This window comes from Litoribacter populi, from assembly GCF_007483685.1.
Classification (GTDB): domain Bacteria; phylum Bacteroidota; class Bacteroidia; order Cytophagales; family Cyclobacteriaceae; genus Litoribacter; species Litoribacter populi.
Genome location: NZ_VMKN01000001.1, coordinates 1,995,435 through 2,053,105, shown reverse-complemented (window position 1 = coordinate 2,053,105; position 57,671 = coordinate 1,995,435). Strand labels below are relative to the sequence as shown.

The window sequence follows — 57,671 nt, the reverse complement described above, 5'->3', positions numbered from 1 at the left end:
TTTCACGAGCATGGTTAGCTATGGCATGTGCCACCTCATGGCCCATGATCACGGCTACACCCGTCTCATCTTGTGCTATAGGCATAATTCCAGTATAAAATGCCACTTTACCTCCAGGCATTGCCCAGGCATTGATCTGGTCATCTTCAATGAGATGGAATTCCCAAGCAAAGCCTTCAGTTACGTCCTCATATCCTCTTTCGTTGAGATAGGTTTCCACTGCCTTGGCTATCCGGTTTCCGGCATTTTGCACCATTTGACCCTCGGCGGTATTCGTTACCAGGTTGCTCTCTGCCTTTACCTGATCATACTGCTCATAAGACATGGGTAGGATTTCTGAATTGCCGATGATACTCAATTGCCTTCTCCCACTGAGAGGCACTTTAGCGCAACCTTCGATGATGAATGCGACTGCTAAAATAAATATGATTTTCTTGATCATGTTATCAATGTTTGCTTAGGCGAAATTAACCAAAAAAAGTGCCACAAAAAACTGGCTTTAACCTATCAATTTTGTCACTATTTGCTTAGCTGTGCCCATTTATTTGTTTTATATTTAGAACTCATAAAACCATTGACACAAGCATGCGCTTTATTACCCGCCTTTTTAAGAAAAAAACTTCAGCCCTTCCAGATAAAAAAATCATAGAACTCAACAGGTTACGGGATCTTTCTAGTAGCCATAAAGGGTACTCTACCATATTCACCACCCCATTCAGATATCACCATGCCGCAAGCTTTGTCAATACATACATGGAGATATTCCAAGAGGAGATATATAAATTCAGTCCTAAAATAAAAACTGGAGGCACCATCCTAGATTGTGGCGCTAACATGGGTTTGAGTGTGATGTATTTCGCCAAAAACTATCCCAAACATAATATCATCGCTTTCGAGCCCGAAAAAGCTATTTTCGAGGTATTACAGGAGAATGTTGAAAAATTTAAACTTAATAATGTCACCCTTCACCAGCAGGCCGTATGGACAGAAGAAACTGAACTTACCTTCAGCACTGATGGAGGAATGGGCGGAAGAGTAAACAACCTGTACAAATCCAAAAGAAAGCCAGTCGAGAAAGTAAAAACTGTAGAGTTAAAAACTTTGCTTAACAAAGGTGTGGATTTTCTAAAACTGGACATAGAAGGTGCAGAAGTAGAGGTTCTTAAAGCATGCAAGGGGTCACTCTCTAAAGTGCAACACATATTTTTTGAATATCACAACGACATCCATAAGCCCCAGTCCCTTCATGAGTTGCTCGCTTTGATTGTTGAGGAGGGGTTTAGGTATCATATTAAGGAGTCTAGTGCTAGAAGAAGGCCTTTCGTGGATAAAAATCTTATCTGTGAAACTTTTGATATGGCAATTACGGTGTTCTGTTATAGGTAAGACTATAAAAAAGTCTCTTTTTTATGAGGTAAAAATAAAGCTTAAAAAATAGCTTATTTTTCATAAAAGGTGATTTCCTTGCATTATCAAGCATAGTCTTAATCTCGCCAAATGAATAACCCCAATCCAACATTTGCTTTATGGACTTTTTGAATGCACCTTTTTCTGTTTTATAAATTAAATTTTTGGGCACATCTGATAGGTAGAAGGGAAGGCAATGATTCCATTTTTCTTGCACTTTTAAAGTTGCATCTAACCATTTACGGTCAAATCTCCCTTCTGAAAAATGCGTTAAAAGAACATCAAAGGTTACCATTACTTTATACTTCTGGGCAACTGCTAAGGAAAAATCCACATCATAACCATGAAATCCATCAAATGACTCGTCAAATGGAATGTCATTTATAACACTTTTTGTCGTGCAAAACCAAACCCCATCTATACAGATTACTTCATTTAATTTTTTTTTGCTCGGATTGTAGTCCACTAATCTCGCAGGACGATCCTGAAATTTGTATGCCTGACGGATTTTTTGAAATGCTTTTGCAGGATAATTGAGTTCATATAGATACCAACCTGAGGGCGCGAGGGATTTATAAACACTACCAGCAATCCCCACAAGTCCTATAGATTTATTTCTCAGAATTTGGGAAACTTTTTCACCCCAATTCATAGTCTCAAAAAGAACATCCTCATGAACAAAACAAAGGTACTCATATTTGGCCCTTTTCGCACCCTCATTATAAATTGAGGTTATCCCTTTTGGATTTTTGGAATTATCAATTGCTAACAATTCATATTCTACCCCAATAGTTTGAGAAATATTCTGAGAAATTTGGTCTAAATGCTTTTGATTGACCGAGCAAATGATGATGCTAATCATTGACGATTTTTAAGTTATACCCTCTCACTCTCAAGATTCAATTTTGAGCTACAAATGTAAAAATGAGCGAAGTTCTGGCAGAAATTGCTTCTGGGTCAATTTATCCCAAAACAATTTGGTCTTTAAGCCCCATATCTGCTTATAGATAAAAGTATTTTTACTAGCTGCACTCTTTTTCGGAATACAAAGAAAACGATCCCGATTTTTAAAAAGATACATAGCATAGTCTATAGAAATGAAAGATGACATCCTGTTTTCAAACATTTTAGTCAGCTTTTTTACTAATTTACTATCTCTGTTATTTGGATAAGAAGCACACATTTTCAACCAACTCAACTCTTTCTGTAATTTGTTAATATCCCGGTTGGAATGGTACCTTTTATTTCTGTTCTTTTTTCGTAAATTCAATATATCAGTATTACTCTCCGTATGTTGACGATAGTGAACTAAACGCTCATCAATGTATCCGATAGAACCTACATTTGCCGCCACATAAGCTAACCAATGATCATGAAAATATCCTTTTTGAAAAGGAAGTGCATAGTCCAGCAACTCTCTTTTGATTAGCATACTGTGACCTGATACACAATTAAAAAGCAGGAATGGTTCTGGATCGGAACCATGGTAAAGATTGATAATATCGGTCATTCCTTTTTCAAGGTCTTCATCTTTTTCATCAATAAAATGGGAATCATGATACACCAATAAATGATCACCAATCGCAGCCATTTGCTTTTCAATCTTATCAAGGGCCCATAGATCATCCTGATCAGATAATGCAATATAATCTCCGTTGCAAATACCTAATGCCTTTTCGAAATTCTTGACATACCCTAAGTTTTCAGGGTTTTGGATTGCTGTAAAAAAAGTATAATTGGACTCATATTCCTTAAGTATTCCCCAAGTAGTGTCCGTGCTACCATCATCCAGCACCACAATCTCAAGATTTGGGTAGGTCTGATTAACCAAAGTATCCAACTGGCGAGTAAGATACTTGCCTCCATTGTAAGTACATACTGCAATGGATACAAGTGGTTGTGGTTTTTTAATTTGCATGGTTATCCCTTTGGTCCTGAATTAATTAACAATTAAATAATCTATTTAAAGACCAATTATTATACCATTCTCTTAATTAATAATAAAAAATCAATATCAATTAAACAAAATAGAAATATGGCTCTTTGTTATTTCAGCTTTTAAAATGGATTCACCCTAGGTCAGGTGGTAGAAAATTCCTGCATTTCCACCAGTTTTTTATAGACACCTTCATGCAGAATAAGCTCCTGATGAGTACCTTTCTCAGTTATCTTGCCATCCTCCAGCACGACTATCAAATCCGCGTTTTGAATAGTACTAAGCCTATGTGCGATGACCAAAGAAGTTCGGTTACGCATCAGTTTGTTAAGGGCATCCTGTACCAGTTTCTCAGACTCAGTGTCCAATGCGGAGGTGGCCTCATCCAACAGCATGATAGGCGGATTTTTCAATACTGCCCGTGCAATGGATATCCGCTGCTTTTGCCCACCGGAAAGTTTCATACCTCTATCCCCAATATTGGTATCATAACCCTTTTCGGTCTCCAAGATGAAATCATGGGCATTGGCAATTCTGGCCGCAGCCTCGATTTCCTCCTGTGTGGCATCTGGCTTCCCAAAAGCTATATTGCTCCTGATAGAATCGTTGAATAGAATAGATTCCTGGTTGACCACCCCAATCTGGCTTCTAAGCGACTCCATTGTTAATTGAGTGATATCATGTCCATCAATCAGTATCCTTCCTCCCTGTGGCTCTATAAACCTTGGAATCAAATCCATCAAAGTTGACTTACCTCCCCCTGACGGACCAACCAGGGCAACTGTCTTACCTTTCGGTATTTTTAAATTAATATTGTTGAGCACTTTCCTTCCAGGATAATCAAAATCCACATTCTCAAGGCTTAAGGCTTCTTGAAATTCTTTCAATTCTTTGGCATCCTGGGCATCAGTGATCTCAGGCTTCTCGTCAATCAAGGCTAACACCCTCTCCCCCGCTGCTATCCCGGAATGAACTGTACTGAAAGAATCCGTAATGGCCTTTGCAGGACGCATTACTTGAGAAAATATGGCGATGTAGGCGATAAATTCTGATGGACTAAGTTCGGAACGGTTGTCAATTATCAATGAACCTCCATATAGCACAATAATCGCAACCATAGTCACTCCCATGAACTCCGACACAGGTGAAGCTAACTGCTGCCTCTTCACCATTTTACGACTCAAGTTGGAGTACTTTTCATTTTCCCAATTAAACTTGTTCTTAATGTTTTCTGTAGCATTAAAAGCCTTGATGATTTTAATGCCGGAAAGCGCCTCATCCAAATAGCTGATCATCACACCATACAGATGCTGGGCTTCCGAAGCCTGCTTCTTCAGCCTTTTCACAATCCTAGCTATTACAAATCCCGATATTGGAATAATCAAAAGTGAAAAAATGGTTAGCTTGAAGGAAATGGCAAAAAGCATAAAGATATAAGCCAACAACTGTAACGGTTCTTTGAAAATCACCTGCAATGTCCCGGTCACGCTAAACTGAACGACTTGCACATCAGACGCAATTTTAGAAATAATATCACCTTTTCGCTGGTTACTGAAATAGCCGACATGCATATCCATAACGTTGTCAAAAACCTTTTTACGCATGTTCAACAGGGTATGGATCCGTAGATTTTCCATCACCCGTTGGGAAAGGTACCTGAACACGTTGCTGAATAAAACTGAAATGACGATGACCGCACAGACAACCTTCAAGGCACCATAAGGTCCAAACTGTTCATTAGCAAGATGCGCGTAATAGTTGAGGTACCCCACTGGATCGGTCCAGCTTTCGGGCTGTCGGGCCGGAGCGGCATCCTTACTCGCAAAGAGCGTATTCAGCAAAGGGGCCAACAAAGCAAGGTTCAGCGTATTGAAGATTACCCCAAGCAAGGTGAAAATCAGATAGGGAATCGCGAATTTTTCAATCGGCTTGGCAAAGGAAAGTAATCGGAAGTATGTTTTCATTCTATATCTTTACAGGATGTACCTGAGACGTACCTGGTCATTGAAGTCCGCAAAATTACTAAATCTATAACGATTCAGGCTAAGAATCCTTTTGAAAATCGAAAACTAATGCCCCTTTTGTGGGTTTCCCCTTACAACACCCAATAATCACCCCCACTTTGAATGGGCAAAAAGTCATGAGTAAATCCCTGGTATCCTTCAGTTTTTTCAATTTCCCCCTTACCCAAAAATGGTGGGCACTCCGTCAAATGCAGCATTCCGACCTTGAAATTCCCGGTGCAAGCTTTGCCAAGCTTCTGGGAAGTGGCGGTGGGTCTGGTTTTTCCATCAAACCAGATTTCGGAACCTATGTCATTCTGTGTATCTGGGACTCATTTGAAAAAGCAAAAAGCTGGGAACAATCAGCAACCTTCACAACTTTTGCCTCTAAGAGCCACAGCTACCAAACTCACTGGATGTCCTGCCTGCAATCTTATGGTAGCTGGGAAAAAGGCAATCCCTTTCAAGGTTACGAAATGGCCCATTATGAGGACGGGCCTGTTTTTGCCTTAACTCGGGCGAGCATTGATAAAACCAAGTTGCTATCCTTTTGGAGAAATGTCCCCCTGACGACCAAGGCACTTTATAATTCGCCTGGATTGATATTCGCAAAGGGAATTGGACAGTTCCCTCTAGTGGAACAGGCCACTTTTTCTCAATGGAAAGACTTGGACAGCATGAAGAATTTCGCCTATCAATCAGACCACAAACAGGTGCTCAAAATGGCCAACAATGAGGGCTGGTTTAAGGAAGATCTCTTCGCTAGGTTTGTACCCGTAGATCTCAATAATTTTTTAACTTAGTGAAAAAGTATAAGCACTTCATGAAGTTTTCCACGACAAGACTTGCTCCTACCCCCAGTGGCTACCTGCATATCGGAAATGTGGTCAATTTTCTGACCACAGCTGCTCTTGCAAGGAAGATGGATGCCAAGATTTTGCTGCGGATTGATGACCTTGACCTATCTAGAAAACGTCCGGAGTATGTCAAGGACATTTTTAACACCTTAACTTTTCTAGGAATACCCTATGATGAAGGACCAGCTGACCCTTTGGATTTCGAGCAGAACTGGTCCCAACATAGAAGATTGGAAATGTATCAGGAGGCTTTTGAATCTTTGAAAATAAATAATCTGGTTTTTGCCTGCCAATGTAGCAGAAAGCAGGTCTCGCTGGCCAGTAAAAATGGGCGATACCCTGGAACTTGCCGAAATAAATCGCTGGATAACAATAGAGTATGCAACTGGAGATTTAGGATTGAAGCTTTTACTTCAACTAAAGTGAATCCTATCGCTGGGACAGTAGAAAGTTTACAGCTTTCCAAAAGGATGCAAGATTTTGTAGTTTGGAAAAAAGACGGTTTGCCAGCCTATCAATTAGCTTCTTTGATGGACGACCTTCACTTTGACGTGGACCTGATTGTGCGGGGCAAAGACCTTTCGAGGTCCACTGCAGCTCAGTTGCTCTTAGCTAAAGCATTGAAGAGGCCATCCTTTTTGAATGCCCACTTCCATCATCATTCTCTCATCCTTACCCCTGAAAATAAAAAACTTTCCAAATCTGCCGGAAGTATTTCTATTCATTACATGCGTAGCATAGGATTGGAGCCAGAGGATGTTTATCGGCAGGTTTCTGTGTTGATGGGTTTGGAAAAGGTGGTGACTAATTTTGGAGAGTTTCTGGAAGTGTATTCTTTTAGAAAGTAGTAATCCAGAGGCTCGAGAAACCCACGATATGGCGACAATTGATCAACTACGGCTGATTTCAGAGTCTAATTTTCGGGAAATTCGGTAAGGATACTTAACTGATATAGGGAGGAGTCTGCAAAGGCATTACGCTTATTTAAAAAGTACAATGAAATCTTAGATTTTAGCGAAATACTAACGAACCCATGGGACACCTATGGGACATCCATTGAACATCTATGGATGACCCTAGGGATAAGGTTAACACTTGGTTGGGATATATAAGGGTTGTCTTTGGGAAGTAACAAGTTGATTAACGCGAAGTCGGAGAAATGCACAACTTAAGGAAAAGACCTTCCAGGTTAAAAAAAACCTGAAAGGTCATATTTGCTTTAAGTATCTTGATCCTTCATTTCCTAAAGCCCCGTCTTCTCTAATACCTAGCTGGCGCTCCTTTTTCTGGGGTGGCTTGTAGGATAAACTGGCGGATGTCCTCGTTGGAGGTCTCTAGATCTTCGGCACGCAGGTACATCATGTGACCGCTACGATATCCTTTCCAGTCCATTCTATCCTTTAGCTTACCACTTGGATCCATCTGCCAAAGATTATACTTAGCATTGAAATAATCCGTACCGCCATCATAATAACCAGATTGCACAAGCAAGTGCAGGTATGGGTTTTGCGCCATGGCTGATCTCAGGTTCTCCCCTGTTCTATCTCCGCTTCTATCCCAAGGATGCACAGGGCCAAAAAGATTATAGGTAAGGTCGGTTTCGAACTTCAGAACATTTCTTACATAATGATTCATCGCCGGAGCAAATGCATGATTCCAAGCCGTAAGTGCGGGATCATGATCAGGACGGTCTCCTGTACCCTGACGGTCAATTCCTCTATATCGGCTATCCAATCTCCCAATTGTCAACCCCTCTTCTCTTTTCAATTCTTTCCAGAAGAAATTGGTAGGAACAGCCAGGTTATGTTCTAATATTACCTTTTCACTTAAGCCTGAATAATGAGACATCTTTTTGGCAAGCTCTCTTTTGCGCTCTTCTTCCAAGTAGCCACCTTTCACCATTGCTGGAATTAGTTCGTTTATGGTAAACTCCTCCACTTCTGGCAGGAAGTCATCTAGATCTTGATTTTGAAGATCCGCATCCAGGGCTTCGTGGTACCAAGCTGTGGCAGCATAGTATGGCAGGTAGTTGGCTGCTGCTACTGGACCACTTCTATCTATACCTAATCCTGTTGGCGATACCAAAATCACACCGTTGAAGAACATCCAGTGAGAGTTTTGAAGACGGTTGACCATACCGGCAACACGAGTGGTACCATAACTTTCGCCGATAAGGTACTTCGGGGAGGCCCATCTGTTCTGTCTGGTTACAAAAGTGTTAACCCAGTCGGATAGGTACTCGATGTCAGCATTCACACCGAAAAACTTCTTTCTGTCAGTTTCTTTGTCAACTATACGAGAATAACCAGTATTTACTGGATCTACATATACGATGTCGGCCACATCCAAGATAGAGTGAGGATTAGAGCGGGTACCGTATGGCTGAGTGGGGTTGCCTTCATCATCCATATTGAGAAGCACTGGGCCTGTATAGGCAATGTGCATCCAGATGGAAGCAGATCCAGGTCCACCGTTGAAGGAAATCACCAATGGTCGGGTGGCTTTGTCTGAAACATCGGTCCTCTCATAATAGGTATAAAACAAAGAAGCTATTGGCTTGCCGTCTTCGTTCCAAACAGGCTGGGTACCTGCGGTGGCAGAATAGGGAACCCGCTGGCCTTTGATAGTAATCTCATGGTTGGTGGTATTGGCCGACTCCACCTCGATCTGTCTTTCTTGTGCAAGACTGACAAATTGGACTGAAATCAGCAAACTCAGAATCAGTATAGTTTTTTTCATTTGGGTAAGGATTTGTTTACAAAAAAACCTATCCAGTATCACCGGATAGGTTCCTAATATAAAACATTATGGACAAACTATATCTGAACTTTCTATGAATACCTTTTTTGCCTGATAAACGGATCAGTCTCTAAATGACTTATTCACGTCCAATACCAAAAAATGGACCTCTTTCGGATTTTTCTGCTGGCAGATCTGAAGCAACAGCCCCTCTTTGATTACTGTTAGCTTCATGTGGTCCAAAGGTTCCGTTCCAGGCACTTTGATTTCAGAAAGCAAGTTATAATTCTTATCAATAACCTGTATGGAGAAAGGCCTTCTGGCTAAGCTGTTGCCATTGTCATGATGGTGAGCGACGGTCCTGTAGAATAGTTGACGGTTTTCATCATAGTAAATATTATGATAGAAACCGTTGGGGTTGCTATATTGAATGACGTTTCCAAACTGGTCTTTTTGTGGACGAATTTTGTTATCATTCAGGAATGGGCTTTCCGCTCTACTAGATTTAGCTTTATTATTCTTGAATTTATAAGCTTTTAGCTCAGGGTCTTTCAGGTATGAAATCACCAAGCGCTCTTCTTCTTTGAGTTTAAGAGCGGCAAACTCATATTTTGGGCTAGGCAGATTGCTGGATTTATAGGTGGATTTGGGGTATCCTGCAAATTCTTTTTCTACTTCACCGTTTTCCAGATCATACACCACCATGGCTGGTTTTCCCTTTAGAGTAAATTTCCCATTCTTCTTGTAGGTATGCATGATAGGCAGATAAGCTTTTTGATCCATCACGGCAAAATTGCTCAAATAGTCAGAAATACTGAGAGCATATTCCTCTCCATCCAATTCCTGAGTCACCAGCCAATGTTCCACCATTTTGCCAGAACTGTCGAGCTGTACTAGGTTACCTTTTTGGCTAAGCAGATAAATCTCATTTGGGCTTTCGATGTCAAAAGATGCTGCCGCAAAGCCTGGCAATCCATCTACCACCGGAGCGTTTATGCTTTTAGTATGGGCTTTGGTCCAAAGGTCGAAGATTTCAAAACCTCCTTTTTTACAATCAAAAACATAGAGAAAATCTGCTCCTTTATGATTGGTGACCATTTTCATTCGATACGCTTCAGGAAAATTATCATGGTTTAACACCAAGGTATCACTGATAATATCATAAAAATCGATCACCGGAGTATGCCTTTGCCCCTTTAGTTCGTGAGCGAAAAGGAAGCAGCAATAAAAAGCTAAAAAGGCAACTAAACGAAACATATCCTATTATTAATGTAAAAAAATTTTACCAAATACAAAATCAATAATATAGGATACAATTATTATACCATGACAAATATTAAAGAGTTGAAATATTTATTTTTTTAATGGAAATACTACTATTTCTTCACTCATTCAGTTTAAAAATCAAAAAAATTAACTCAAATACGAAATTCATCCCACTAAAAAATCCTCTAATTACTCTGATTATCTGAGTCTTACATTTCTTGTTCAGACAAAAAAGCCTCCCAAAAAATGTTGGGAGGCCGTAGTGGTTAAACTGAGGTAATTTTATTGTTTGAGCTCCATTTTATCCAAAAAGCTAAATCTTGAGGCATTGCTTATATATTCAGGCACGATATTTTTCATGTGGCTTACCAATGCGATATCTGAATTTTTGTGCAGAAGTACTTTGAATGCCTCTACTTTATTTACAATTGATTCAAAATTCACCTTTTTGACCTTGGCGATCATAATTTTGGGATGGTGGGTTTCAACTACCTTTTCGGAGGTAGTTAAAAGCTCCTCAAAAAGTTTTTCCCCTTGCCGTAGACCTGAAAATTCAATTCCAACATCCTTCCAAAGCTTCTTGCCACTCAACTGAATCATTCTCTTGGCCAGATCTAAAATTTTAATCGGTTCTCCCATATCAAAGACGAATACCTCCCCTCCATTACCCATCACACCTGCCTCAATCACCAGCTGACATGCTTCCGGGATGGTCATAAAGTATCTTGTAATGTCCGGATGGGTCACTGTAACAGGCCCCCCATTTTGAATCTGGCTTTTGAAAAGCGGAATCACAGATCCGTTGGAGCCCAGAACATTTCCAAAACGGGTGGTTACAAAGCGGGTTTTTCTTGAATCATTGGTTTCGGCAATGGCATCATTCAATGCCTGAACGTACATTTCAGCTATTCTTTTGGAAGCCCCCATTACGTTAGTGGGATTCACAGCTTTATCTGTGCTTACCATCACAAATTTTTCAACATGGTTGAGTACGGCCAAGTCGGCAATAGTCCGGGTCCCAAGAATGTTAGATTTTATGGCTTCCTCAGGAAACTCCTCCATCATAGGCACATGCTTGTAAGCTGCCGCATGATAGATAATCTGAGGTCTATACTTACTCATGATCCTCGCCATAGTTTTCCTTTTCCTAATGTCGGCTAGCAATGGCACTAATTCAATTTCAAGTCCCTGTGAATTAACTTCCGTGTGAAGGGAGTAAAGTGGTGATTCGGCCTGGTCTACCAACAATACCTGCTTTGGATTGTATATTTTTAGTTGTCTGACAAGTTCACTTCCTATTGACCCAGCAGCACCGGTAACCATGATCACCTTGCCTTCAATATCTTGCTTCACATGCTCATTGTCAAGACCTATCTCTTCTCTAGATAACAAATCTTCAATCTTGACCTCCCTGATTCCGCTGGAACCCAGAGTACCATTAATCCATTCTTTTACCGGAGGGATGATGGTAGCGTGAATATTGAGTCTCAAACATTCATCGATTATCTGTCTCCTTCGATTGGGGGAAAGATCCTGGACAGAAATTACCAATTCCCGGATTTTATATTTGGTTGCAACCGAGGCAAGAATTTCAAGACCCAAATAAATCTTGGCCCCAGAAAGTACTTTTCCCGCTTTGTGGGGATCATCATCAAGAAAAGCTACAACCCTTTTCTTTACTTGGTTATCATTGGCATACACTTCCTGCGCTAGAACACCAGCCTCCCCTGCTCCAAAAACTGCCACGGGTATAATATCCTTCTTACTGTGTTTGATGAAGCCAAAGAGCTCCTTGATAATCATTCTATAAAACAACAATGTCATCAAAGCCACACCTGAAGCTATCATCAAAACAGCTGAGGACAATATCCACTCATATCCAAGTACATGTACCGCTAAAAAATTGCTTACTGTTGCCAATACCGCAGTGATTAGGATCATTTTTGCCAAAATAACTCCGTCCCTTAAGCTGGTATGCCGGATTATTCCCAAATAACTTTTGCTTAAACCCATAGCAACCCAACCACAGCAGAGGAAGAGCAACAAACCATCAGCAAGAGAATAGGTCTTAAAAGCAGTAAAATCAAAATTGTAGCGTAAGGCAAATCCAATAACAACTGCATAAACCAGAATTAAACTATCAAAAAGTGCTATTGTCCATCTCGGTAAAATACTCACTCGGTTTAAAAATTTCATAGACACGGTGGTTGTATAAAAAATACTTGTTTTTGTATTTCAAATATAAATAAAAAGATTTCATAAAAGTAAGGTTTTAGGCTAAAAATTAGAGAGTTATGCAATTTTTTTCACCAACCTGCGAATGTTATTATTTAAACAATAACCCATAATATACTTATTATCAACACTTTATAACAAATGGTTTATAAAAAATTTATACAAAAAAAAACCCCACCCGAAGGTGAGGTTTACCACTGATTATCAAAAGTTTACTTAATCACAAGCGAGCTATAAGCTCCCATTTTGACCTTTCCATTATCATCCATTTTGCTATCACCATGGCGGTATACTATTTCAAAATCTCCGCTATTTAGCTCGAACTCCACATCTGACTCACCTATGTTATGGAAGACTTTGTAAATCTGTCTGTCATAATGTCTTTCGTAAGCCATCACAGCAGAATCAAACTCATCCTCCATCAATTCCAACGAGCCCAAGGTCAAAACCTCATCATTAGCGCGTAGAGAGGTGACTTCCTTGTAAAAGTTAAACTTACTTGAAGGGTCTTCCTTTTGTATGGCCAAAGGCGTAACGGTTTCATCGGTGCTGAATTTGGGTTCAATCCAGGTTGCGCGTCCGGAATCATTCTCCTTGGCATCCCAAAGGAATGGCTCCCGGATAAGCTCATCAGGCTTTTCACCCAACATTCCAATCTCCTCACCATAATATAAATACGGAGCCCCAGGCATGGTCATCAAAATCGCGATAGCTTGCCTAGCCTTTTCCTCGTTACCCTTTAGGCTGCTCAGTAATCGTGGTTGGTCATGGTTTGAAGAGAATGTAGCATCAATAAAGTCATCGGTGATTTCATTGTAGAAGTCAAGGATCTCCTTTTGTCTTTCGGCCAAAAGCATTCCCTCCTCTTTTTCAAAGGACTCCAAGAGTGTGTAATGAAAATCAAAATTAAACAACGCGGGCAATCCCGGTAAATAAGGGGCTACCACTTCCTTCATATCATAAACCTCACCTACTAAGTAGACGTCTGATTTGATCTTCTCCATTTCTTCCCTGAATTCCACCCAAAAGGCATGGTTGTCTTCGGGTCGGTCATCAGGATAAATATGTTTCGCGGCGTCAAGTCTGAATCCATCAACGCCCATTTCTTCCAGCCAAAAGCGACCGATTTCATAGATCTCTTTCCTTACTTCTGGATTGTCAAAATTCAGATCAGGCATATTGCCAGTGAAAAAGCCATAGTAAAACTCATCCCCTTGTCCTGGATCGTGCCACTGACGAATGTTGTCGCTGTCCAGAGTGGTTTTCTTCTTGTTAATATGATCAGCAATGGTATCCTTACCTGCCCAAACATAGTAGTCCCTATATGGATTTTCAGGGCCTTTTTTAGCTTCCAAAAACCATGGATGCTCGCTGCTTGTATGGTTGATGATCATGTCGATCACTATTCGGATATCCTTTTCATGAGCTTCCTCGATCAATTTTTTGAAGTCCTCTAAAGTCCCGTAGTCAGGGTGGATGTCCTTATAGTCGGTCACATCATACTTGTGATAACTTGGAGAAGGCATAATGGGCATAAACCAAATAGCGTTGGCATTTAAGTCTTTTACGTGGTCCAAATTTTTGGTAACTCCATTAATGTCGCCAATACCGTCACCATCTGTGTCGTAAAAGGACTGTACAAAAATCTCATAGGTAATGCCAGCATGGGGCCAATGGTCTTTTTTACCAACATTCTCAGAAACCACATCTGGGGAAGGTGCACAACCAGCGGTCCAGATCAGGAGAGGTAAAATGAATAAAGAATAGAGTTTACGCATAGGTTTGATTGTTAAAAATATAGTCCACAATCCAGATCAAATTGACCTGGATTGTGGACTATAAATTAATGGAATATATAGTGTTAATTTCTGTCAATACAGTTAAGCATATCAAAAGCCTGCTCGAGTCTTTTTACAAAATTTTCCTCGCCTTTTCTTAACCATGCTCTTGGATCATAGAATTTTTTGTTTGGCTTATCGTCTCCGTCAGGATTACCCAACTGGGTTTGCAGATAGTTTTCATTGGTATGATAGTATTTCAACACACCTTCCCAGAATGCCCATTGCATATCAGTATCAATGTTCATTTTGATCGAACCGTAGCTATTTGCTTCACGGATCTCCTCAACTGATGAACCGGAACCACCATGGAATACAAAGCTTACAGGCTTGCCTGTGGTGCCAAATTTCTCATTGATGAAGTCTTGGCTGTTTTTAAGGATTATCGGCTTAAGGCTGACGTTTCCAGGCTTATAAACCCCGTGAACATTTCCAAAGGCCGCAGCTACTGTAAAGGCATCCCCCACTTTTTTAAGTTCCTCATATGCATGGGCTACCTCTTCAGGCTGAGTGTAAAGCTTGGAGCTGTCTATGTCGGTATTATCTACGCCATCTTCCTCTCCCCCAGTCACGCCGAGTTCGATTTCAATGCCCATTTCGATTTTGACAAACTCTTTGAAGTATTTTACAGAAGTCTCGATGTTTTCCTCTAAAGGCTCTTCGGAAAGATCCAGCATGTGTGAGCTGAAAAGTGGCTTCTTGAAAGCATCATAATAAGCTTTACCTTCATTCAGCATCCCGTCGATCCATGGAAGGAGCTTTTTGGCAGCATGGTCTGTATGAAGCACTACGGGCACACCATAGGCCTCGGCCATTCTGTGTACGTGCATGGCACCTGAAACCGCTCCAGCCACGGATGCCTGCTGCTGATCGTTTGGAAGACCTTTACCAGCGAAAAACTGTGCACCACCATTGGAGAATTGAATCATTACCGGAGAATTCACCTTCTTGGCTGTTTCTAATACTGCGTTCACTGTGCTTGTATTGATCACGTTGACTGCAGGCATGGCAAATTCACTTTCCTTGGCATATGCCAAAAGGTCTTGAAGTTCTTGGCCGTATTTTACTCCTGGTTTAAATTTCATAGGTCTTGTTTAGTTTAAAAGTTAAATTTCTTCAAATCCCTTTTGGCCGGCAAGCCTAAGGGAGGGTTATTCAAAGATAAAAACAAGGAGTTTAAAATCACTGAAAACAAGAATTTATTTGAAAAATGTCCCTATTAAAGGCAATTATAAAATTTGATGACCAAAACCGGAACATTATGGTCTACGCTGGTAAATAACACCAAATTGACTGATCCGAAGAAAATCCCCCTAAAATCAGTGAAACTCAATGAAAACAATTTTCTTCCTTAAAATCAAGGTCTTAAAGCCACATGGAACGGGTGGTAGAAAAAATTTTATTTAATTTTTTAAAACTATTTGTTGGTGATTTAAAAAATCTAAACTACATTTCCCACAGGTAATATTTTAACTAACATAACCAAAAACAAAAATGAGTAGATTTGAAGAAGTTAAAAATTTGATCTCAGGTCTGGAAGATGACTTCCAAAAGTTCTATGAAAAAGGCAACAAGGCTGCCGGGACCAGAGTAAGAAACGGTATGAACGAAGCTAAGAAGCTTGCTCAGGAAATCCGTAAAGAGGTCACTGAACTCAAAAACTCAGGAAAATAATTCCAATCCTATAGGAGTATACAACCCCGGTCTTAACTGATCGGGGTTGTTTTTTATCTGCCAAAATGTTTCTGTATCCTTACAGCATTTAAAATTGCCAGCAGAGCCACCCCCACATCGGCAAAAACCGCCTCCCAAAGGGAAGCCATTCCCATTCCTCCCAAAACCATTACTAGTGCTTTTACCCCAAATGCCAAGCCTATATTTTGCCAAACGATCTGTCTTGTCTTTCTTCCAATTTTAATTGCCAGAGGAATTTTGATCAATTTATCGTCTTGCAAAACCACATCGGCGATTTCTATAGCCGCATCGGACCCCATTCCTCCCATGGCAATCCCTACGTCAGCTAAAGCTAGTGCCGGTGCATCATTGATCCCATCGCCCACAAATGCCAATTTGGAAGTTTTGCTTTTCAATTCTTCCAGTTTCCGTAGCTTGTCCTCTGGAAGCAGTTCACCAAAGTAACCGTTTAATCCCAGCTCTTTGGCCACCGAATCAACAACCATCTTTCGGTCGCCTGACAGCATCAGCAGATTTTTTATACCTAGATCCTTTAACTGGGAGATCATAGAAGTTGCCTCTGACTTGATTTTATCCTCCAGTGAAACATAACCTCTAAACTCTCCACCATAAGCAATGGCGATAAGAGTTGACTGATGATCTTGAAGCTCTTTTGGGTATTGTATATTATGTTTATCGAGCAAAGCTAGATTTCCGACGAATAGTGTTTCATTCTCCGTACTTGCTGTAAGCCCCATTCCAGCATGTTCCCTCACGTTTAGTAGATCTACAGTCGAGTCACCCTGTCCAAAATGCGCAACAATAGCCTGGGCAACCGGGTGGTTGGATGTCTTCTCCAAGGCCACTACTCTATTCAAAAGAGCTATATCGGTATCTCCAAAGCTTTTCGGAAAGACATCAGATACCTTCAGCCGGGCTTCTGTCAAAGTGCCTGTCTTATCAAAAACCACAGTTTCCACCTTGGCCAAAACGTCAAGATAATTGGCTCCTTTGAACAATATGCCATTTTGGGCTCCAGCTCCCAGTCCGCCGAAATACCCCAAAGGAATGGAGATCACCAGGGCACATGGGCAGGAAATCACAAGAAAAACAAGAGATCTGTAAAGCCAATCCTGAAAGACATATTCAGAAACAAATAAAATCGGAAACAGCAATAACCCAAGCGCCAATAAGACAACAATCGGGGTATAAATCTTGGCAAACTTGCTTATAAACTTTTGAGTGGTTGCCTTGCGTGAGCCCGCTTCCTCCACTAAATAAAGAATCCTGGACAAGGTGCTATCTTCAAAACGGGAGGAAACTTTCAGTTCGACAAGGCTGCTCAGGTTTATCATACCTGATAACACTTTGCTACCTTGGTCAAATACCCGCGGGAGGGATTCACCAGTCAAGGCAGCAGTATTAAACTCAGCCGGGCCAGATTGCAGTTCGCCGTCAAGCACCACCTTTTCACCGGCTTTTACCTGGATAGTCTCACCTACTCGTACTTGTTTGGGGTCAACTGCTGTAAATACCCCGTTTCTTTTGACAAAAGCCGTGTCAGGACGCGCATCGATTAGGTCTTTGATGCTGTTCTTGGATCTTCTTACCGCCAGGGCCTGCACATGTTCACCAATGGTATAAAATAGCATGACAGCAACTCCCTCAGCGTACTCACCAAGATAGAAAGCGCCAAAGGTAGCAATGGTCATCAAGAAAAACTCGTTGAAGATGGAGCCCTTCACCAAACTTCTTGCAGCAGGACCAATCACTTCATAAGCCACCAGCCCATAGGCCAACACATACCATAAAAATCTAAAAGGACCTTCAAACCAGTTCACTTCAGTAAAATCGAAGCCGATTCCCAAAGCCAGAAGCACAAAACTCAAGGCAGCCTTCCAGTATACTTTCCAGTCAAACCTGGAAGGGGCAGGTTCATGTGTACTGCAGGCATGGGCATCACAGCCACAACCCTCCGAATCAAGGAAAGAGGTGTGTTCAGGTTGAACTTTACTTTCATTGCTTTCTAGAATATCTGACGGGTTTTGATCTTTCATTGAGTTTTTGAGCACTTTTAGGAAAGTTAGGCAAATAGTGCATGCACGGCAATTGCAAAAGCAACATCAAGCTCTTAACAAAGCGCGGACTATAAATATTCCAATATATATTTAAAAACGGAAAGCGTGGCCCAAGTATCCCTACTTTGATACTGTTTTGGCACTACTTTGATCCCACTGGGATCTTCTAAAAATTGGAATTACTTGGCAAAAATCTTTTTATCTTTATTAACGTATTGATTAAGAGACCAATGTTCTCTTAATCACTTATGCGCAAATTAAACTTTCTTATAACCCTACTTTCCATTCTCATCACCTCCAATCTGACTGCTCAGGAGCTTACCCAAAAGCTGGAGGAAAACCTGAAGATCTACAGGGAAAGTTTCAATCCGGAAAAAGTCTATCTCCAGCTGGATAAGCCCCATTATATGGGGGGAGAAATAGTTTGGCTGAAAGCATATGTCCTACAGTCTTCAAGTCTTAAGGCTACAGAGAGAAGCGGAGTTTTATATGTGGACCTTATTGATCATGCTGGGGATTTGGTGGAAAAATTAACCTTACCTATTTCAGAAGGTGAAGCATATGGGGACATTTCTCTTTCGGATGATTTGCAGGCAGGAAATTACAAAATCACAGCTTACACCCGATGGATGCGGAATTTTGGAGAAGAAACCTTTTTCCAAAAGGAAATTCAAATCCTTGATGAAGACAGTGATGTTGAGCAATTGGAGCAAAAGGCTAGACCGGTACAACCCCAAAAGCAAACTGCAGGTGGTTTACAAATTGAAATTGATGGGAAAAACATAAATGTTTCAATTGAGAATATTGACACAGAAGATGTAACACTTCTTGTCATATCAAGTGACAAGGTGGTATATAGAAAAGCCATAACTGAAGAAGAACCTATACGCATACCCAAGGAGGAATTCAATAATGGGATTGCCAAATTCAGCCTTATTGATCTAGAGGGAGAGCAAGTCACAGAGAAATTGTTTTTTATCGAGAAAGAGCAAACTGTTTCACTTTCAGCGGAAACCGATAAAGAGTCCTATTCATCCCGAGAGGAAGTTCAGCTTTCATTAGATGCCTTGGGCTTGGAAGAAGGCGCTTTGGCAAAAGTTTCACTTGCTGTAACAGTCGATAATTTTGTCCCCTATATTCCAGACCAGGAAAATATCCTCAGCTATCTTTATTTGAGCTCAGAGTTAAAAAACCCACTACCCAATGCTGGTAATTATTTCAGCTCTTCCGAAACAGATAGACAGGATGCCCTTCAGGAATTGCTTCAAGACCAAAGCCTGAAAAGGTATGATTGGGAGGAAATAATTAGCGGTAAATTTCCACAAATTAGATACGGAAACGAACAGGAAATCAATATCAGGGGCAATTTGGTAAAAAACGGAAAACCTGTAGAAAACGGAGAGGCTTTATTGTGGTTAAAAGACCGCTTCCAAACCTTTGTAAGTACCAATACGGATGAAGATGGAGAATTTGCCTTTCGAGGTTTTTACTATGCAGGAGAGATCCCAGTCGTGATCCAAGGTTCTGACCATAGAGGCAGGCGTGAACAAGTCGAAGTCATAATGACTGAAGATGAATATAAACCATCCATCCTTGATACTCGGATTAGGCTCCAGAGTAAGCCGCCAAAAAACTACACCCGAACCGTAATGGACCAGTTTCGCCGTACAGAGGCAGAAATTGGGGCTATGGAACTCGGGGAATTGCTTTTAGATGAAATTGTAGTAGAAGGGAGGTCTGAGATCCATAAGCCTTTCAGGCTTCATACCCAGCCCGATATGGTATTGTTTCGCAAACAGCTTCCCGTCGCTCCATCGGGTAATATCTTAGAAAGCCTACAGGGAAGGGTTGCTGGGCTTCGAATCATCCGAAGGGGCATGAATGAATTTACGGCCACGATCAGAGGCCAGGGTACTCCTATGTATTTGCTCGATGGCATGCCTATTCCTGAAAGCACCCTTCAGATGATCAATCCTTTTGATATCAGCAGAGTGGAAATAATCAGACGCCCCTCTGCTGCGGGAATCTATGGAGGCCGGGGTGGCGGAGGGGTAATCGCGATGTTTACCGATATCGGTTATGAGGAGGAAATTGATATAGAAGGGGGAAAACACATCGTGGTACATCAGGCCCAGGGTTTTTCCAGAACTCGGAATTTCTATTCCCCCACCCATGAGGACATGGATTATTATGACTTACCCGATCTTCGTAGCACCATCTACTGGAATCCCAGCATACATTTGAAAAATGAGGAAAGAAAAACCTTAAACTTCTATACCTCGGATGCCCCGGGTACCTATAGGGTAATAATTGAAGGTGTATCGGAGGATGGTGAGGTTTTGAGAGAAGTAGTGACTTTTGAGGTAGGAAATTGAGCACTGGGCAAAACAAAATCCCCTATCAGGTGGGCAAAAATCAATTTTACAAAAAGAATCATTTGATAAGCTTAAGTATTTTTTTTCTAAATACCTGCTTCACAATCAGGGTTTCGTCAACATTTGCCCGGTTCCATCTGCCATTCACGGAGTTTTGTTTGATACCCAATATCTGGCCAATTTCTTCCTGAGTGATCTTTGGGTTTTCCAATACCAGTCCTATGAGCTTTGCTGAAGACACTGTCCATTTATCCATAAAAAGTGAGGCTAGCTTTAGAAATAGATTTACATCCTGGTCAAAATCCTCCCTCCTAGTTTGAATTCCCAGCATGATTTTTTCCTTTTTCAGTTTTTCAAACTTTTCGCCACCCATCACAAATGCCTCGCCGTTGCTTTCAGAAATGCGTTCCCCTGAGAAAGTCTTCTCACCTACTCCTATCGCCATACGCACATCCAGATTTACCTCTGTGGCCACTTCAATAGATTTGATCAAAGCTTTGATCTCCAGGGCTGCTTGTAGGACATCCTCAGCCTTTGCAATTTCTAGCCGAAAAAAGTCTCCCCACAGGATTTCCCAGGCTTGAGGTGATTTCCCCCATTTATTTAACTGTTGCTTCAAGGGATAAAGCCAAGTTTCAGGTTCTCCTATATCTCTGGAATTGGCAATATCTCCTTTTATTACTGCTATCCTTTTACTTTATTTAAAATTAATTATCGCTTAATTAAATGATAATTCAAAATATCATCCAAATAGACGATAATATATAAGTATCGCTTGATTAGACGATAATTACAAATGGAACCCTCAGCGATAGACTTCCGTTTTGCTAGGGAAACCTAATTTACTTGTTGATTTGAAAAATACTTTTCCAATATCCGTTCTTGACCTGGCCATATTAAAAGAGGGCTTCGATGCCAGAGATGCTTATGAAAGAAGCTTGGACCTGGCAAGGAATGTCGAAAAATGGGGATTCTCACGCTTTTGGCTTGCCGAGCATCATAACATGCCCTACGTGGGGAGCTCCTCACCTACTCTTTTGATGGGCTATATCGCTCAAGGAACCAAGTCTATACGTGTAGGTTCAGGAGGCATCATGTTACCTAATCACAGTCCCCTCATTGTAGCAGAGCAAATAGGTGTATTGGAAACCTTATACCCGGGTCGGATTGACCTTGGCCTTGGCCGAGCACCAGGTACAGATCAAAAAACAGCCGCTGTCCTACGTCGAGGAAGAGTAGAGACCGTTCAAGAATTCCCAAAGGATCTGGTTGAACTTCAACAGTATTTTTCCAAATCCAATTTCGATAAAACAGTCAGAGCATTTCCCGCCGAGGGTTTGGATATCCCATTCTATATTCTAGGGTCGAGCATGAGCAGTGCAGCACTAGCGGCTGAGCGAGGGCTTCCATACGTGTTTGCAAGTCATTTTGCACCTACATATTTTCTCCAGGCAATCAGATACTATAAGGCCAACTTTAGGCCTTCTTCAAAAGGCCAGAAGCCTTACATAATTTCTTGTGTCAATGTAATTGCATCGGATAGCGATGAAAAGGCACAGAGATTAGCCACTTCATTTTACCAGATGGCCTTGGGAATTGTAAGAAGTAAATCCTACCCACTACGTCCCCCTGTGAAGAGCATGCAGGGTATTTGGTCCCCTGCAGAAGCTGCGGCCATTCAGAATATGATGGCTTGCACTTTTATAGGAACAAAAGAAAGCATACAGCAGGAGTTAGAGGATTTCATCCAAGAGACTCAAGTAGATGAGATTATGGTGACCACCAACATCTATGACCATGAGGACCGGTTGAGGTCGTTTGAGCTGACTGCAGAAATATTTCAAAAAATAAAAATAACCGCAGAACTTGTCCCGAGAGCAAAGTGAATCGGGAGGTGTAGAGCCACAGAGAAAAGAATTCATTACTCAGGCTCTTCCGATTCTGCGGTTATTTAATCTTACTCTTTTACAAATCTCTTCCTAACGATATTGCCACTGTTATACATCTCGAGGACGTACACACCTGGCTTGATAGATTGTAGGCCTAGATTCACAAATTCAACCTCTATGGTGCCTTCCTGTAGCATCTTTCCGGTTACGTCCATGATTCGGTAGTTGGCTTGTCCAAATCCTTGAGGCAATTCAACATTAAGGGAATGGGAAGCAGGCACTGGGTACATTTTCAAGCCTTCCATGCTTGGCTTTTCCTCCACACTCACACTCAGAATCGGGTCGTTGAAGAGAATTTCTTCCTCAGGCTTTTCCAAAGGCACACTTGTGAAAATATGGAATTGATTTGGAGCAAAATCCAAACGGTAGATGCTTCCACCAACCGAAATTTGCTCCCCGGAAAGGTAATCATACCATGTGCCTGATGAAGGGAAATTCACTGATGCATTTTCAGCATCTGCCAAAGCAAAATTACCGACCACAAAGACATTCATATCACCATGTTTCAAGGAAATGGTCTTAATCGAACCGTTAAGACTTAGGTTTACCTCTTCGGGTCTATTGAAAACCTCATGCTCTTCTTTTAAGCCGATCATGGCCCTATAAAGATAATATAGCCTTAATCGATCATCATCGTCCAAGTATTCCCATTTGGTAGGTTTAATCCCCAGCCTATCATCGTTCAACTCAACATCATAACCGAATTCTCCGAATTGCCAGATCATCTTAGGCCCTGGAATGGCGAAATAAAATGCGGTAAGCAACTGCTTCCTGTTGACGGCATGGGTCAGGTTTCGAAGGTTAACCGGTGAGGTAGCGCCACGGGTCAGGGTTTCGAACATGACTCTCTCCTCGTCATGGCTTTCCATATAGGCCACTAGGTGATTTTTAGTCCAGTTACGGGTTCGGTAGTAGGCGTTGTTAAAATTCCTATTTAGACCTCTACCTATATCTCGGAAAGTATAGTTCATATTACCCCAAAGCATCATGCCGTAATCGGCGAGGATAGTTTCCTCGGAATTGTCCGCAAAGTGCTCCAAGATCACATAGGCATCCGGGTGGTTGGCTTTGATACGGTCGTAAATATGCTTCCAGATTTCAATTCGAGACTCATCTAACTGCGACCAAAGTTCCACATTGTCACCTGAATTGACCTGAGTAAAACCTTTGCTCAAGTCAAATCTGTACCCATCAAATTTGTATTCAGTAAGCCAGTAATTATTAACAGAGTCGACGAATTCCTGTGTATAGGGGCTCTCATGGTTGAAATCGTAACCAACATTGAATGGGTGTCTTGCCACTCTGTTGAGCCAAGGATTATCCTCCGTTGGAGCTCCATAGTCCCCGTCATTGTAAAGTCTCACAAATGGCGATTGGCCAAAGGCATGGTTAAGTACCATATCCAGCAATACTACCATACCCCTTTTATGCGCCTCATCAATAAGTTCTTTCAGATCGTTTTTGGTGCCATAAAATTTATCAGGAGCAAAGAAGAAGGAAGGGTTATACCCCCAGGAAAGGTTACCCTCAAATTCCTTAATCGGCAAAAGTTCAATTGCATTGATGCCCAAATCCTGCAGGTAATCCAACCTTTCGGTTACCGCCTTGTAAGTACGGCGATCATCAAAATCCCTAACCAGCAATTCATAAATCACCAATTCTTCCGGCTCGGGCTTATTGTAATTTAAGTGTTGCCATTCATAGGGCTGCTGTGCGGTTTGGAAGTAAGTCGCCTGAAATTCTGTTTTTCCATCTGGGAAAGGTAGCAGGCCCGGATATCGGTCCTGGTCAATTAACTCTTGATCATGGAAAGGGTCGGAAGTTTTATCGGCATAAGGATCACCAATCCTAATCTCCCCATCCACTAGATATTGGAAAATGTATTCACGACCTGGCTCGACATCGGTGAGCGTAAACCAGAACATCTCTCCATCAGGGGTCATGGTCATCTGAAAATCCGGATTTGTCTGCCAGTCATTGAAATCCCCAATCAGGAAGGCGTTTTTCTTCCCAGGAGCTTCCAATACAAAAGTCACCTCAGTATCTGAATCATAATTTATCCCTTTTCGGGCACCTACTGGAAGATCTCCTCGCGGACTTTCGTCCACTACGGCTATTCTTATGCTTCTTTCGGCAGTCTCCCCACCAGATACGGCCTTGGCCACAACCTCAAAGTTTCCAGCTTCTGTGGCAATAAAGGTATAGTCCACGTTTGAAGCGTTATCAGCGGAGGCCACAACCGTTCCATTGATCTCCAATGTTAGATCACCTTCATCAGATGTAGAGAATGAAATGTTTTGGTTATCCCCAATTTCCAGCAAAACAGAAGATCGGATAGGCTCATTAAACTGCAAGTCAAAACCCTGGCTTAAGTTAATGAAAAAATCCTGATTTGTTTCAGTCTTTCCTTCCTGCGAACCATCTACATTACGAAACACCAAACCCAATCTATAGATTGTCTGATCTTCAGAGGGATTAAACAGTTCATTTGGAGTCAGATCATATTCCCATACATCGCCTTCGACCCTGGTCATTTTGGCCTCATCTATATCTTGTCCCCAATCAAATGGGACAATTTCCCAAGCTGTAGAATTGGCTCCGGCAATGACGGCGCCGATATGTATATATACCTGTTCAACGCCCTGTAATCCGGAGGCACCTTGAGTGGCATCATACCGGATGGTCATCGGGGCATTTGCCCTCGGGAATTCTGGGTCAGTAGTGATTTGGGCTTTCCCGCACAAAGGCAGAAGTATACATGCCCAAAATATTAGTAAAGTAAAAGTTGCTTTCATAGGCAGTAGTAAAGCTTTATAAAAAAGAAAGCTACCGGACACATACCCGGTAGCTTTCTATATAGTTTGAATTGTTAATTCTTCACAACAGTGTAGCTAATCTCACCAGGAACCTTCCAGTCCATTGTTATGGTATAGTTACCTGCTTCTTCTACAGGAATGTTAGGTCCCCCAGCTTCAAGTACTCCCCCTTCTGGGCTGCTAGCACCATAATTATGATCCCAGTTGTTATCAGCCCTGAACTTCATCTCGCCTGCCTCTAGGTCAGTAGTGATAGTCAGTACGTTTTCATCTGCATCAAAGTCTAGCGGAGTATCTGCATCCCATCCACCTGGAGTGGCATCCCCTACGATACCCCAAACTTGACGGTCCCCAATCTCATAGGTCTCATCGTTTAAGTTGATGGTAAGCTTAAATGTTCCGAATGGTTCCGATAAAACAAAATTCGGTCCATCCCAGATTAAGCCACCATTCTCGCCGCCCCAATTGAAGCCCCAGTCAGGCTGCTCGGCAACTTTAAACTCCCCGGAGCCACTTAGCATATGAACATAACCTTCATAAACATCATCACCTTCTACTGAATATATAACCGTATTCTCATTCTCAATATTCCAGCCTTGATAATCACCCGGCACGTACATTCTTGGGAAAGTAAGCGCGGCAAGATAAGGAGTTACCACCATAGGAATAGGAGCTGAATAATTGGCAGGAACAGCAGAACCAACAGATGATCTTACCCTAATCTCTATCTCAGCCTCTTCTTCAGGTGCGAGTCCTTTAGTAACAAGTTTTTGGTTAAACTCTGCATAAGACACCTCTACAGATGTACCATTTGAGCTTCCGACTTCAGTTGGACTGGCAAAGTCATTACCTACCAAATCCATTTGAACCATATAAGTAACCGCAGCCGAATAACCAAAGTCAGCTGGTTCATAATTAAAGGCTATTCGCTCTCCAGCATCCTCTTCCGTAAGAACAAAAGCTTGCCCACTTGAGGGACTAGTAAGTGTAGCAGCTTCTGGATTTTCGCTTATCCTGACTTGCTCCATTTCCTCAGTACAAGCCCAGGCAAATGCCAAAGCGAGTACTGCAAAGAATAATTTATAATAAGTTTTCATATTACGTCTGATTTTGAATTAATAACCGTCGTTTTGTCTCAAAGAAGGATTAGCGATCAAATCTGCCTGAGGTAGCGGGTACAGGTTTCTAGAGGCTGGAGTGCTGGCGCCGTTAAATGCTCCACCTTTCCATTGCCACACATATTCACCGCCTGAGTATCTTCCGTATCTAATCAAGTCAGTTCTTCTGTGAGCTTCCCACTTTAACTCTCTGGCTCTTTCATCAATGATGAAGTCTAGGTTTAGATCACCGTTAGTGATATTTCCACTGGCATCACCATAAGCTCTTTCTCTCAGTTCGTTGATATAAGCCAGAGCTTGTGCCTGACTTCCACCAGAACCGCCTCTCAATACAGCCTCAGCATACATCAAGTAGGCATCTGCAAGTCTGAACAATGGGAAATCAACACTTACGTGATCATTGACTGGACCATCAGGCCTTCCATCGGTTGTACTCAATACATTACGGAATTTAATTACACCAAAACCATCCTGGAATGTAGAAACGCTTTCAATATCAATCTGGTGCCCATCAGTGTAAAACCATCCTCTTGCATCCGGCTCACCGTTTGTACCAGGATATAGGTTTACTACTTCTGGTCTAGCTCTCAAACCTTGCCATCCACCAGGAACACCAAAATTAATTCCGCTCCATTCACCGCCTATGGCCGCATTCACTAGGAAGGTAGCACCCCCCCAAGCCATTGTACTGACCTGATCAAATGCGATTGGGAAAATGATCTCCGGAGAATTATCATTGTCTGCCAAGAAAAGATGGTTGTAGTTTGGTTCCAAAGAGTAACCCGCACCTATTACTTCATTCAATTGAGCAAGAGCTTCAGTGTATCTAGCTTCGCCTATGTACACTTCCGCATTTAGGTAAAGTTTTGACAAAAGCATTCGTGCGGCAGCCTGATCAGCTCTTGCATACTCATTTTGACCAGCAGGAACCATCTGAGGAATGATGTCAATCAATTCACTTTCAATATAAGTAAATAGGTCTCTTCTCTCAATTTGCTCTGGAAAGAATGAACCTACTACATCGGCTTCAGTTACAAATGGAACATTTCCATAAAGGTCCAAAGCATGGTAGTAAGAAAGGGCACGTAAAAATCTTGCTTCAGTTCTATAACCTCTAGCGGTATTTTGATTGGCTTCCGAAATACCTCGAGATGCCATATTCTCGTCACTCAATTCACGAATAAATTCATTGGCCAATGTGATTTGATAAAATATTCTGTAGTACATAGCGGCGATAAAACCGTTGTCAGCTGAATAAGTCATGGTATTCAAGGTTGGAAGTCCCTCATCATTCCAAGCGATGATTGCCTCATCAGTTGGTAATGTTTGAAGTTTCCAGTAAGCACGAAGGTAGGTAGAAGCTCCCTCATCCTGACCACCGATATCACCCCTACCATCTGGACCGGATTGACCAGATACTGCCAGCCCACCATACATTTTGGCCAGCACTTGTACATAATTTTCGTAATCGTCATATACCTGTATGGAGGTAAGCTCATTAAAGGGCTCCAAGTCCAAGTCGGTACAGGAGGTGAAAGAGAAGAATGTTCCCATCACCAAGGCCATTATTTTTAGAAGTTGTTTTTTCATCTTATCAATATTTTTTTCAATCAAAGAGTCAGACTCTTTCATTGGTTGAGTCCATTAAAATCCAAAGTTTACACCGAAGGAATAAATTCTTGGGAACGGGTAGAAGTTGTTATCTATACCACCTGGAATTTCAGGATCGATCCCTGAGTAGCTGGTGATCAAGAAGGCGTTCTGTACCGTTGCGTTTGCTCTTAAATTGATATTGGAGTTGAAAATATTACCGAAGTTATATCCCAAGCTAATATTCTCCATTCTCACGAAAGTAGCGTCCTCAAGGTAATAATCAGACCTTAGTCTATAATTCTGGAAACCTGTTTCTAGGATATCACCGGTTATATTATTCAAATAACCTGGGAATCTTAAACCTTGATAAGCACCATTGGCCGCACGGATGTTGTTATAGGCCATGTTTCCTGTATTTCCTCTCAATACAAAGCTGAAGTCCCAATCTCTATAGCGAAGTTGAGAATTGAAACCGAAGAAGTATTGAGCATCAGGGAAGCCTCTTCTGTAAAGATCCTGCTCATTGATAATTCCGTCATTGTTCCTGTCCACATATACGTTTTCGATTGGTCTACCATCTTGGTTATATACCTGCTGCCATACGTAGAATGAGTTAGGCTGGAAACCTACGGTGTGCACCTGAATAGTGTTACCTGTACCACCTGAAATCTCACCTACCAAAATACCAACAGCATCTTCAGCTACATTACTTAGGCTTAAGATATTGTTCCTATTGTAAGTAAAGTTTGCTCCTATTGTCCAATCGAGCTCGTTAGTTCTGACAATGTTGTAATTGATCGCTGCCTCAACACCATAGTTTTCAATATTGCCTACGTTGGTGAAGAGTTGGTTGGTAAGATTAGTACCTGCTGGAACTGGAATTACAGCTAATAGATCGTTAGTCCTTTTGTAGTAGTAATCCAAAGAACCAAACACTTTCCCATTTAGGAATTCATAATCCACACCTGCATTCCAGGTTACGGTTTCTTCCCATTTGATGTTTCTATCATAACCTTCAGGTCTCAATGTATTATAAAGGGTGTTTCCGAATCTATATCTGGCTGCATTATCAGACACTGTATACCTTGGAAGGTATGGGAAGAAAGATCCTATATCCTGTTGTCCAGTCATACCCCAACCTAATCTCAATTTGAAATCAGTAAGGGTATTATTGTCCGCCAAGAAACCTTCTTCGCTAATTCTCCAAGCTGCGGCCAAAGAGGGGAATACACCCCATCTGTTTTCAGGACTGAATCTTGAAGAGCCATCTGTTCTAATAGTTGCGGTCAACAAGTACTTATCCATCAAGTTGTAGTTCGCTCTTCCGAAGAAAGAGATCAATCTGTATTGAGGTCTGGTTTCGACTCCAGCTGGGGTCAATTCAGTACCTTCCTCATTTACTGTTGGGAATTGTGGATTTTCCCAATAGAAATCCTGCCAGGAGTAACCACCCGTAACATCAATTCTGCCCGCATTGCCAAAGTCTCTGACATAGTTTAAATAGAAATCCGCTAATAAGTTTCTGTTGTTTTGTGCGTAAGGGGAAATTTCACCTCCCTGATTAAATCCAGAAGCCGAAGTTGAAGGAATAATCACAGTACCTTCACCTCTACTTACATCATAACCTAAATTCAAGTTAGCTCTCAAGCCTTCAACGAATGGAATGGAGTAATCCAGCTGAAGATTACCAATACTTCTTTGTACCTCACTTCTATCATTTCTTTGCTCAAGCAAACCTACTGGGTTTCTAGGAGCCAAAAGCTGAGGACTTCCATCTGCGTTTCTCCACTCCCAGAATCCACCAAGACCTTCCGGATCGTAGATTGGTTGGGTAGGATCAAATACGGCTGCGGCACCGATAGCTCCTTGATCAGCAAATCTATTCCTGGTCAAGGCTCCTCTAACGTTAAAGTTTACCTTTAATTGATCATTGAATAAAGTCGGGGTCAAGGAAAGACCAGCAGTGGTTCTATTCATGTGATCAGTTTTCAACACACCGTTTTGATCTAAGTAACCTACCGAAATTCTATAAGGAACGTTATTGAAAGAACCGGAGATGCTGGCATTATTATCAAAAGAGATAGCGTCTCTGTAGATTGCATCCTGCCAGTTGGTGTTTGCATCACCCATCAAAGCCTGTTGTGCAGGTGTAGCTTGCTCTGCAGCGATTTGACGAAATTGATCTGGGTTTAAAACATCAACAGTATTCATCACCTGTGACACAGACATCAGTGAGCTTACATTTACGCTCAAGTCCTGTCCTTTTTTACCCTTACGAGTGGTGATCAAAATCACACCGTTAGAAGCTCTTGAACCATAAATAGCGGTAGCAGAGGCATCTTTCAGGATATCGAAGGTTTCAATATCATTAGGGTTCAAAAAGTTTAGTGGGTTAGCTGATCCCGCAATTGAGGAGTTGTCCAAAGGCACCCCATCGATTACTATAAGTGGATCATTGGAAGCGTTAAGGGAAGAACCACCACGGATTCTGATCCTAGCACCTGCACCAGGCTGACCACTGTTTGGCGTGATATTTACACCAGCGATTTTACCGGTAATTAGCTGCTCCGGGTTTGTCACTTGACCAACGTTGAAATCACCTCTTGTCACAGAACCTACAGAACCTGTAAGGTCAGCTTTTCTTTGGGTACCGTAACCGATCACAACTACCTCATCCAGCTGTTTGGTGTCACCTTCTAATTGTACATCTATTCTAGACTGGTTACCAGCAACTACCTCTTTAGCTGTATAACCTATAAAAGAATAAACAAGAACTTCTTCATTGGATCGTACAACTAATGAATAGTTGCCATCGATGTCGGTCGTAGTACCACGGGTGGTACCCTTGATACTTACATTGACAAAAGGTAATTCCTCCCCTGAGTTGAGGTCTGTTACCTGACCTGTCACTGTCCTTTCTTGCGCCATCAACTCTTGACAACAAATGAAGGACAGTAATACGACCGTGAGCTTAAATACGGTAAAAACTTTTCGCATAACTGTTTTATTTTGGATTTATTTAATTAGTACAAGGCTAAAATTCTTTAAATATTCCAATTCCAATGCTCATTAGAAGCTGTTCGGAGGAATTGGAAAATGATATCATTCTTATTCCCTGTGCATATTTTAGGAAATATTAACCAAAAAATAATTCCCTACCAAGGAGCCCCAATAGGTATTTCAAGGTTTTTTTATTGCAAACGAAACCGCAATCGTTTGCATAGATGAAAAAAATTTTAGTACATTATACAAAAACCTGTTTGTGATTGTTAAAATGTTAAATTTCCAACAACTCATTATCTTGAATTAACTGTATGGGCAGGATATTATAAATCTTAAAAAAATTCAATTTATTGAAGTTCAGACCATTAAAAATGTGAATTATTCAATACTTAGAGAGATATATTACCGAATAATTAAAACAATCTGACATTGATAGTAAACTTTAAATTATTCAGGTTGTTTTTATGAATAATCATCAAAATAAGCTTTCTTTACCAATTCTGTATCAGTAAAAAGGAAAACCATGAAAATTGGTCAAGCAACCATAAAAGATATTGCCAAAGCATTAAATGTCTCCTCTTCCACTGTATCCCGAGCACTTAAGGATTATCCAGGCATCAGCAAGGAAACCAAGAGAAAGGTAAAGGAATTAGCCGAGAAGCTTAATTATAGGCCAAATGCGGTAGCTTTGAGCCTTAGGAAAAGCAAGTCTTTTACTATAGGAGTGATTATACCCGAGGTGGTACACTTTTTTTTCTCCACCGTGATAAGCGGTATCGAGGAGATAGCCTTTGCCAATGGATATAATGTCATTCTTTGCCAGACCAACGAAAGCCTCGCTAGAGAAATGTCCAGTGTGGACACTATTATCAGTAATCAGATTGATGGGTTATTAATCAGTTACTCTAAGGAAACCACTGACTTCAGCCATTTTCAAAAACTCATCGACCATAATTTCCCTATCGTGTTTTTTGATAGGGTTCCAGAACTAGCAAATACGGTTAATGTAACAGTCGACGATTATTCTGGGGCTAAGGAAGCAGTAAAACACTTGATTGATCAAGGCTATCAGAGAATATTCCACTTGGCAGGACCAAAAAACCTGTTGATAAGCGCGCACCGCAAAGATGGTTATATTGATGCCCTCAAAGAGTCAGGCCTTGAATATGACCCTACCTTAGTAGAATCGTGCCCAATTGGTACCGAGGAGGAAAGCTTCAAAATTATTACCCAAGTATATCAGGATTTTACGAATAGACCAGATGCGATTTTCGCGGCTAATGACATTGCTGCCGCAGGAGCTATGCGAGCGGTAAAAAGCTTAGGATTAAGAGTACCTCAGGATGTAGGTATAGTTGGATTCAGCAATTGGCAATTTTCTTCCATGGTGGACCCTCCATTGACCACTGTGTCACAGCCTGGGTTTAAGATCGGAGAAAGAGCCAGTCAGTTACTGCTTCAAATGATCAATAAAAAAGAAGAGGATCCCTTTGATCCTATTACAGAAATCCTCGAAACCGAGCTTTTGATAAGGGGGTCTTCCCTAAAAAATGGCTAATATTAAATTTTTATCACAAAATTTGATTTTTTAGTGCAAACGATTGAAATTGTTTTGTATTCATTTTTTACGTGAAAGTTGGTCTTTTCAGGGCATAATTTTGTATCCCCGTCCTGTGGGGATGGTTTTTTCATTTGGATATACTTTCTAAATTAGCCTTTAGCAAACCCATTAATTTTTCCACCAGGTTTGTAATTACGCTAAAAAATTACGCCCAATATGACCCCAAAAGTCCAATCAACTACTTCTTCCCGTAACCTACATACCGGAGCCGTGAACTCTTGGTCCCCTACTTCATTTGGATTGGAAGGAACCACAGAATATGGGGTTTTTAACATATCCGTCTATGGCCCCCACACCATCAGGGTTCAGGTCAGCCGCACCGGTGATTTTCAGCCCAATCCTTATTCTGTGGTAAAGGCTCCTTTATCAGAAGGATTTGAGGTCAGTGATGCAGGAAGTCACCTGTTGTTACAGACTGATTTTATAAATGTAGAAATTAGCAAAACACCATTCGCTGTAACTTTTAAAGATTCAAAGGGCGAAATCATCAATCAGGATGATCAGGCATTTTCTGTTTCGTGGCTTGGCACCGAGGTTACTAATTATAAGAAACTACAGGATAACGAAAGATTTATTGGTCTTGGGGAAAAAACAGGGAATCTAGATCGCAGTGGAAGCGCCTACACGAACTGGAATACGGATTATTTTGCCTATGGGACTGAAGATGACCCACTATATATGTCTATTCCCTTTTTCGTCGGCATTCATGACAAAGGTAGCTACGGTATTTTCTTTGACAACACCCACAAGACTCTTTTCAATTTCGGTGCGTCCAACAACCGATTTGCTTATTATTCCGCAGAAGATGGGGAGATGGATTATTACTTCTTCCATGATGCAGAAGTGAAAGGAATCATCACTGCCTATTCTGAATTGACAGGACGGATGCAAATGCCCCCCAAATGGGCTTTAGGTTATCAGCAATGTCGGTATTCTTATTACCCAGAAAGTGAAGTGCTGACCCTTTCTCAAACTTTTAGAGATAAAAAAGTCCCGGCAGATGTCATTTACCTAGACATCCACCATATGGAAAAATATAAGGTATTCACCTTTGATGGGGAAAAATTCCCAGATCCAAAAGCCATGATCAAAACTTTAAAGAATAGAGGTTTTAAGGTGGTGGTTATCATGGACCCGGGAATTAAAACTGAGGAAAGTTACGAACCTTATGTGGATGGGAAAGATAAAGGCTTATTCCTTAAATATCCGGATGACAGCATTTATGAAGGGCAAGTATGGCCAGGATGGTGTGCATTCCCTGATTTTACTAAGCCAGAAACCCGTGAATGGTGGGCCGAGAAAATGGCCTTTTACACGGAGGCAGGTGTGGATGGTTTTTGGACCGATATGAACGAACCAGCCACCTGGGGACAGTGCACGCCAAATCTGATCGATTTTGACTATGAAGGCCAACAAGTAAGTCATAGGAAAGCGCGAAACATATACGGAATGCAGATGGCCCGAAGTGTAAAAGAAGGTTCTGAAAAGCTAATTTCCGATGCACGGCCATTTGTCTTGACCAGAGCAGGATTTGCGGGAATTCAAAGATATGCAGCCGCTTGGACGGGGGACAATGTAGCTTCTGAAAAACACATGCTCGCAGGCGTGAGACTTTTGAACAGTATGGGAATAAGCGGTATTCCTTTTTCGGGTTATGATATTGGGGGATTTGCTGGTGATGCTGCTCCGAGTCTATATGCCCGCTGGATGAGTATAGCCACTTTTGCCCCGCTATTCCGCGCCCACAGCATGATCAACAGTAATGATGCCGAGCCTTGGGCTTTTGGAGAGGAGGTAGAAGAAATCTCAAGAAACTATATTAAGCTTCGATACAAACTACTTCCAACTATATACAGCGCATTCTACAAGAGCACTCAGACCGGGTTGCCTATCACGGAAAGTCTCGCCATACAATATGGGCAGGACGCGAATGTATTTGATACCAAATTCGAAAACCAATATCTTTTCTGCGATGCCTTCCTTGTGGCCCCGGTAAAAAGTAAGCGCGATATCGCTAAAGTCTACCTACCACAGGGGGAATGGTATTACTTCTTTAATGACCACAAATACAGCGGCGGAAATTCAATCTTCATAGAGTCGCCATTAAATTACTTACCGGTCTTTGTGAAAGGTGGAAGTATTCTAACCCTGCAGTCTGAAACCTATCATACAGGAGAAGACCATGACGGTGTTTTAAACTTACATTTCTATAAGGGGCAAGGAGAAGCTACTTACCTTCACTATGAAGATGATGGGCTTTCGAATGCTCATAAAGAGGGTGACTTCTGTAAAAGGACCATAACTCTAAACTCAGAAAAAGAAATGGTTCAAATTTCCGAACAAGCTGGTGATCACAACTCCACTTATAAGAAGTATAAGCTCCATTTCCATGGATTCAAGGCCAAATCCATCCGAATTGGTGGAGAAAATAAAAATTTAAAGACTGAGAGTTTGGCATTCTTGGAAAAACTAACGGAATTTGATCCTTTGCCAGAGCATTTACACCCTTTCCATGAGGTACAGAATGTTTTGACATTTGAAATCGACAATACTACCAATCCTATAGATATAGAGCTTCATTAACCTGTTGAGAATAATTAATCTCGAACCCAACGAAAACCCAGAATGACTAAGATTTCTATTAAAAATTACCTATTGTTAATCCTGATAGGTTGTACGGTTGCCTGCAAACCTGCCCCGGAAACCGACAAGCCAGAAACCACTCAACATACAACCGAAGCGAGTGAAGCTCCGGATTGGGTCAAGGACAAGAATATATACGAGGTCAATGTTAGACAATTTACTCCTGAGGGGACTTTTGAAGCTTTTGAGAGGGAGATTCCCCGATTGAAGGAAATGGGTGTGGATATTTTGTGGTTTATGCCAATCCATGAAATTGGAGAAAAAAACCGCAAAGGAACTTTGGGTAGCTATTATGCTATCAAGGACTATAAAAGCATCAACCCCGAATTTGGGACCCACGAGGATTTTGACAGGCTGGTCAAGACTATCCACGACCACGATATGTATATCCTAATCGACTGGGTAGCAAACCATACCGCCTGGGACCATCCTTGGACTGAAAGCAACCCAGAATATTACTCCAAAGATGATGATGGAGGGTTTGTTCCACCGGCAGGAACTGATTGGGAAGATGTGATTGAATTGGATTATGATAATCCCGACGTACACACAGTAATGGAGGACGCCATGCTCTATTGGGTCAAGGAACATAATATTGATGGTTTCAGATGCGATGTAGCCGAATTGGTACCTATGGAATTCTGGAACAACACTAGAAAAAGCTTGGATGAGATTAAGCCGGTGTTTATGTTGGCAGAAGGAGAAAAGGTTGAGTTGTATGAAGCCTTTGACATGACCTATGCATGGAATGTCTTTCACGCTCTGGTGGACTTGGCTGGTGAAAGAAAAATGAACAACGACAGCCTACATATAGCAATTTTGGAAGGTGTGGAGGATTTACCAAAAGGCGCAATCAAGATGAACTTCCTTACAAACCATGATGAAAATACCTGGAAAGGAACTATTGATTCCCTATTGGGTCCTGCACATGAGGCGATGGCTGTATTGATTCATACCATTCCGGGGATGCCATTGATCTACTCAGGTCAGGAGGCAAATATCACAAAGAGATTGGAGTTTTTTGAAAAAGACCCCATCGAATGGGGTAATATAGAAAAAGCAGATTTCTATTCTAAACTGAACACTTTAAAGCGTGAGCATAAAGCACTTTGGAACGGTGAGCATGGGGGAAGCTTCGAAAGGCTTCCAAATTCAGAGGATGATGGAATTTATGCTTTTGAACGAATAAAAGATAATAGCAGAGTAATTACCATAATCAACTTGAGTGACCAAGAGCGCACTTATGAAATCACTGATAATAGTGAGGGTTTAAAGGACTATTTCCAACCTGAAGCCTCAGAGATTGGCTCCAGTTTGAACATGGAGCCTTGGGGTTATAGAGTTTTGACCAATTAAGTATGGCAACACTCGTGGAAAAGAAAAAATTGAGCTTCTGGCAGATCTGGAACATGAGTTTTGGATTCCTAGGTATACAGATGGGTTTTGCTCTCCAAAATGCCAATGCTAGTAGAATTTTACAGACCTTCGGAGCCGATGTAGAGCACCTTTCCTTGTTTTGGTTAGTGGCTCCCATCACCGGAATGATTGTTCAGCCTATTATAGGGTATTATAGTGATCGAACTTGGACTAGGTTAGGACGTAGAAGACCATATTTCCTTATCGGGGCGATATTGGCAGCAATAGGCTTGATTCTTATGCCAAACGCCTCTCTCTTCGTGGCCTATCTTCCGGCCCTTTGGGTTGGGGCAGGCTTTCTGATGATCATGGATGCCTCCTTCAATGTTGCCATGGAGCCTTTCCGTGCACTGGTTGCGGACAAGCTTCCAACAGATCAACGGACTTTGGGATTTTCAGTTCAGACACTTTTGATAGGACTAGGTGCTGTATTAGGCTCTTGGATGCCGTATATTCTGACTAATTGGTTTGGAGTGGCCACCACAGCAGAAGAAGGGGTTATACCTCTGAACGTGATCATGGCATTTTTTATCGGCGCAATGATTTTGGTTGGCTCCATTCTTTGGACCGTTTTGCGGACCACCGAATACACTCCAGAAGAGCAGGCAGCTATTGATGGGCCTACCTTAGACAAACACAAAGCAGAATCCAAGGGTATTTTAGATATATTCACTGATTTTTGGAAGATGCCGGAGACCATGCGACAACTTGGCTTGGTTCAGTTTTTCTCCTGGTTTGCTTTATTCTCTATGTGGGTGTTCACCACTCCTGCCCTCGCCCAACACGTTTGGGGTTTGGCTCCTGGAGATAGAAGTTCATTGGCTTTTAATGAGGCAGGCAACTATGTAGGAGTGATCTTTGGGGTTTACAATTTGGTATCGGCCATTTTTGCTTTAGCCCTTCCCGTGATTGCGGCGAAAATAGGCAGAAAGTGGACACATGCTGTATGCCTAACAGCGGGGGGATTAGGTCTAGCTTCAATAATGCTTATTACCGATCCATCCCAGGCTTGGATGCTAAACATTTCTATGATAGGAGTCGGAATTGCCTGGGCGAGTATTTTGGCCATGCCTTATGCAATCCTAGCGGGTTCTATTCCCTTGAGAAAGATGGGTGTGTATATGGGTATTTTCAACTTCTTCATTACTGCGCCTCAGATTGTGAATGGGTTTTTTGGAGGATATATTGTGAAATATCTCTATGGTGGACAGGCGATATATGCTATTCTTTCGGCGGGAATCATTCTATTTATCGCAGCAATATGTGTGATGTTTGTTGAAGATAAGGATGATGTGGTAATTGTGGAAGATTCAGTTGAATAACCTCGAGGTTAAAACCACAGAGGCACTGAGGGCACAGAGGGTTGAATGAAAGCATAACAAAGTTAGAAAAATGTGAAATGTAAGAAGTGAAAGGGATGGACACCTTTGCTTTGGTATAGAAATAGCCGTAAGGGGGATAGCCTTTGCGGCTATTTTCATTAAGTTTAGGTATAGATTTAATTTTTAACCAAATCATGTCAGCTAAAACCTTGATTCTTTATTCTAGCGTGGATGGACAAACTCTGGATATCTGTGGGAGAATCAAAATACATCTTGAAGAGAAAGGACACGTTGTTAATTTAATTTCGATCCAAAACCCGCCATCAAGTCTAACTGGTTATCAAAAGATAATTTTGGCGTCGAGTATCCGGTATGGAAAGCATAACCAAGAATTATCTGCATACATCAATGAGCACCATGTATTGCTCAATCAAAAACCCTCAGCATTTGTATCAGTAAATTTAGTAGCACGAAAAGAAAACAAGACTAGTGCTGAGACAAACCCTTATGTCAAAAAATTCTTATCCCAAATTGAATGGAAACCTACTATGGTCGGGGTCTTTGCAGGTAAATTGGATTACAGTAAATATACTTTTGGAGACAAGTGGCTCATCAGATTGATCATGTTGCTCACTAACGGTCCAATTTTCCCTCCCATAGCTATGGAGTTTACTAATTGGGAAAGGGTTAAGGCATTTTCTGTTAGCTTCTCAAAGTTATAGAAATGAAAATTTAACTTTTCCGATACCAAAAAGGTTAAATATGAGTATTTAGGAATAGTATCTGTTTATAACTTGCAATACAGAGGAAATCAAAACCGAAACTCAAAATGGAAGAATTAAACCTTAGACTCATAAATGTAGAATCTTTTAAGGTAATAGGAATCACTTCTGAAGACTGTTGTGATTTTAATGAGATGATTTTCGAGGATACATGCGGGAAGGTTTGGAGGAAGTTCATTATGGAAAAAGTTTCAGGAAGAATACCAAATAAAATTGATGATAAAGTGTACGCAGTATATTTCGATTATCCAGAAATCAACGCAAAAAAAGCTAGCTATTTGGTAGGGTCAAAGGTTTCTGCTGATACAGAAGTACCAAAAGGAATGAAATGCCTGACTGTGGAAGGTGGCACTTACTTGAAAGTCACCACCACTGATAAGGTTCCTGAATGTCATACCGATACATGGAAAACTATTTGGGCTTCCCACATGGCCCGAACTTTTAAAACGGATTTTGAGGTTTATGACACCGATATCCAACATTGGAGAAGTGCCAACATGGATGTTTTTATTGGCATATCTTTAAGTGCCGCCCAACTTGAGGGGCTTCCTGGATACATACAAAATAACATATCTTATCATTGAATCTTTCTTTTTTATACACCAGACTTTCGTCTGATTATTTAATTCATTAACTTATTTGTCTTTATAAAGGTCTCTAAATGAAAAAGCTTAAACTTGAAATAGTACACATCAGAGATTTCCCCGTGGTGGGAATTGCCACAAAATGCATAAGTCATAACGAAAAATCTGATTTTTATGACAACTGTGACGATTTATGGGAAAAAATTGTCACCGAAGGCTCCTTGGATAAAATCCAAAATAAGGTAAACGACAATGTAGTGGCAGCATATCTTAATTATGAGACAGACCATAGTAAGCCTTTTGATTTTGTAGTAGGTTGTCAAGTCTCAAATATTGATACAATCCCTGAAGGAATGCAGGCTTTTGAAATGGAAAATGGAGTATATCTAAAGGTACGTTCAAGTGAAAAAATAACGGAATGTCACTCGTAAACTTGGCAGCAAATCTGGGAATCAGATATTGACAGAAAATTCAAAACAGATTTTGAAGTTTACAGCAGTGAAATTCGAGATCGGAAAAATGCAGAAATGGACATATACATTGGTATAGAGGGGAAATTGAAAACTTTACAGGAATTACCCGAACATATAGAGGATATATTTCACGCACATGAGTAGACCATATATTTTGGCGGAAAGCCACTGGAAAGACCTTCAAACTTTTCGTTTTGATTTGGCTGTGCTCCCCTGGGGGGCCACTGAGGCACACAACTACCACCTTCCCTACGGAACAGATAATTACGAATCAGAGCACATCGCTGCTGAAGCTGCCAGAAAAGCCTGGAAAAAAGGTACGAAAGTCACTGTGTTGCCAACCATCCCTTTTGGGGTCAATACGGGTCAGAAAGACATCTACCTGGATATAAATCTTAACCCTTCTACCCAGATGGCCATTCTGGACAATATCATAGAGGTGTTGAACAGGCAGGGACTTAAAAAATTATTGATTGTTAACAGTCACGGGGGAAATGACTTTAAAACTTCCCTAAGAGAGTTAGGGTTAAAGTATCCAGACATGTTTTTGGCCACCTCTAATTGGTTTAGATCAATGGAAAAGGAAAAATACTTCGATCAAGATGGTGACCATGCTGATGAAATGGAAACCAGCCTGATCATGCATCTCGCCCCGGAACTAGTTCTACCATTGGAACAAGCAGGTGAAGGCAAAGAGAAGAAAAACAGGATTAAAGGTTTTCGCGAGGGCTGGGCATGGACTGAACGAAATTGGCCGCTTATCTCCAAAGACACCGGAGTTGGCAACCCAAAGGCAGCTTCTAGGGAAAAGGGCCAGCGTTTTTTCAATGATGTTACCGACAAACTTTCAGAATTATATATTGATATTGCACACGCGGATCCTAAAAATCTATACCAATGAAATGTGACCCTAGATACCTTGACTTCAATCTTAACCTAGATGGTGATATGGTAAGACTACGGCCCATGCGGCTTGAGGACATGCCAGAATTCCAAAAACTGACCTCGGGTGCGGACTGGAAATATTTTACGCACGATCTTTCTGATGAGAGAGAATTGGAAATGTGGCTTCTGGAAGGATTAAAACTTAAGGAATCGAAGCAAAGAATTCCATTTACAATTGAAGATAAGGTTACAGGAGAAATAATAGGCTCAAGTAGTTTTGGAAACATCAGTTTACGAGACCAACGGATCGAAATAGGCTGGACCTGGCTATCCACTTCCGCTCGGGGCAAAGGTAATAATGCAGACATGAAGAAAGCCATGCTAAATTATGCTTTTGGAAAGGTGAACTTTTGGAGGGTAGAGTTTAAAACTGATGTGCTTAATCAAGTAGCGAGAAAGGCTTTAGAGAAACTGGGAATAGCCGAAGAAGGTGTTTTGAGAAGCCATACCCTAATGACCAAAGGTCGCCGCAGAGACACCATATACTATGGAATTTTGGCAGATGAATGGAGAGATCTTAAAGAGTAATATATGTATCCCTTTAATACAATAGAGTATCTACAGCATGGAACATTCCGTCAGCAACAAGTTTATAAGTTACTGACCGACCATCATGTAATGGTCAAACTTCAACCTTATAATCCAATATTGGTTGGAACCATTCCTTTGGCTATAGATATCCCCAAAAGTGACTTGGACATCATATGTGAAACCCAAAATCCTGAACAATTTAAGTTAGACTTAATTGACAAATTTGGGAAAGAAAAGTGGTTTAGTCTAAAGAAAGTTGAACTCCATCAAAAACCCACCACAATATGTCGGTTTGAATTAGAGGGATATGAAATAGAGGTTTTTGGCCAGGACCTTCAAACAGAAAAACAGCTGGCTTTTAGGCATATGATTATAGAATATCATATCCTGAAAAAATTCGATGATGATTTTAAGGAAAAGATAATAGAGTTGAAAAAAGAGGGAATGAAAACAGAGCCGGCCTTTGCAAAATTGTTAGGTCTTGAGGGTGATCCTTATTTAGCGCTATTGGATTACCAATTGAAAAAACATGAAGACGATTTCGATTTTTTGTAACCCAGTGATTCAATGAAAGACATAACGATAACCGGAGTACCTGAGCATTTTAATTTTCCTTGGAAGAAACTAGTAGAAAAGCAACCCTTTAAATTTAATGTAGTTTGGAAGGATGAACCAAAAGGTTCAGGTGCTATGGTTCAGTCCCTTCAAAAGGGGGAAGCAGACGTCGCTATCCTGCTGACTGAAAGTTACATAAAGGCTAAGATTGAAAAACTAAACGCCACAGCAATTGGATACCATGTCAAAAGTCCATTGACATGGGGCATACACGTCCCTGCCAACTGTGAAGTTTCGGAGTTGACGGAACTTCAAAACCATCCCTTTCTAGTCAGCCGCTTAGGTTCGGGATCACATTTGATGGCCTTTTTACTGGCCAAGCAGAGAGGATGGCCTTTTGACAATTTAAAATTTGAGGTAATTGGAGATCTGAATGGGGCAAGAGAAAGTTTTCGTACCAATCAGCCGCAGGCCTTTCTCTGGGAGAAATACACCACCAAGCCTTATGTGGACAATGGGGAGTTTAGGCGGATTGGTTCCATCCCTACTCCATGGCCATGTTTTGTGATAGTGGCAAGTCAGAAAGCACTTGAAAACTACGAAAACGAATTAAAACAGCTTCAGAAGGGCCTATATGAAACTTCTGCTGAGCTAAAGGATGAGGACTCCCTTGCGGAAGACTTGAGTATTTATTATGATTTAAAACTTGATGATATCAAAGCTTGGTTGAAAGACTTGAATTGGGCCACGGATCCTGACATGGAAAAAATCACTCTGATCAATACCATGACCATTCTCGAAGAATTAAGTTTAATCGAACAGGAACTTCCCCCAAAAGAACTGGTGGATTTAAATTTTGTAAAATTGACATAAAAATTATGAGAGGCTTTCGAAAAGCCTCTTTTTTATTTAAACACATCTTCTGAGAAACACCTTAACTAAGTAAACCTAAAATCTATATATAATTACACATAATTACTCAAACCCAAAACAATCAACTAGTATTATACAAATACACAATCATTACACAACCAATAACCAACCAGTACCAGACTATTTTTAGACTGGTTCAACACTGGTCTTACACTGGTTAAAGACTGGTTTAAGGGTAATTATATAACCAGTTTAAACTCTAGAAAAGTAAGAAAAAAGATTACTTTGGGGAGGATAAGCTTAAAAAGGAAAAGAGGCCGATTATAAAATCGGCCTCTTTGATGGTATATAGTTTTTCAAATAATTCACTTCATTTCCTCCCAATCCCAATCTTCATTAAGTTGGGTGATGGCATGGTGAGCGGTCATATCAAACTGACAAGGTACTATTGAAGCAAAATTGTTTGCTATTGCCCATTCGTCATTGTCTTCGCCTTTGTCGAAATTGACAAAGTTGCCCGCCATCCAGAAATACTTTTGCCCATTGGGGTCATATCTTTCCTTAAACTCTTCCTGCCACTTTGCTCGAGCTTGACGGCAGAGTTTTACTCCTTTTATAGCTTCATTGCGTTTTGGCGGGAAATTGACATTTAAGGCAACTCCTTTAGGCATTCCATTATCCAAAACTTGCTTGGCTATTTTATAGACAATTTCTTCTACGTGGGAAAAATCAGCCTTGGAGCTGTAGTCACAAAGACTGAATCCTATGGAAGGATAACCTTCGATTGCGCCTTCAATAGCAGCTGACATTGTTCCTGAATACAAAACGCTGATGGAGGTATTGCTACCGTGGTTGATACCACTCACAATAAGATCAGGAGACCTATCCTTTAACACATAGTGCTTGGCTAGCTTAACACAATCTGCGGGAGTACCGCTTGATTTGTAAGCCAGTACATCGTCAAAGATTTCCTCCTCTACTAATCGAAGTGTATTTCCAATTGTAATGGCATGCCCCATGCCTGATTGGGGACTATCGGGGGCGACTACTACGACATCCCCGAGTTTTTTCATAATATTTACTAGCACACGAATTCCCCTAGACGTGATACCGTCATCGTTGGAGACCAAAATAAGCGGTCTTGACATTTAAGATTCTTTTAATTTATTGTAATATGAGGTGATTCTTAACAGGTCGCCACGACGATCGTGGTTCAGCCTGTTTTTCCTGATAAAAAGCTTGACTTCCGAAGACTTGTCGTCCATAATGTTCAACAGCTCTTTCCTCTTCTGACTGTATTTCTGAATTTTTCCTTCCTGAAGGAAATAGAAATTGAAGGCAAGTTTGTTCACTCCCATCATCGGGCCTCCCCACATTGGATTCATATACATGCCTCCCATGCCCATACCTCCCATTCGGTTATCAACTGTGATAAATTCTCTACAAAGAAGAGTCAGGTTATTGCCATCCACCAGAAGTTCAAAAAACACAGGAACTTCGTAATCAGGATTCATGGCATAGGGCAAACTGTAAAAAGTCCTAATGCCGCCATAGTACTCATCATAGATTTCAAAATACTCCAAAGAAGTTGCGTTGAAGGTTTCAATGGTGTTACCTTTCCTCTGAACCGTGTTGGTTTCCAGATCATACTTGATGGGTCCCTCGAGGATTTCCCCATCAATCAAAAAGAGACGTCCTTCATGCCATACTTGGCTAGGAAACTCCTGAGCCTGCACGAAGGATACGCTAATTAGGGTGAGTAAGACTATATAAAAGTATTTTTTCATTTTGGATGATTTTTATACCTACATAACGAAGTAAACCTCAGAAAAGTTAGGAGAAAATACGATTTTATGGTCAAAACAAAGCCCGGTGTCCCGGGCTTTGTTTTTACTTGATTTTATCTATCTCTTTTTTTAAAATGGTATGCCCCATTTTATCGCGTTTGGTTTCCAAATATCTGGTGTTGTGAGGATTGGGAATCACTTCCAGAGGTAAGGAATCAACAATTTCCAGCCCATAACCGAGCAAACCTGCCCTCTTGGTGGGGTTATTGGAAATCAGTCTGATTTTGGAAACCCCTAGGTCTCTCAAAATTTGCGCTCCAACACCATAATCTCTTTTATCGGTAGGAAAGCCTAAAGCAATATTTGCCTGAACGGTGTCCATCCCCTGTTCCTGAAGTTTGTAGGCTTTCAATTTGTTAATCAATCCAATGCCTCTTCCCTCCTGGTTCATATAGATGATGACCCCTTTTCCTTCTTTTTCTACCATTTCCATGGCTGTGTGAAGTTGGGAACCACAATCACAACGGCAAGATCCGAAAATATCTCCGGTTATACAGCTGGAGTGAACCCTCACCATTACAGGCTCATCCTCTTCCCACTCCCCTTTGATAAGGGCAAGGTGGATTTCGTCTGTATTGGTTTGTCTAAATGCAATTAAGTCAAAATCCCCCCATTCAGTCGGCAGATCTACTCCGATTTCCCTCTTGATAAGGGTATCGTTTTTAAGTCTATATGCGATGAGATCCTTGATTGATACCAGTTTCAAATCAAATTTCTTGGCTACCTCCACAAGATCCGGTAGGCGCGCCATGGTACCGTCCTCGTTCATGATTTCCACTAATACCCCACCTGGAGCAAATCCTGCAAGTCGAGCTAAATCCATTGCTGCCTCAGTATGGCCTGTTCTTCTCAAAACACCACCCCTTTTGGCTTTAAGCGGAAAAATATGGCCAGGTTTACCCAAGTCTTCCGGTTTTGTATCCGGATCTACCAAAGCCTTTATGGTTTTGGCTCTGTCACTTGCAGAGATCCCGGTGGTACAACCGTGACCGATCAAATCAACAGAGATAGTGAAAGGGGTTTCGTAAGTAGCGGTATTTTTGCCAACCATCAATTCCAAACCTAATTCGTCGCAACGGTCCTCAATGAGGGATGCACAAATAAGTCCTCGGCCATGGGTAGCCATAAAATTGATGATCTCAGGAGTAACTTTTTCTGCAGCACAGATGAAATCACCCTCATTTTCACGATCTTCGTCGTCCACTACAATGATGATTTCCCCGTTTTTGATTGCCTCAATTGCCTCTTCAATGGTATTGAGCTTAAATTCTTCTGCCATAATATTTTTTGAAAGATCGAAATTCGAGTGCAAAAATACACTTCTTATCCACTAAAACCGACTAAAGCGATTTTTAGTTTGGTTTAATTTGAGATCACTGTCCCGAAATACTTGTCTATTTCCCCCTGAAACTTCTTTAACTCTTGATACACCCCAAGTAATTCATCTAACTCCTCTTCATTGGCTATCTTTATCTTGAGCTTAGTTTCGTCAATCATCTTTTTCAACACATTCCTTTTTAGTCTCAAAACTGTATCATAAACAGTTTTGCTAAGATTGTCGCTTTCTCTTGCCGTGAATATCTGATGCTTTTTCTCCCAGGATTCTGATAGCTCATGTTTTTGAGATATCATTCCCACAATTACAGATTTCGCTTCAGCGTCAGGAGTATGAAGGAAATATTCCGCAGTGGGCAATTCACCCTTGGCCAAAGCTTGCTTATACCGAACCAGTATCTTCTGAAAGACTGGAGTCTCAAAACTTAAATCAGAAATTTCCTGCAACAAGTATTCGCAGACATGAAGGTCATCACTCACTTTTTCAAACCCGTATGAAATCAACAAGCGCAAAGTTTCCCCCTCCTGTGCGGCTAAGATTTCTTTGGGTGGTACCTCTTGCTTGGCTACCGGCAAAAGATCCTCAAAAGGAATATCAGCGGCACTTGCCTCCTGTTCCCGTTGTGCTTTGAAGGCAGCATCTTTTTCACCCTTGAGCAGGATTTTGTTCAGTTCGGCCAATACAATATCCTCCTCAATACCGAGCAGACGACCGGATTCCTTCACATAAACAGTCCTTATAATCGGATCGGGAATTTTGGCGATACTCTGAACTACTTGCCTGATAACGTCGGCCCGCTTGATGGGGTCTCCCTCCGCCTCTTTAGCGTAAAGGTCAATTTTAAACTCAATGAAATCACGAGCATTGTTTTTCAAGTATTCCTGAAAAACCTCCCCTCCTACTTTTCTGGAATAACTATCGGGGTCATCCCCGTCAGGGAACACAACTGCTCTAACATTCAGTCCACCTTCCAGCAACATGTCAATTCCGCGCAAGGAGGCTTTTATGCCTGCAGCATCTCCGTCATATAGTACGGTTACATTATCCGTAAAGCGCTTGATCAATTTGATCTGTCCCTCGGTCAATGAGGTACCGGATGAGGCCACCACATTTTGTATACCTGCCAAGTGCAGAGAAATTACATCGGTGTATCCCTCTACCAAATAGCAATTATCAGCTTGTCGCATGGCCTGCTTGGCCTGAAAGAGACCATAGAGGACACCACTTTTGTGGTAAACCTCCGTCTCGGGAGAGTTGATATACTTGGGTTGCTTTTTGTCTTGGGTTAGAACTCTGGCCCCAAAGGCTATCGGCTTGCCTCCTAGATTGTGTATGGTGAAAATGACTCGGTTTCGAAACCGGTCGTAAATTCTGGATTTGTCGTCTTCCTTTTGAAGCACCAGGCCTGCTTTAAGTAAGATATCCTCACTGTGACCGGCTTTCTTGCCCGATTTGAGCAGATGATCCCAGCTGTCCATCGCATAACCCAGGTCAAACTTTTCGATAATTTCCTGGGTAAATCCTCTTTCTTTGAAATAGCTGAGTCCAATGGACCTGCCCTCCTCGCTCTGGAGGTTTTCTACAAAAAGGTTTTTGGCAAAATTTAGGGCAATGTAAAGGCTTTCACGTTCATTGAAAGCTTGAATGTCCTCCGGCGTGGTGGCTTTGTCCTCTTCGATTTCGATTCCATACTTTTTGGCTAGATGCCGGATGGCTTCGTTAAAACCGATGCCTTCCACGTCCATGACAAACTGAATTGGATCGCCAGCCTTGCCGCAGCCGAAACATTTGTAAATCTGCTTGGCTGGGGAAACGGAAAAGGATGGTGATTTTTCATTGTGAAAAGGGCAACATGCCCAAAGGTTTTGGCCTTTTTTCTTGAGGGGCACATAATCGTTAACCACATCCTCTATATCCGCTCTTTCCTTTACTTTCTCTGTGGTGCTGTGACTTATGGCCATAAATTATTTCAATCGAAGAATTAAGGCATAAAGATAAAAAAAAAATGCTTAACCCATGATGGGCGATTATGGAACAAATACCGAGGATTATTCCTTATTAAGTTTTAAAAAAGCATTTATAAGAAGTAAATTGCGCCTCAATTAGCTAGCAAAAGAATGAGTATCAATAAAGAACGCGTTTTTAAGGCTCTATCCACGGTAGAGGATCCGGATTTAAAGAAAGATCTTGTCACTTTGGGAATGATCCAAGATGTCGAAATTGACGAAAGTAGAATCAGTTTCAAGGTGGTGCTCACTACACCAGCCTGCCCACTGAAGGAAGTGATCAAAAACAATTGTTTGGAAGCTATAGAAAAAGAATTCGGCCCAGAAGTCGAAATAGATATTTTCATGACTTCCAACGTGACCACTGCCCGTGACAATGCCCCATTAATCCCTCAAGTCAAGAACATCATCGCCATTGCCTCGGGAAAAGGCGGTGTGGGAAAATCAACCTGTTCTGCCAACCTCGCAGTGGCTCTTGCTCAAACAGGCGCTAAGGTTGGTTTGATCGATGCTGATATTTCCGGCCCATCCATACCAACCATGTTCAACGTGGAAGGTGAGCAACCGGCTGTGAAGCAGGAGAATGCCAAGAATATCATCATACCTATTGAGCAATATGGGGTTAAATTGATATCAATTGGTTTTCTGACTCCTGCCGATAGTGCAGTGGTCTGGAGAGGCCCGATGGCTAGTTCAGCCCTACGGCAGTTTATCGCTGATGTGGAATGGGGAGAATTGGATTACCTACTCATTGACCTTCCTCCTGGCACTTCAGACATCCATTTGACCATGGTACAAACTATTCCGGTCACCGGAGCAGTAATTGTGACCACACCACAAAAAGTGGCCATTGCTGATGCTACTAAGGGTCTTACCATGTTCCAGCAGCCGCAAATAAAAGTTCCTATATTGGGTGTTGTCGAAAATATGGCGTATTTTACACCTGAAGAATTGCCTGACAACAGATATTACCTATTTGGGAAAGAGGGAGGAAGAAAACTTTCCGCTAAATTTGATGTTCCATTTTTAGGGGAAATACCTATTGTGCAGAGCATAAGGGAAAGTGGAGACAGCGGTTACCCAGCTGTATTCAAGGAAGGAATAACCCAAGGAGCATTTATGGCCCTAGCCGAAAATTTGGCCAGACAGGTAGCCATCAGAAATGCTGATAAAAGTAAAACAGAAATCGTACAGGTAAAAGCATAAGAAAATGCAAATAGAGTTGAAGGAAAAAATTGAAGGGGCTTTGGACAGTATCCGTCCATATCTTGAGGCAGATGGCGGCAACGTTAAAGTAGTGGGTTTGAGCGAAGACATGGTCTTGCAGCTGGAGCTTACCGGAGCGTGCAGCAGCTGCCCCATGTCCACCATGACTTTGAAGGCAGGGGTGGAAGAAGCCGTGAAGAAGGCAATCCCTGAGATCAAACGTGTGGAAGCCGTAAACATCACTGTGGCTTAATAGCGATTATTTAATTAGTCTTGAATGAAAAGGATATTACTGATTTTTAGGATGAGATTGGTCTTATCCTTTTTATTTTTACTTTTAGGCTTTCAGGGCCATTCCCAGCAGATTTTAAGTACCGCTCCAGTACACCAGCACGACGAAAAATGTGCGGCGACATTTATTGAGCAAAAGCAGACTGAGGCCATGGGTATCTATGGCAGCCAGGAATATTTTGAAACCTGGATGCAGGGTCAGCTCAAAGAACTCAAACAAGCCCCCCAGTTACGAACTACACAAGACGACATCAGAACCATACCCGTGGTCATCCATGTGATCCATAATGGTACCGCAGTGGGTGATGGCGCAAATATACCTAGGGCTCAGATTGAAGCCCAAATCAGAACTCTGAATGAAGATTTTCGCCGAACAAATCCGGATGCTGTGGACACTCCTGCAGAGTTTCAGGGAGTAGCGGCCGATTCCAGAATTGAGTTTGTTTTGGCTCAGGAAGACCCAGATGGTTTGCCTACTACCGGAATCAACCGAGTACAGGGATCTTCGGATACCTATGCACCTCAGGACGCCAGCCTGATTTCAAGTCTTGCCCTCTGGCCACCTGAGGAATATCTCAATATCTGGGTGGTTCGATTATCTGCTCCGAATATAGGGTATGCATCTTTTCCCATTTCTGATCTTCCTGGATTGAATTTTCCTCCCACCACTAGAGAGTTGGATGGGGTAACCGTTGACTACAGATACTTTGGTGAAGGGGGAAACGCTATCGGCAATGTACGGGGAAGAACACTTACTCATGAAATTGGGCACTTCTTAGGACTTAGACATACCTGGGGAGATCCTCCTGGGGGCACCAGTGGTTGTGATGTAGATGATTTCGTGGACGATACTCCCAATCAACAACGGGCAAATACCAGCTGTACCTCCTCAGAGGTTTTCACTTGTGACTCACGGGACATGATTGAAAATTACATGGATTATACTCCTGACCGTTGCATGAACCTTTTTACGCAAGGACAGGCGGAAAGAATGTGGGTAGTATTGGCAAATAGCCCCAGAAGAGTCACTTTAGTTAATAACAGAGCAACCACCCCACCTGCAGGCCTACCACCTTACAGCTTGGTAATTAGAAGATTAATTCAACCGAGTGATTTCATATGCGACACTCCCCTCAATCCTCAAATAGAGGTACAAAACATTGGAGAAAGCACCATAACTTCCCTAAGAGTTGAAGTCCGGGTAAATGGCGGCACCTCCTACAGACAAACACTTACTACAAACCTTCCTACTGGAGATAGAACCACTCTTACTTTTAACCCCGTGGATCTAAGTCCTTCCAGTGACAATACTTTTGAGTTGGAAATAATTGAAATCAATGGATTGGACGCTGATGTCAATGTGAGCAGTAATTTAGTAAGCAGCACTCCTATTTTGCAGAATGGTTTGCCTTTACCTTATGCATACTCTCCTGGTGATTTCGAATCTACTTGGTCTATCAGAAACGATGACAATAGATTTACTTGGGAATCTCAAGCCCTTAATATTTCGGGAGTAAGTCAAGAGGTTATATTCATTAGAAGCTTTGAATATGAACGCATCGGAGAGCGGGATTTCTTCATATCCCCGCCAATTGATCTAAGCGATATTCCAAATGCACAAATGACCTTTGATCTGGCATATGCACCATATCCACAGGAAGGACTGGAAGATAGGCTTTGGATTGCGGTTTCTACAGATTGTGGAAACACCTTTGACTTGTTCAATGCACCTTACAGAAAAGAGGGTGTTCAACTTCAAACAACTGCCCCCGAACAAAACGAATTTGTCCCTAATTCTGAAGACCAGTTTAGAAAAGAGATCCTTAACCTTAGCCAATACGAAGGTGAACCAAATGTGCGGATAGCATTTGTAAGTCTAAATGGCTACGGTAATAATATCTATATCAAAAACATCAATATCACGCCAACAGAGGAGCTTGAATACAACCTTAGCTTAAACAGGCTTATCAGCCCAGGTCCAGTAGTTGATGGAAGTCAGGAGAGCCAGGTATTAGAGGTCACAAACATAGGTAATTTACCAGTCTCATCCTTCATCCTATCCCGACAGGTAAATAGTGGTGGCGTTCAGAGCTTTATCGCTCAGGGAGAAGCAGTTTCTGTGGGAGAAACTGCCCAGATTAACCTGCCTGCCAGTAATTTTGGCAATGGAACCAATAGACTAAACTTGGAAATTAGCCAACCAAATTTTGACCAAAATGAAGGTAATGTATCCCGATTGACCCGATTCATCGTGCAATCACCTGATACGGTACGGGCTCCATGGCGAAAAGACTTCAATCAGGGATCGCTTGCCCCATGGGTGATAATTAATCCAGAAAACAATTTGGGAGCATGGCGATTCTTCAGCCTATCAGGCCGAGACAATCCGGAAAGAGTCATGGAGTTGGCTAATATGGTAGAGGGGAATAGTTATTGGTTGGCAACTCCGAAGTTTGATCTCAGCAGAACAGGGGCGGCAAGCGTTTTCTTCGATAAAGCATATAGCCATCAAGGAGGGAATGCGCGCTTTAGGGTTTTGATCACCAATGATGGTGGCACCACCTATAATGAAGTATTTACCCAAGTAGGCTCTGAAATCGCCTCCATCGAAAGTGCTGGGGGGGTCAACCCCAATAATCCTGAAGACTGGACTAGAGAGTTTGTGGATCTTTCCGAATTTACGGGGAGGGGAAATGACAATATTAGAGTTGCCTTTGTGGTGGATCAGGCAAATGCGACCACATCCCCTATTTATGTAGACAATATGGAGTTGTTTTTCACAAGAACTTCTGACCCGGTGATTCCAAATGTGGGCACATCCATATTGTATCCAAATCCAGCGGTTGATGTCTTTAACATAGGCTTCAATTTCGAAAGTTTTGAAGATGTAAATATCAAGATTATAAACCTATCGGGAAAAGTGCTTCACGATGTCAACTATCCAAATACTTTGAACCAGACTTATACCTTCAGTACACAGATGTTCTCAAAAGGCGTATTTATCATTAAGATAACCAGTCCTTCTATCAACGATACAAAAAGGCTACTCATTCAATAATTGGATTTTTTAACCCAGGATCCATACTTGAAAAGTCTCCAAAACGTATTATTCATATAGTAAATGGAAATTCAATTAAATAGGTATAAATTTACCTCTTCATAACATTATAAGATGAGTACTTTAAAAGCAGCATTAAAGAAATTAGGATTACATACTTTATTGATTTTCGGGGCCCTTTTTATACTACTGATCGTTTTCTTCAGAGTATATCTACCTAGCTACACCAATCATGGAGAAACGGTAACCGTACCGGATCTACAAGGCTATGCTTACGAGGAGTTGCAAAACATCATAATCAGTAAAGACCTTCGCTACGAAATCACCCCTGATAGCGGATTTATGGCCGAGGCCAAGCCACTGGCTGTTTTGAAACAATATCCAAGAGCCGGTTCTAAAGTCAAGAAAGACCGGAAAATCTATATTACTTTGAACGCTAAAAATGCCCCATTGATCAAAATGCCAAACCTGGTCAATACACCGTTGAAAAACGCCCAAGAAATCATTGCCAATCACGGATTGGTGAGGGGTGATATTGTATATGTCCCAGATATCGGGACCAACGTGGTATTGGAGCAAAAATATAGAGGTAGACCAGTAAAAGAAGGGTTTGAAATCAGCAAAGGGTCTCAGATCGACTTAGTCGTGGGTGATGGATTGGGTAAGCAAAACTTATCGGTTCCAGATCTATTGGGTATGGATGAAACAGATGCAGAATTCCTGATCATAGGTTCTGGACTGCGGATGGGCCGCATAGCCTATGTGGAAACGGACACGGTGCCTAAAGGCACCATCGTGCAGCAATCTCCACCTGCTGGCATCAATGCCAAGACTGGAGAGATTATCGATATCTGGATTTCTGAAATGGAAGAGTATAATTGAGATGGGAGATGGGGCTCCTGCCTGCTGGTAGGCAGGCAGGAGCGAAGACCTAAGATTTGGTAATAAATGAAAAGACATGGATACATAGGTTTTTTGTTGTGCTGTACTTTTTTAATTTTCTTTTCTGAAAATGCAAAAGCCCAGTTACAGCAACTTCCTGTGCCCCATGAGAATTCCAGTAATAGGACCCCACAGCTTAGAGTTCAGCAAGAAAATCTTACTTTACCCTTTTGGGATGACTTTTCTTCCGGCAATCTTGACACTGCCAAGTGGGAAAACAGCGGAACACGAGTTTCGCGATCAGTTGCCATAAACGCCATCACCCAAGGCGGCCTTATTCTAGATGGCAGTGATGAAAGGGGTGCTCCCTACTCCACCAGGATGCGTGAACAGGGACTGGGAGACCAACTGACCTCACTTCCTTTTGACCTTTCAGGCCTATCGGAGGAGCAAATTTCAACACTTTATTTGAGCTTTTATTTTCAAGCCGGAGGTAAAGCTGAATTTCCCGATGGGGATGACTTTTTAGAGGTGCACCTGTTGGATACATTAGGTAATTGGCAGATGGTGTGGGAAATGCCAGGGGGAGACCTTACACAGAGGGAGGTTTTTACTCAGGCTTTTATCCAAATTCCTGAAGCATTTGCCCATGATAATTTTAGATTTAGATTCCAAAACCGAGGAAGGCTTTCTGGTCCATTTGATGCTTGGATCGTGGATTATATATTTTTAAATACAGGCAGAAATCCCGCAAACACTCATTTTCCCGATAGAGCGCTTACAAAATTGCCCTCCTCCCCTATGGGAAGATATGTTGCTGTTCCTTATTTTGAATATCAAAATCATACAGAACTATACTCAGGAATAATTGCCAGCCAATTTCACAATCTTGACAACAGGTTCCGGGCCATGGAATACACAGTGCAGTTGAGAAATGCGGAGACTGGTGGAATTATTCAAAATATCAACTCTGATACTCCATTTAACCCAGTACCTTTAAGTAGGGAACGAAGGGATTTTATAAGTAATCCTTTTGAGGAACTTGAGACAGACCTTACCGAGGGGGTAGATTTAGAAGCGGTAATTTATTTGACCACAGGAGACAATTATCTGATCAATCAGGTAATTGGCCAGGACACGGCATTTCATACCCAGGTGGATTTTAGGGTGAATGATACAATAAGGCAAATCATTCCTCTAAGGGATTATTTTGCCTATGACAATAATTCCATAGATTACGCAGCAGGCATTAACCAACGAGCCGGGATGTTAGCCGTTAGGTTTGAAATGGAGGAAGAGGCGTATGTGAACGGGGTGAGTATCAATTTCACCAACTTTGTACAGATCGGAAGTCCTGTTGAGATTTTGGTCTGGACCTCTTTGGATCAGGAACCGATCTATGCAAGGGAAAGGACCATCCCACAGAAGGAATCCTTGCGGGAAATCAGCTATTTTGACTTGGATACCTTATTGCATGTTCAAGGAGAGTTCTATGTAGGGTACAGGCAATTCACCAATGATTTTATCCACGTGGGTCTTGATAAGACAAATGATAGCGGAGAGGTGATCTTTTATAACGTCACCGGGGCTTGGGCCCAAAACCAAATTGTAGAGGGTTCATTACTAATACGTCCACACCTTACTCAACAGGGGCCTGAAGAGACGATAGATGTACCCCTTGAAACGAAGCTTAGGGCCTACCCTAACCCTGTGACCGAAAGGTTGATATTGGAAGGTGCTACCGGTGATGTAATGGTTTATGATTCCTTTGGGCGCCAAATACAGATCAACATAACTGAGAGTGACAGTGGGAAAGTTTTGGATTTTATAGGAAAGCAAAAAGGCGTATATTTGATACGGACATACATTAACCAAAAACCAACATCAGTAAGAATTTTAGTGAAATAACCATGGAAGATATCAACGTACAAGAGCTTAAAGAAAGACTAGAAAAGAAAGAAGAATTTGGGTTTGTAGATGTGAGAGAGGAGTGGGAATATGAAGAGGACAACTTAGGAGCCTTGAACATTCCCTTGAGTCAGCTTCCACATCAATTAGACCAAATCGATGATTATAAGAGTAAGGAATTGGTAGTGCACTGCCGTTCGGGTGCCCGTAGTGATAACGCCAAGAAGTTTTTGCAAACCAAAGGCTTCAGCAAAGTCCGCAACTTACTGGGAGGTATCAATGCCTACCGAGAGCTTGAGGAGAAAGGATGATATTGAGATCCCCATCAATGAGATGGGGATATTTTTGTTTAAAGCCTATAGGATACAGTCAAAAAAAGCCGCTTAATTCCTTAAGCGGCTTGTGGGCCCACCTGGGCTCGAACCAGGGACCTCCTGATTATGAGTCAGAAGCTCTAACCAACTGAGCTATAGGCCCTACATTTTTATTCTAGTGACCTCCTGCCCCGAAAGCTTTCGGGGGATTCAGAAGCTCTAACCTCCCGAAAGCTTTCGGCAGAACTAGAGGCCCGGGACAAGATTAATAAAACCTTGCTTTTGGGACTGCAATGTTACATATTTGAATTGAAATTAACAACAATTTGTAGCATGAAAAAATTACCTGAAGTAGATTTTTTAATATTCGATCTGGGCAATGTTATCATTGATATCAATATCCCGCTTACTGTCAATTTGTTAAAACAAAACCTGCACAATACCGAACATATTCTTGCGGAGGATTTTTTCAAGTCCGAAATCCATGCTGATTTTGAAACCGGACGAATTGCTGAACTAGAATTCAGGGATTTGGTGAGAAAATCGTTTTCAAAGGACTGGGAAGACCATTTGATTGATGAAATGTGGAATTCACTTTTAATCAAAATCCCTCAGGAAAGGATCGACTTGCTACGTGAATTGAAATCAAACTACAAAATATGCATGTTGAGCAACACCAATTCCCTCCACTTTAAAAAAGTGGAGGAAATATTGCTCAGGGATTGTGGACTGCAGGGTTTTTCAAGTATCTTCGACAAGCTGTTTTTAAGTTATGAAATGGGTTACAAGAAGCCCGATCCTGCAATCTACCATGAAATGGTCGCCCAGCTAGATACTCAGCCAAGCCGTTGCCTATTCTTTGATGATTTAAAGGATAATCTAAAAGGCGCTGAAATAGCAGGTTTAAAAACGTATCACGTTGACCACCCAGATGCCTGGGTGGGCTATTTTAAAAATAATGTATAGTAAAAGAGATTATTTTAAACACACCATATTATTCCTTCTGACCCTTGTAGCTACCACCTTGGCCGGTGGTGAGTGGATTTATGGCAGATCTGTACTTTCCAGCGAATCCCCGCTGACTTGGGAGTATTTTCTGAAGTCGCTTCATTTTTCAATTCCTTTCATTGGAATTCTGCTTATTCATGAATTGGGACACCTATTTACTTCCATCCACCATAAGGTAAAATCTAGCTTACCCTATTTTATTCCAGGCTGGCTGGGGTTTATAGGAGCGCCATCCATCGGGACTTTTGGAGCAGTGATCAAAATCCAAGATGTGATCTCTAGCCGGAAAAAGTTCTTTGATATTGGCGTAGCTGGACCTATTGCTGGTTTTGTAGTCGCAGTTGGTCTTTTGGCTTATGGTTTCACAAATCTTCCTGAGGCTCATTACATCTATGAAATCCATCCCGAGTATTTGGAAAGCAATCAGGCAGAGGAGTCTGAGGGGGAATTGATGAAGGTAACCTTTGGGTATAATCTCCTTTTTTATGGAATGGAAAAATTGCTGGCCGACCCAGAAAAGATGCCAACTATGGACGAAGTCCACCATTATCCTTACTTATTTGCAGGCTTCCTTACCCTCTTCTTTACAGCTTTAAACTTATTACCAATTGGCCAATTGGACGGAGGGCACGTGGTTTTTGGACTTTTTCCGAAACATCATAAAATCATCACCATCACGGCCTATTGTCTCTTCATATTTTATGCTGGATTGGGCATGGTAAGCCCCTTCGATGATCCAAACTATCTGATGTTTGCCCTGCCCCTTTATATAGGCTTTATTTACATCTGTCTCCGAAAAACTAGTATGGCCAACCAAACCAAATGGGTGCTTACCTTGGGAATCGTAGCCATCCAGTATTCTATAATATTTATCAATCCGGAAGCTTTGGGTTATAGCGGATGGTTGTTTTTTGCCTTTATTCTGGGAAGGGTGTTGGGAATCGAACATCCCTCTGTCAAGGACAAAAGGCCACTTTCTCAAAAGCAAAAACTTATCGGATGGGCAGCTGTGGTAATATTTATCTTATGCTTTACGCCAGCTCCATTTATGCTTGAAATAGAGTAGCTGCTAATTAGCTTCTTCCATTTTCACTTTCTGTTTTTTAAGCTTTTCATGCTTAACTTTTGCCAATAGCTTGGTGATCTTGTCCCTTTTGACTGAAACATAGGAAGAAAAGTCCAA

General features: G+C 41.6%; 45 protein-coding genes and 1 tRNA gene (2 of these 46 cut by a window edge). 25 read left to right on the top strand and 21 right to left on the bottom strand.

Annotated elements, in window-relative coordinates; translation table 11 throughout:
• On the bottom strand, positions 1-442 hold the 5' portion of the coding sequence (locus tag FPL27_RS08995) for a M48 family metallopeptidase (protein WP_143960777.1). 365 nt of this gene lie to the left of the window's left edge; only the first 442 of its 807 coding nucleotides appear in the window; the start codon lies at positions 440-442; its stop codon lies beyond the left edge, outside the window.
• Between the two features lie 143 nt (positions 443-585).
• Between FPL27_RS08995 and FPL27_RS08990 the strand changes: the two genes are divergently transcribed.
• Positions 586-1,386 carry an FkbM family methyltransferase gene (locus tag FPL27_RS08990; RefSeq protein WP_143960776.1) on the top strand — a complete coding sequence of 267 codons (801 nt, stop codon included), beginning with the start codon at positions 586-588 and terminating at the stop codon, positions 1,384-1,386.
• On the opposite strand, the gene FPL27_RS08985 is transcribed toward FPL27_RS08990, so the two are convergent.
• From FPL27_RS08985 to FPL27_RS08975, 3 genes are all read right to left on the bottom strand, one after another.
• On the bottom strand, positions 1,364-2,269 hold the full coding sequence (locus FPL27_RS08985) for a glycosyltransferase (RefSeq protein ID WP_143960775.1): 906 nt from the start codon (positions 2,267-2,269) through the stop codon (positions 1,364-1,366). The two genes, FPL27_RS08990 and FPL27_RS08985, sit on opposite strands and share 23 nt — an antisense overlap.
• A 48-nt stretch (positions 2,270-2,317) precedes the next feature.
• A complete protein-coding gene (locus FPL27_RS08980) occupies positions 2,318-3,325 on the bottom strand; it encodes a glycosyltransferase family 2 protein (RefSeq protein WP_143960774.1) in 1,008 nt (335 codons plus the stop codon).
• A gap of 161 nt (positions 3,326-3,486) precedes the next feature.
• Positions 3,487-5,307, bottom strand: coding sequence for an ABC transporter ATP-binding protein (locus tag FPL27_RS08975; protein ID WP_143960773.1), 1,821 nt, complete (start codon positions 5,305-5,307; stop codon positions 3,487-3,489).
• Positions 5,308-5,483: 176 nt separating this feature from the next.
• Between FPL27_RS08975 and FPL27_RS08970 the strand changes: the two genes are divergently transcribed.
• Together FPL27_RS08970 and FPL27_RS08965 are read left to right on the top strand one after the other, a co-directional pair.
• Positions 5,484-6,149 (top strand): DUF3291 domain-containing protein, encoded by a 666-nt coding sequence (locus FPL27_RS08970; RefSeq protein WP_143960772.1) that lies wholly within the window; start codon positions 5,484-5,486, stop codon positions 6,147-6,149.
• Positions 6,149-7,051 carry a glutamate--tRNA ligase family protein gene (locus tag FPL27_RS08965; protein ID WP_235893404.1) on the top strand — a complete coding sequence of 301 codons (903 nt, stop codon included), beginning with the start codon at positions 6,149-6,151 and terminating at the stop codon, positions 7,049-7,051. The genes FPL27_RS08970 and FPL27_RS08965 overlap by 1 nt, the downstream gene beginning before the upstream one ends.
• A gap of 412 nt (positions 7,052-7,463) precedes the next feature.
• On the opposite strand, the gene FPL27_RS08960 is transcribed toward FPL27_RS08965, so the two are convergent.
• The 5 genes from FPL27_RS08960 to fbaA all read right to left on the bottom strand — a co-directional run bounded on the left by FPL27_RS08960 (position 7,464) and on the right by fbaA (position 15,366).
• A complete protein-coding gene (locus FPL27_RS08960) occupies positions 7,464-8,942 on the bottom strand; it encodes a S10 family peptidase (protein ID WP_143960771.1) in 1,479 nt (492 codons plus the stop codon).
• Between the two features lie 123 nt (positions 8,943-9,065).
• On the bottom strand, positions 9,066-10,199 hold the full coding sequence (locus tag FPL27_RS08955; protein ID WP_143960770.1) for a DUF4221 family protein: 1,134 nt from the start codon (positions 10,197-10,199) through the stop codon (positions 9,066-9,068).
• Between the two features lie 291 nt (positions 10,200-10,490).
• Entirely contained in the window at positions 10,491-12,404 is a 1,914-nt protein-coding gene (locus tag FPL27_RS08950; protein ID WP_143960769.1) for a polysaccharide biosynthesis protein, read from the bottom strand.
• A gap of 251 nt (positions 12,405-12,655) precedes the next feature.
• Positions 12,656-14,221, bottom strand: a complete 1,566-nt coding sequence (locus FPL27_RS08945) for an alpha-amylase family glycosyl hydrolase (RefSeq protein ID WP_143960768.1) — start codon at positions 14,219-14,221, stop codon at positions 12,656-12,658.
• An 83-nt stretch (positions 14,222-14,304) separates the two neighbouring features.
• On the bottom strand, positions 14,305-15,366 hold the full coding sequence (fbaA, locus tag FPL27_RS08940; RefSeq protein ID WP_143960767.1) for a class II fructose-bisphosphate aldolase: 1,062 nt from the start codon (positions 15,364-15,366) through the stop codon (positions 14,305-14,307).
• Positions 15,367-15,775: 409 nt separating this feature from the next.
• Between fbaA and FPL27_RS08935 the strand changes: the two genes are divergently transcribed.
• Positions 15,776-15,955 carry a histone H1 gene (locus tag FPL27_RS08935; protein ID WP_143960766.1) on the top strand — a complete coding sequence of 60 codons (180 nt, stop codon included), beginning with the start codon at positions 15,776-15,778 and terminating at the stop codon, positions 15,953-15,955.
• 53 nt (positions 15,956-16,008) lie between these two features.
• Here the strand turns inward: FPL27_RS08935 and FPL27_RS08930 are convergent, their stop codons facing one another.
• On the bottom strand, positions 16,009-18,012 hold the full coding sequence (locus tag FPL27_RS08930; protein ID WP_143960765.1) for a heavy metal translocating P-type ATPase: 2,004 nt from the start codon (positions 18,010-18,012) through the stop codon (positions 16,009-16,011).
• A 269-nt stretch (positions 18,013-18,281) separates the two neighbouring features.
• On the opposite strand from FPL27_RS08930, the gene FPL27_RS08925 reads away from it, so the two are divergent.
• Positions 18,282-20,408: a TonB-dependent receptor plug domain-containing protein gene (locus tag FPL27_RS08925; protein ID WP_143960764.1), complete on the top strand. Its 2,127-nt coding sequence runs from the start codon at positions 18,282-18,284 to the stop codon at positions 20,406-20,408.
• A 58-nt stretch (positions 20,409-20,466) separates the two neighbouring features.
• Here FPL27_RS08925 and FPL27_RS08920 read toward each other — a convergent pair whose 3' ends face one another.
• On the bottom strand, positions 20,467-21,027 hold the full coding sequence (locus FPL27_RS08920; RefSeq protein ID WP_235893403.1) for a hypothetical protein: 561 nt from the start codon (positions 21,025-21,027) through the stop codon (positions 20,467-20,469).
• Between the two features lie 235 nt (positions 21,028-21,262).
• On the opposite strand from FPL27_RS08920, the gene FPL27_RS08915 reads away from it, so the two are divergent.
• On the top strand, positions 21,263-22,294 hold the full coding sequence (locus FPL27_RS08915; RefSeq protein ID WP_143960762.1) for an LLM class flavin-dependent oxidoreductase: 1,032 nt from the start codon (positions 21,263-21,265) through the stop codon (positions 22,292-22,294).
• A gap of 71 nt (positions 22,295-22,365) precedes the next feature.
• Here the strand turns inward: FPL27_RS08915 and FPL27_RS08910 are convergent, their stop codons facing one another.
• From FPL27_RS08910 to FPL27_RS08895, 4 genes are all read right to left on the bottom strand, one after another.
• A complete protein-coding gene (locus FPL27_RS08910) occupies positions 22,366-25,152 on the bottom strand; it encodes a DUF4961 domain-containing protein (protein WP_143960761.1) in 2,787 nt (928 codons plus the stop codon).
• Between the two features lie 74 nt (positions 25,153-25,226).
• On the bottom strand, positions 25,227-26,270 hold the full coding sequence (locus FPL27_RS08905; protein WP_143960760.1) for a SusE domain-containing protein: 1,044 nt from the start codon (positions 26,268-26,270) through the stop codon (positions 25,227-25,229).
• Positions 26,271-26,288: 18 nt separating this feature from the next.
• Positions 26,289-27,881 carry a RagB/SusD family nutrient uptake outer membrane protein gene (locus FPL27_RS08900; protein WP_235893402.1) on the bottom strand — a complete coding sequence of 531 codons (1,593 nt, stop codon included), beginning with the start codon at positions 27,879-27,881 and terminating at the stop codon, positions 26,289-26,291.
• A 54-nt stretch (positions 27,882-27,935) separates the two neighbouring features.
• Entirely contained in the window at positions 27,936-30,881 is a 2,946-nt protein-coding gene (locus FPL27_RS08895) for a SusC/RagA family TonB-linked outer membrane protein (RefSeq protein ID WP_143960759.1), read from the bottom strand.
• A gap of 529 nt (positions 30,882-31,410) precedes the next feature.
• Between FPL27_RS08895 and FPL27_RS08890 the strand changes: the two genes are divergently transcribed.
• From FPL27_RS08890 to FPL27_RS08840, 11 genes are all read left to right on the top strand, one after another.
• Complete coding sequence (locus FPL27_RS08890) at positions 31,411-32,445, top strand: LacI family DNA-binding transcriptional regulator (protein WP_143960758.1); 1,035 nt, start codon at positions 31,411-31,413, stop codon at positions 32,443-32,445.
• 219 nt (positions 32,446-32,664) lie between these two features.
• Positions 32,665-35,091 carry a glycoside hydrolase family 31 protein gene (locus FPL27_RS08885; RefSeq protein WP_143960757.1) on the top strand — a complete coding sequence of 809 codons (2,427 nt, stop codon included), beginning with the start codon at positions 32,665-32,667 and terminating at the stop codon, positions 35,089-35,091.
• A 42-nt stretch (positions 35,092-35,133) separates the two neighbouring features.
• A complete protein-coding gene (locus tag FPL27_RS08880; protein ID WP_143960756.1) occupies positions 35,134-36,507 on the top strand; it encodes an alpha-amylase family glycosyl hydrolase in 1,374 nt (457 codons plus the stop codon).
• 2 nt (positions 36,508-36,509) lie between these two features.
• Positions 36,510-37,889: an MFS transporter gene (locus tag FPL27_RS08875; protein ID WP_143960755.1), complete on the top strand. Its 1,380-nt coding sequence runs from the start codon at positions 36,510-36,512 to the stop codon at positions 37,887-37,889.
• Positions 37,890-38,083: 194 nt separating this feature from the next.
• A complete protein-coding gene (gene hemG / locus FPL27_RS08870) occupies positions 38,084-38,611 on the top strand; it encodes a menaquinone-dependent protoporphyrinogen IX dehydrogenase (protein ID WP_143960754.1) in 528 nt (175 codons plus the stop codon).
• Between the two features lie 107 nt (positions 38,612-38,718).
• Positions 38,719-39,255, top strand: coding sequence for a GyrI-like domain-containing protein (locus FPL27_RS08865; protein WP_143960753.1), 537 nt, complete (start codon positions 38,719-38,721; stop codon positions 39,253-39,255).
• Between the two features lie 77 nt (positions 39,256-39,332).
• Entirely contained in the window at positions 39,333-39,686 is a 354-nt protein-coding gene (locus FPL27_RS08860; RefSeq protein ID WP_143960752.1) for a GyrI-like domain-containing protein, read from the top strand.
• 178 nt (positions 39,687-39,864) lie between these two features.
• Complete coding sequence (locus FPL27_RS08855; RefSeq protein ID WP_143960751.1) at positions 39,865-40,629, top strand: creatininase family protein; 765 nt, start codon at positions 39,865-39,867, stop codon at positions 40,627-40,629.
• Positions 40,626-41,201 carry a GNAT family N-acetyltransferase gene (locus FPL27_RS08850; protein ID WP_143960750.1) on the top strand — a complete coding sequence of 192 codons (576 nt, stop codon included), beginning with the start codon at positions 40,626-40,628 and terminating at the stop codon, positions 41,199-41,201. The genes FPL27_RS08855 and FPL27_RS08850 overlap by 4 nt, the downstream gene beginning before the upstream one ends.
• A 3-nt stretch (positions 41,202-41,204) precedes the next feature.
• A complete protein-coding gene (locus tag FPL27_RS08845) occupies positions 41,205-41,759 on the top strand; it encodes a DUF4269 domain-containing protein (protein WP_143960749.1) in 555 nt (184 codons plus the stop codon).
• Between the two features lie 12 nt (positions 41,760-41,771).
• Positions 41,772-42,632 (top strand): type 2 periplasmic-binding domain-containing protein, encoded by an 861-nt coding sequence (locus tag FPL27_RS08840; RefSeq protein ID WP_143960748.1) that lies wholly within the window; start codon positions 41,772-41,774, stop codon positions 42,630-42,632.
• A 365-nt stretch (positions 42,633-42,997) separates the two neighbouring features.
• Here the strand turns inward: FPL27_RS08840 and surE are convergent, their stop codons facing one another.
• The 4 genes from surE to dnaG form a co-directional block, all read right to left on the bottom strand.
• Complete coding sequence (gene surE, locus FPL27_RS08835; RefSeq protein WP_143960747.1) at positions 42,998-43,780, bottom strand: 5'/3'-nucleotidase SurE; 783 nt, start codon at positions 43,778-43,780, stop codon at positions 42,998-43,000.
• Positions 43,781-44,419 carry a hypothetical protein gene (locus tag FPL27_RS08830; RefSeq protein WP_143960746.1) on the bottom strand — a complete coding sequence of 213 codons (639 nt, stop codon included), beginning with the start codon at positions 44,417-44,419 and terminating at the stop codon, positions 43,781-43,783.
• A 103-nt stretch (positions 44,420-44,522) separates the two neighbouring features.
• On the bottom strand, positions 44,523-45,758 hold the full coding sequence (locus FPL27_RS08825; RefSeq protein WP_143960745.1) for a bifunctional 3,4-dihydroxy-2-butanone-4-phosphate synthase/GTP cyclohydrolase II: 1,236 nt from the start codon (positions 45,756-45,758) through the stop codon (positions 44,523-44,525).
• 83 nt (positions 45,759-45,841) lie between these two features.
• Positions 45,842-47,776, bottom strand: coding sequence for a DNA primase (gene dnaG / locus FPL27_RS08820; protein ID WP_143960744.1), 1,935 nt, complete (start codon positions 47,774-47,776; stop codon positions 45,842-45,844).
• A 156-nt stretch (positions 47,777-47,932) separates the two neighbouring features.
• On the opposite strand from dnaG, the gene FPL27_RS08815 reads away from it, so the two are divergent.
• The 6 genes from FPL27_RS08815 to FPL27_RS08790 all read left to right on the top strand — a co-directional run bounded on the left by FPL27_RS08815 (position 47,933) and on the right by FPL27_RS08790 (position 55,477).
• The gene (locus FPL27_RS08815; RefSeq protein WP_143960743.1) at positions 47,933-49,027 is read left to right on the top strand and encodes an Mrp/NBP35 family ATP-binding protein; all 1,095 of its coding nucleotides are present in this window, start codon (positions 47,933-47,935) and stop codon (positions 49,025-49,027) included.
• Positions 49,028-49,031: 4 nt separating this feature from the next.
• Entirely contained in the window at positions 49,032-49,280 is a 249-nt protein-coding gene (locus FPL27_RS08810) for a NifU family protein (protein ID WP_143960742.1), read from the top strand.
• 24 nt (positions 49,281-49,304) lie between these two features.
• A complete protein-coding gene (locus FPL27_RS08805) occupies positions 49,305-52,376 on the top strand; it encodes a T9SS-dependent choice-of-anchor J family protein (protein WP_143960741.1) in 3,072 nt (1,023 codons plus the stop codon).
• Positions 52,377-52,490: 114 nt separating this feature from the next.
• On the top strand, positions 52,491-53,258 hold the full coding sequence (locus tag FPL27_RS08800) for a PASTA domain-containing protein (protein ID WP_143960740.1): 768 nt from the start codon (positions 52,491-52,493) through the stop codon (positions 53,256-53,258).
• A 66-nt stretch (positions 53,259-53,324) separates the two neighbouring features.
• Positions 53,325-55,166 (top strand): T9SS type A sorting domain-containing protein, encoded by a 1,842-nt coding sequence (locus FPL27_RS08795; protein ID WP_143960739.1) that lies wholly within the window; start codon positions 53,325-53,327, stop codon positions 55,164-55,166.
• Positions 55,167-55,168: 2 nt separating this feature from the next.
• Positions 55,169-55,477, top strand: a complete 309-nt coding sequence (locus tag FPL27_RS08790) for a rhodanese-like domain-containing protein (RefSeq protein WP_143960738.1) — start codon at positions 55,169-55,171, stop codon at positions 55,475-55,477.
• A 92-nt stretch (positions 55,478-55,569) separates the two neighbouring features.
• Here FPL27_RS08790 and FPL27_RS08785 read toward each other — a convergent pair.
• Positions 55,570-55,643, bottom strand: a tRNA-Ile gene (locus tag FPL27_RS08785).
• A gap of 170 nt (positions 55,644-55,813) precedes the next feature.
• On the opposite strand from FPL27_RS08785, the gene FPL27_RS08780 reads away from it, so the two are divergent.
• Together FPL27_RS08780 and FPL27_RS08775 are read left to right on the top strand one after the other, a co-directional pair.
• Positions 55,814-56,446: an HAD family hydrolase gene (locus tag FPL27_RS08780; RefSeq protein WP_143960737.1), complete on the top strand. Its 633-nt coding sequence runs from the start codon at positions 55,814-55,816 to the stop codon at positions 56,444-56,446.
• Complete coding sequence (locus tag FPL27_RS08775) at positions 56,439-57,554, top strand: site-2 protease family protein (protein ID WP_143960736.1); 1,116 nt, start codon at positions 56,439-56,441, stop codon at positions 57,552-57,554. The genes FPL27_RS08780 and FPL27_RS08775 overlap by 8 nt, the downstream gene beginning before the upstream one ends.
• Before the next feature lie 3 nt (positions 57,555-57,557).
• Here the strand turns inward: FPL27_RS08775 and FPL27_RS08770 are convergent, their stop codons facing one another.
• Positions 57,558-57,671, bottom strand: partial view of a DEAD/DEAH box helicase gene (locus FPL27_RS08770; RefSeq protein WP_143960735.1) — the 3' portion only. The gene runs 1,212 nt beyond the window's last position; only the last 114 of its 1,326 coding nucleotides appear in the window; the start codon falls outside the window, past its right edge; it ends in the stop codon at positions 57,558-57,560.

Bases quoted from the DNA above. Each gene is read 5' to 3' on its own strand.
- FPL27_RS08980 (WP_143960774.1), bottom strand. From the start codon at position 3,325: ATGCAAATTAAAAAACCACAACCACTTGTATCCATTGCAGTATGTACT.
- FPL27_RS08885 (WP_143960757.1), top strand. From the start codon at position 32,665: ATGACCCCAAAAGTCCAATCAACTACTTCTTCCCGTAACCTACATACC.
- FPL27_RS08830 (WP_143960746.1), bottom strand. From the start codon at position 44,419: ATGAAAAAATACTTTTATATAGTCTTACTCACCCTAATTAGCGTATCC.
- FPL27_RS08960 (WP_143960771.1), bottom strand. From the start codon at position 8,942: ATGAAAAAAACTATACTGATTCTGAGTTTGCTGATTTCAGTCCAATTT.
- FPL27_RS08955 (WP_143960770.1), bottom strand. From the start codon at position 10,199: ATGTTTCGTTTAGTTGCCTTTTTAGCTTTTTATTGCTGCTTCCTTTTC.
- FPL27_RS08935 (WP_143960766.1), top strand. From the start codon at position 15,776: ATGAGTAGATTTGAAGAAGTTAAAAATTTGATCTCAGGTCTGGAAGAT.
- surE (WP_143960747.1), bottom strand. From the start codon at position 43,780: ATGTCAAGACCGCTTATTTTGGTCTCCAACGATGACGGTATCACGTCT.
- FPL27_RS08930 (WP_143960765.1), bottom strand. From the start codon at position 18,012: ATGAAAGATCAAAACCCGTCAGATATTCTAGAAAGCAATGAAAGTAAA.
- FPL27_RS08780 (WP_143960737.1), top strand. From the start codon at position 55,814: ATGAAAAAATTACCTGAAGTAGATTTTTTAATATTCGATCTGGGCAAT.
- FPL27_RS08905 (WP_143960760.1), bottom strand. From the start codon at position 26,270: ATGAAAACTTATTATAAATTATTCTTTGCAGTACTCGCTTTGGCATTT.
- FPL27_RS08865 (WP_143960753.1), top strand. From the start codon at position 38,719: ATGGAAGAATTAAACCTTAGACTCATAAATGTAGAATCTTTTAAGGTA.
- FPL27_RS08895 (WP_143960759.1), bottom strand. From the start codon at position 30,881: ATGCGAAAAGTTTTTACCGTATTTAAGCTCACGGTCGTATTACTGTCC.
- FPL27_RS08825 (WP_143960745.1), bottom strand. From the start codon at position 45,758: ATGGCAGAAGAATTTAAGCTCAATACCATTGAAGAGGCAATTGAGGCA.
- FPL27_RS08990 (WP_143960776.1), top strand. From the start codon at position 586: ATGCGCTTTATTACCCGCCTTTTTAAGAAAAAAACTTCAGCCCTTCCA.
- FPL27_RS08790 (WP_143960738.1), top strand. From the start codon at position 55,169: ATGGAAGATATCAACGTACAAGAGCTTAAAGAAAGACTAGAAAAGAAA.
- FPL27_RS08985 (WP_143960775.1), bottom strand. From the start codon at position 2,269: ATGATTAGCATCATCATTTGCTCGGTCAATCAAAAGCATTTAGACCAA.
- FPL27_RS08925 (WP_143960764.1), top strand. From the start codon at position 18,282: ATGCGCAAATTAAACTTTCTTATAACCCTACTTTCCATTCTCATCACC.
- FPL27_RS08890 (WP_143960758.1), top strand. From the start codon at position 31,411: ATGAAAATTGGTCAAGCAACCATAAAAGATATTGCCAAAGCATTAAAT.
- FPL27_RS08970 (WP_143960772.1), top strand. From the start codon at position 5,484: ATGAGTAAATCCCTGGTATCCTTCAGTTTTTTCAATTTCCCCCTTACC.
- fbaA (WP_143960767.1), bottom strand. From the start codon at position 15,366: ATGAAATTTAAACCAGGAGTAAAATACGGCCAAGAACTTCAAGACCTT.
- hemG (WP_143960754.1), top strand. From the start codon at position 38,084: ATGTCAGCTAAAACCTTGATTCTTTATTCTAGCGTGGATGGACAAACT.
- FPL27_RS08875 (WP_143960755.1), top strand. From the start codon at position 36,510: ATGGCAACACTCGTGGAAAAGAAAAAATTGAGCTTCTGGCAGATCTGG.
- FPL27_RS08805 (WP_143960741.1), top strand. From the start codon at position 49,305: ATGAAAAGGATATTACTGATTTTTAGGATGAGATTGGTCTTATCCTTT.
- FPL27_RS08800 (WP_143960740.1), top strand. From the start codon at position 52,491: ATGAGTACTTTAAAAGCAGCATTAAAGAAATTAGGATTACATACTTTA.
- FPL27_RS08845 (WP_143960749.1), top strand. From the start codon at position 41,205: ATGTATCCCTTTAATACAATAGAGTATCTACAGCATGGAACATTCCGT.
- FPL27_RS08810 (WP_143960742.1), top strand. From the start codon at position 49,032: ATGCAAATAGAGTTGAAGGAAAAAATTGAAGGGGCTTTGGACAGTATC.
- FPL27_RS08910 (WP_143960761.1), bottom strand. From the start codon at position 25,152: ATGAAAGCAACTTTTACTTTACTAATATTTTGGGCATGTATACTTCTG.
- FPL27_RS08850 (WP_143960750.1), top strand. From the start codon at position 40,626: ATGAAATGTGACCCTAGATACCTTGACTTCAATCTTAACCTAGATGGT.
- FPL27_RS08775 (WP_143960736.1), top strand. From the start codon at position 56,439: ATGTATAGTAAAAGAGATTATTTTAAACACACCATATTATTCCTTCTG.
- FPL27_RS08880 (WP_143960756.1), top strand. From the start codon at position 35,134: ATGACTAAGATTTCTATTAAAAATTACCTATTGTTAATCCTGATAGGT.
- FPL27_RS08815 (WP_143960743.1), top strand. From the start codon at position 47,933: ATGAGTATCAATAAAGAACGCGTTTTTAAGGCTCTATCCACGGTAGAG.
- FPL27_RS08975 (WP_143960773.1), bottom strand. From the start codon at position 5,307: ATGAAAACATACTTCCGATTACTTTCCTTTGCCAAGCCGATTGAAAAA.
- FPL27_RS08900 (WP_235893402.1), bottom strand. From the start codon at position 27,881: ATGAAAAAACAACTTCTAAAAATAATGGCCTTGGTGATGGGAACATTC.
- dnaG (WP_143960744.1), bottom strand. From the start codon at position 47,776: ATGGCCATAAGTCACAGCACCACAGAGAAAGTAAAGGAAAGAGCGGAT.
- FPL27_RS08945 (WP_143960768.1), bottom strand. From the start codon at position 14,221: ATGCGTAAACTCTATTCTTTATTCATTTTACCTCTCCTGATCTGGACC.
- FPL27_RS08860 (WP_143960752.1), top strand. From the start codon at position 39,333: ATGAAAAAGCTTAAACTTGAAATAGTACACATCAGAGATTTCCCCGTG.
- FPL27_RS08950 (WP_143960769.1), bottom strand. From the start codon at position 12,404: ATGAAATTTTTAAACCGAGTGAGTATTTTACCGAGATGGACAATAGCA.
- FPL27_RS08840 (WP_143960748.1), top strand. From the start codon at position 41,772: ATGAAAGACATAACGATAACCGGAGTACCTGAGCATTTTAATTTTCCT.
- FPL27_RS08855 (WP_143960751.1), top strand. From the start codon at position 39,865: ATGAGTAGACCATATATTTTGGCGGAAAGCCACTGGAAAGACCTTCAA.
- FPL27_RS08795 (WP_143960739.1), top strand. From the start codon at position 53,325: ATGAAAAGACATGGATACATAGGTTTTTTGTTGTGCTGTACTTTTTTA.